Raw genomic sequence first — 57,671 nt, forward strand, 5'->3', positions numbered from 1 at the left:
GAGAAAGTAAAGGATAAAGAGATTTAGAGAAGTGATGTACTAAGAGGTAAGAATAGGAATTCTGATATGTTTTAAGGCCCTGCGTTAAAAGAAGCGTTTGATTAAAATTTTATAGGTATAGTAACCCAATAAACATCCGATAGCATCTGCTACGATATCCAATGTTTCCATGGATCTTCCCAATCCCATTTCTTCCTGTAGAATTTCTGTAAGGAATGCATAGATAAGGATGATCTGAAAGAAGTATGAGAATTTTATTCTGGGAAATGCGGCAATGAAAGAAAAACCCAAGGCTGCAAATATACTTAAGTGCAATACCTTATCTATACCGCTGAACATAAACCAGTATTCCTGGTTTTCTTCTCCGGGCTTGAGAAGCATATAAGTAAGAAATGCCCAATAAATGGGCAATATCTTACTAAATATTTTTGAAATCTTATCCAGTGATTGCTTTGTAATCATCCGCAGAAAGTAACTCAGACTGATCTGCCCCATCAGCAATTTCCAATTTGATGATCCAACCATCTCCATAAGGATCTGTATTTAACAATTCCGGCTGACCTTCTAAGTCTTCATTAAATGCAATAACCTTTCCTGCGATAGGTAAGAATAAATCTGAAACCGTCTTTACTGCTTCTACACTTCCGAAAACGTCTCCTCCATTAAGATCATCATCTACAGTATCTACATCTACGTATACGATGTCTCCAAGTTCTCCCTGAGCAAAGTCTGTAATACCGATTGTAGCTACATTACCTTCGATCTTGATCCATTCGTGATCTTTCGTGTACTTTAATTCTGATGGTGTGTTCATTTTTTAATTTTTATTTTGTACAAATGTATTCAAAAATATACTAGCTTCAAATATTGGATATAAAAAAAGTCCTTCAAAACTGAAGGACTTTTAAATTTGTATCATTTTTAGAATCCGCCTCCGGATTCTCCGAATGTAAATGTGGCAGAGATACCTGCTCTGATCGTAGACAGTGGGAATGCTGTGGAGATCTTATACTTCGAGGTCATCTGTTCGTAGAATACTCTCAGGTTAAGATTCTCGGAGACATTATAGTCTGCAGAAAGTTTGATATTCATCAGTCTTTGTCCTCCTGTCACTTGTGCATCATTTAGAAGAATATTCATAATGGAGGTTTTGCTGTCTCTTAATGAGATATCTCCTCTGATGTTAAGATCACTTCCTTTTCCTCTTGTTCCTCTTCCTCTGATGTTGGCTGTTCCCAATCTGAAGTTTCTGACAATATATCCAAGTCTTACAACATATTCTGTATTGGCATCTTCGGTAAGCGTTTGATTTACCAATCCCAATACCATCATTCTTGTTTTATTATACTGTATTCCGAACTGCATATTGTTTCTCATGGTAACATCTACTCCAATCAGTGGTGAGAAAGATTCTACATATCCTACCTGTGCGAATGTATATGGATTGATCTTATCTCCTGCATTTTTGATAACATTACCTGCATTATCCACAGTTTGATAATATCCACCCGGATTACCATGATAATCTACATTACTCTGGATTCCAGTGGCTGTGTAAGTTGCTGTATATCTATGTAGGATATCAAACTTCGTAAACTGCCCACTAATGATCGGAATATTTTTTAATCCTGAATACGTAATTCTCCAGTTTGGTAATGGGAACCCTGATTTTTTAGGATTACCCATTGGTGTCACAGATTTTCCTTCCATAGCTGCTCTAAAGGCAGGAATCAATACATAAGCATTTCCAATACTATAATGCTGAGCAAATCCGTTGTTATCCAATGCTCCTGTACCTCCAAGTTGTTGTGACAGTGCTCTTGCATTTTCTCTGATAGCCTGGTAAACTGCCTGCCCATCTTTGAATGAAGTATTAAGAAGCATTGTTGTGTTGGAATACGTTGTCAATTCGCTGGCAAATGTAAAGCCAGGATCCGGAACTCCGTTATTTGTATAGTTAAATCCTGTATGTGAGAAGTTACTATTAAAGGTATGCAATACGTTTAAATCAATCCTTAAATCATTCATTGGCATCACCTGTAAGTCTGCCCTCAATTCTTTGGTAGACATTCTTACATATGGATCTGTCATATAGTTGGAGCCACTCACCCATCCGTTTTCCATTACTGTTCTTCTGATGTCTGCCTGTGATCCAAAAAGGAATCCGATTGTTGGGCCTCCCAGAGTCTGTCCGGATCCATACCAGTTTGGAGCAGATAATAATCCTGGAAGTACGGTACCATTATTTTCGGTGTAGCTTACATTCAACTGTTTGAAAGAAGTAAGGAAGAATGCTGCACTTTGAAGTGGAGTAAGCTTATTTTTAAATTTATACTTCTTGTATCTGTATCTGTTTTTCTCCCATTGTTTCGTATACACATTGTTCAGGGAATCCATCTCCTGTCTGCGTTTCTGAAGCTTGGCATTTATATTCTTAAAATAGTTAAACTGTCCAAAGAACTTAGGAAGGTCTGCAGAACCTGTTACCTGAATAACATTTGTATTTTGCCCAACAGATCCTAAACTTTGCGCCTGATTGGTCTGAGGATCCACAAATCCTAATAAAGAAGTAGATCTTGCAGCCCAGTTATAAGTAAATCCGTATCCTACTTCTGCATCAATAAAATCCAGATAAGGTAAATACTGGAACGGCAGTTTATAATTCAACTGTGCTCTGTGGTTATATAATACAGGTCTTCCTGCTCTGAATACATTTCCAAAAATCGACTTGTTGTCCATCGAGTTTACGTCAAGATTGTCATTCAAAGTTCTGGTTGCAGAATTGATTTCCAGTTTTAATGATTTCGTGAAATTGAATCCTAACCCGTACTGCCATCCAAAGAAGAAGTTTCTGTTTCTAATGGCATCAAAATTATTATTCATATCTCCGTTCAGGATCGCTTCTACGTTTCTGAACTCAAGTTCATTGTAGTTTCTGTCGATTTCAGTTCTGAAAGATATTCTTGTAGGGATCGGATTAAAGTTGAATTCCTTCACCCATCTCAGATACTTGGTAGATTTCGCAGTATCACTGATCATTTTATTGAAAGGTTTAATTACCCACGGTTTAAACGTGTAGTTATAATCAATATATCCTCTCAGATACTGTCTGTAATTTTTCTTGGTATAAATATCTCTGAAATAGTCATCGTTATAAACAGCTGTTACCGAAACGTTTTCGATATCATAAAACTTAGGCTTTTTATTTGGATTTACTCTTTCTTTATGCATATTAACGACTCCTATACTTCTCTGCTGAGTGTATGTTCTCGCTACTTTTTTCAACTGATCCTTATTTGGTGCCTTATTGAATTCCACGTCGGTATCCAAAGGATTATATTTTGGATCTTCAATAGTCTGCGAATAAGAATAGTTTAAAGGAATCTTAACTCCTGTTTTTTCCGGAAGGAATTTGTCTAAATTAACGGCTGTATTAATACTGAATGCTGATTGGGTAGACTGTGTTCTTTCTGCTGGTTTAGAATCAATATTTCCGAAACCAACTGAAGTATAAGACGCATTTGCATTCACTGTTGCAAGATCTCCCATGTTAAAGTTCAGGCTGGCATTTCCTGCGTATCCTCCATCATTTTCAATTTCAGAAAGACGGATTTCGTTTACCCATAATATTCTGGTTATTCCGGCACCTCCTCTTACATCTGCATTTCTTACCCCAATCATAATGGTGGTAATATTTCCTAAGCTTGGTCTACCTTTAATATAAATATTTTTGAAAGGTTCCTGATATGCCGGATCCATTGTTCTATTGGTAATTGCTACTCCTGATTTATCTCTCCTGATCTTAGCATCTACAAAATTTTGAACATCAAAATCAACTTCATTTTCCAACGGCCAGATTTCCATAGGAGCTGTTGCTGTTGTTGGAGTCATTTTTAATGATGATTCATATTCGTAATAGTTATCAGTAGCATCACTTCCGAAACGGATAAAGAATTTGGTTTTCTCATCCATTCCTATTACTCTGTTCAATGGATCGTGAGCGTGTACAAATAGCTTCAGCTTTTTGTATCTTCTCATATCCAACGTTGTATTTTTGAATACTCCTCTTGCTTCTGATTTAAGATCAGTTACTTTCATGTAAAGTGAAGCTTCATTTTGTCTTTGAGCTCCTGCATTTCCACTTAATACCTGTCTGTCAATTCCTGGAGGCAATACATATGGAGGCTGGTTCAGTGCATTTTCTTCAATATTTACACTTCCTACTTCAAAGTTCGGATCTGCCACAGTACCTATTCCTTCTTCTGGAGCGGAAACCACTGTACTGGCAATTTTACTATCATACTTTCTCCAGTCTGATCTTACAAGATCCATTGTTCCGAATCTTAAAGTAGAGGTCTGATCAAATCCTGCCAGCATTAATCTCGCAAATCTTACATTGTTCAATACTGAAGGGTCATGCGATCCTTCCTGCGGGTCATACTTGGATACCGGAATTCTGAATAAATACCATTTAACATCTGAAGTCTGTCCATTCTGAAATGTTGCTTTTACCGTTTTAACATCTACAATATTATTATCCCCCCCAAGTGTCAAGCTAGGCTGGTCAAGTTTAATAACATATTGGTTATAGTTTTCTGTCTGATCAAGGTTATAATCTTTGTTGATATCTTCAGCATCCGGAGTTTGAGAAGCTACGTTCAGAGAGTTTGCTTCTGAGTTTCCTTCCGGGTTTCTGAAATATTTGTAACGCTCCACCACTGATGCGGCCTGGGTTCCAGTAAATTTATCAGAAAGATAGAACACGAAGTCATCCACTGCAGGGTCAGCAATATTGGTTACCGGGTTTACAAATGTATTCCCGAATCTCATGGCTTCCTGATCAGAAGTAAGACCATCATAACCTGCATCCTGTACTCTTCTGTCATCTCCTTCTGTAGAGAATGCGTATAAGATTGGCGGTTGTTTTGGCTGAACTCCCCAGTTTGAATTGGTGGTAGACGATGGTGTACCAGGAGTTGGAAGTCCGTTTTCGTACTGCATTTTTCCATCCTTCAGAACATCTTCTGAAACGTTTCCTAAATGAAGTAAAAGTCTAGGATCAGTTCCCAGAGTTTTACCATCGGCATAAGGGTCCATCATCCAAAATTCAACATATTCAATATTGGAAGTAACGAAGTTCGGAACACTTATTGATCTCATAATTCCTCCCCATCTGCTTTGCGCCTGCTCTGTTACTGGGTTTACGTTGTATGGTCCTTTTTCTTTAGGGAAATAAGAGATATCGAAAGTATTAGTGAAAGTTTGCTCTCCTGCTACGAAATCTCTGTTGTTATAAATCTCAGAATATTGTACTCTTCTTGAAGAATGGTTGGATACAGACTGAGGTGTAATTCCTGAAGGAGCTTTTCCTCCAACACCCCAGAATCTAGGATCGATATTATACCATGTTAATAATCCTCTTCCATATCCGCTTGTTAAGTCGTCATTGCCAGGCACTGTATTAAATGGCGGCAAGGTATTTTTTTCTGGTTTTGAAGCTAAGCTCCATGCAGCAGGCTCTTTTAGTGAGATCTTCGAGGTGGTTTGCTCAAAATCATCAATATAAGACTGATTGTTTGTTCCTTTATTTAATCCAGGTAGCAAATAAGCTGCTTCCATCTTAAAGTTTAAATTGGATGGAGCTTCAGTTTTTACCATCGGAAGCTTATTGGTAAGCCTTGTAAGATAAGGAGCCTGATTGTTGTACATCAAGTTGATCCCTGCCATGGTATTGTTTACCGCTTCCTGCCCGAAGTTTACTTTCTGGGTCAATGGAGATTCTGAGTAATTGATTACCGTTCCTCCTAAGATAAAGTTTTCACTGAATCTTCTTTCTAAATTTAATCCTAAGAATCTTTTTCTTTGGGTATTAAATGTTAATTGGTTTTCTAATGAAATATTGATTGCCTGCCCGGACTGTTTTACATTTTCATTGATAATGGTAACCGTTCCAAGCATGTAGTCTACCGTATAGTCTACTCCTTCCGTAAGCTGTACTCCATTTGCTGCTACTTTCACTGATCCCTGAGGAACGTTTACAGCTCCCAGAGAAATACCTTGTCCCTGAACTCCTTTGTAACGCCCTTCCAATGTATATCTTTGAGAAAGGTTACTGGAAAGCACAGACTGCTTTTGTTTGGTATAAAGATCCTGGAATACATATTGAGGATCACTGGTTCCTAATTTGGATTCCAGATATTTTCCGAAAGGCTGTACTTTGGTAAAGATTACCCTTCCTGTTTCCGGTCTGATGGTAGTTCCAGGAACAAAATCGAAAATACCATCTCCTTTGGATCCGTCTTTGTTATTCTGGATATCATTATTCATATTAAGACGATCCCAGTTAAATAACTTCAGTAAGTTCTGATCTTTTACAGGGGTATCCGGAAGATAATTTACTTTACCTCCGGTTTTCGGGTCTCTATAGTATACATTCAGGATAAATCCGTCCTGTGCTACCTGACCTGCATCTATTGAATAGATATTCTTCATCATCAGATCCCACATCGGAGACTGAGTGTTCACTTTATTATTTACCCTCAATACTTTAGTAATAAGTACAGGACTTTCTTCTGAAAACTCCCCTACTTTGTATACTTTATTGCTTCCATTAACGGTATAAGAATATGAAACCGCTAAAAGCTGCTGATCATTCAGTTTTTGATTTAATGAAATATATCCAAGCTGTGGCTGGAAGGTAAATTCATTAGCATTAAGCTTTCTCGCTTTTGTATTGTAGATAAATTGTTCTCCATTATCATAAGGAGTGGGATCTCCCGGAAGCACCTGTCCCTGGAAAATAGTCCCATAGTTTTTTCCAGCTTCTCTGGATCCTGCTACCGATGAAACCCCATCATATAAACCATTCAGAGAGTTATCAGGTAAAGTAAATCCACCTGCTGCTTCCCCAAGGTCTCTAATCCCAATAATACTTTTCTGATAAGCCAGATTACTATTCCCTTGATCCAATACCCAAACTTCCATTCTGGTAATATTGATGGTTGAGTTGATCTGTGGATAATTAATTAAGGCATCATCATATTTGTTCAGGAAATAATGTCCTAAAAAGAAGTGCTGATTTTCTTCATAATCAATAGCGTTGACTTTAAAGTTGTTCATAACCCCACCACCCTGTACGACAATATTACGAGCCTCACCCTGCTGTTGAGAAAGAACTACTGTTCCAAATGTTTTTCCTAACTGGAATTCGGTTTTCACCCCGAACAATGATTGTGAGCCACGGATCAGACTGGTTGAAAGCGGCATGTTTACGTTACCGAATTCAACTCTTTTGATGATTTTATCTTCTCCTCCTTCATTGGGTTTATCTACATTTCCAAGACCTTTGCTTTGAAGATCTTTCCAGCTTCCTTTTGCCTGCCAAACGAGGTTCATTCTGTTTTCGAAAGCAAAACCACTCTGGGTATCATAATTGGCTTTTAACTGAAGGTTTTCTCCTACTTTACCAAGTAATCCTAACTGAATTCTCTGATCAATATCAAAGGTAAAACTGGTCCTGTTTTGGGGCAGGATCATTGGATTGTCTATTTTCTGGTAAAGTCCGGCAAAATCCAGGGATGCATATCCTGAAGGAATGATCTCAATTTTATTACCTCCGAAAATGGTTTCGAAAAGCTTGTTATTGATCATTACAGAAGGGATAAGTCCCTTTCTCCTTGCATCTGATTTGTCTCTTCTGAAAAGAAGATTGTATTTATCAGATTTTTCCTTGTAATAGGCTTTAGTCTGGGTAGCGAGCATATATTGTTTATACTCTTCCGGCGACATTGCTGTAGGAGGACCTGTGATGGTATTTCCGATTTTGGGATACACGTAGTACATCCCGGTTTTTATGTCGTAATAGGCTTCGTACCTCGTAGGGTCTGCCACTTCATATTGTTTTCTTATGATCGCCGTATCTCTCTGTACCTGTGCAAAAGCACCGACAGAGATAAACAGGAACGACAGGAACAAAAATATGTTAAGATGCTTAATATTCGCCACCAAATGTTAAATGTTTTTTAAGATTTGTTTAACCAATTCTTCTACCGAGATGTTTGGATTTTGTTTTATTATTCTATCCGCAATCTTCTCACTCGCTCGCTTAGGAATTCCTAAAACTTCTAATGCAGATAACGATTCTTCCTTGATTTTATTATCTACCATCACAGAAATGTTCGCATTCGGATCGCTATATTTCTGTACTTTATCTTTAAGATCTACAATAATTCTTTCGGCTGTTTTTGCCCCGATTCCTTTTGCTTTTTGAATCAACGCACTGTTTCCGGAAAGGATTGCAGAGGCGATCTCATCAAGGCTTAATGTAGACAGCAGGATAAGGGCTGATACAGCTCCCACTCCATTAACACTAATTAACAGATTGAACATTTCTTTTTCTGAACGTGTGTTAAATCCAAAGAGGAGATGAGCATCTTCACGAATGATCTGCTGGATAAATAAAAAGGTCTGCTGATTCAAAACCAGCGTCTGTGAGGTCATCAAACTGATTCCCACGTAGTAACCAACCCCTTGCACATTGATGACCGCGTAGGTAGGCGTAAGTTCTTGAACGTTGCCTTGTAAAGAAAATATCATTATTAATTTTTAAAACTCCCAAATATAGCAATTTAAACTAATTAATGTTTTCATTTCACGTGCGAATGATTTTTAACTTAAATTTTAGGTAAGAATTCAATGAATTAACATAAAAGCAAAAGACTCCAAAATATGGAGTCTTTTATTATCTTAACACGGTTTAAAGTGTCTTTTTTAATAAGAAATTGATCTAGTTTGATTTCTTTTCTCTTCTTTGAGCATCAAGAACGGCGATGGTAGCAAGGTTTACAATTTCATCTACGCTTGAACGCATCTGAAGTACGTGTACCGGCTGCTTTAATCCCATCAATATTGGTCCGATAACCTGTGCTACTTTCATTCCTCTAAGAATTTTGTAAGAAAGGTTTGCACTTTCCAGATTCGGGAAGATGAAGGTGTTGGCAGGTGTAGTTCCTAATTTTGAGAAAGGATAATCACTCAGGTGATCTGCATTCATTGCAAAATCCGGCTGAATTTCACCATCCACAACCATTTTAGGGAACTTCTCATGAAGAATGCTTACTGCTTTTGCTACTTTTTTAGAAGTTTCAGAAATTGCAGCAAAGTTTTCAAATCCAAGCATTGCAATTCTTGGTTCGATAGCGAAAGATTTCACTGTAAATTCTGCCATTTTAGCAATATTTACAAGGTCTTCTGCTGTAGGGTTCTGATTGATAGATGTATCTGCAAAGAAAATAGGTTTCTTCTCAGACAGGATCATCATCATTGCCGCTACTTTGTCTACTCCTTTATCTTTTTCAATAACTTCTAAAACAGGACGTAAAACTGAAGTATAGTTTTTCGAGAATCCTACGATAAGACCGTCTGTATCTCCATGTTTCAGCATCAAAGGACCGAAATAGTCTCTCTGACGTACATATCTTTTCGCTTTGTACTCGTTCATTCCTTTTCTCTGACGAAGTTTCCAAAGGGTTTCTCTGTATTTCTTTCTATTTTCTTTCTGATCATCATCACTTGGATCAATGATGGGAACATCCAGGGTAATTCCATAGCGCTCCATCTGCTCCTTGATGTATTTTTTGTCTCCTAAAAGACTTGGGTAAGCAATTCCTTCTTCATACAGAATCTGGGCAGCTTTCAATACATTGTATTCTTCGGCGTTTCCAAGGGTAATTCTTTTCGGGTTGGATTTTGCACGGCTCTGCATCATTCTTACCAATCTCTCATCTCTACCCATTCTGTCTAACAGCTGGTGCTCATACTCTTCGAAGTCTGTAATACTTTTTCTTGCAACACCACTTTCAATAGCTGCTTTTGCAACAGCGCTTGATACTTTAGTGATCAATCTGTTATCGAATGGTTTCGGAATGAAGTATTCTCTTCCGAACTGAAGATTCTGAACGTTATATGCTAAAATTACAGCTTCCGGAACCGGTTCTTTTGCCAAATCAGCAATTGCATGTACGGCAGCCAGTTTCATGTCTTCATTAATTCCTGTAGCCTGTACATCTAATGCTCCACGGAAGATATATGGAAATCCTAATACATTGTTTACTTGGTTAGGATAATCACTTCTTCCTGTTGCCATGATGACATCTTTACGGGTTTCAAGGGCAAGGTCATAAGCAATTTCCGGATCAGGGTTAGCTAAAGCGAATACGATAGGATTTTCATTCATGCTCAAAAGCATTTCCGGAGTCATTACGTTTCCTTTTGACAACCCTACAAAAACATCAGATCCTTTTACCGCGTCTTCTAATGTTTCGATATCTGTCTGAGCAATGAAATCCAGTTTTTCAGGAGTAAGGTTTTCTCTTTTATGATTGATAACTCCTTTACTGTCGCACATCAGGACGTTTTCTTTTTTCAATCCTAATGAAATATAAAGCTTGGTACATGCAATAGCAGCCGCACCTGCTCCGTTTACCACCATTTTCACTTTATCAATATCTTTATTGGCAATCTGCAGAGAGTTGATCAATGCTGCTGCGGAGATAATTGCAGTTCCGTGCTGGTCATCGTGCATCAAAGGAATATTCAATTCCTCTTTCAGTTTTTGTTCTATATAAAAGGCTTCAGGCGCTTTAATATCTTCCAGGTTGATTCCTCCGAAGGTAGGAGCAATACCTTTTACAATTTCAATAAATTTATCAGGATCTTTTTCGTCGATCTCAATATCAAAAACGTTGATATCTGCAAAGATTTTGAACAAAAGTCCTTTCCCCTCCATTACCGGTTTTGAAGCTTCAGCACCGATATCTCCCAGTCCAAGTACGGCAGTACCGTTAGAAATTACTGCTACCAGGTTTCCTTTTCCTGTATAATCATACACAGTTTCAGGTTTATCATGAATTTCCATACAAGGAACTGCTACTCCCGGAGAATAAGCCAGCGAAAGGTCTCTTTGAGAAGAGTGTGGCTTTGATGGGATTACTTCAATTTTTCCTTTGGGTTCTGCTTTATGATAATCTAGCGCGGCCTGGCTAAAGTTCTTTTCGTCACGATTGTTGTTACTTGACATAAAATTTTGTTTTTTGTTAAAGTATATATTTAATGTGGTAATCTACTAAGCTTTCAATTGGTTTCTGAACTACATGTCCCACATTTAAATTAAATTCTGCAGCTACAGAGCGCAGTACATTTTCATAATAATAAGCGATAGATCCGATAAAATTGATTTCAGCATCTTTAGCTTCTTCATAAGGGAGTACCTGATATTCAAAGAAGTTTTTCATTTCTTCAAAAACCATATCCCTGAAGTAAGGATGGTCTTTTCTTTCGATCACAAATTTGGTAAAGTCGGCCAAATAAGCATTTGGTCTTGGGGTATGATACATATTTTGTAATGCATCTTCTACGGTAAGCTTATAGTTGGCTTTAAATTCAGTATGAAGATCTGAAGGCAGTTTTTTCATGAAATATCTGCGCAGCAATTGTTTTCCAATAGCGCTGCCGCTTCCTTCGTCCCCAATAAGGAATCCTAATGAAGGTAATTCTATTTTTAGATTTTCACCGTCGAAATAACAAGAATTTGATCCTGTGCCAAGAATGCACACGATAGCAGGTTTTCCGCTGTATGCTGCATAGGCTGCAGCCATCAGATCTTCCCTCACAACAAATTCTGCTTTTACAAAAACCTTCTTCAGCTCTTCCTCTATGGTTTCACAATTTTTTTTCACTCCGCATCCGGAACCATAAAAAAAGACTTTGGTAATTGAATTTTTAACGGACATCAGATTGCTATTTTTCTGTACCTCAGGAGCGATAAGTTCTCTGTTGATAAAATTCGGATTAAAACCGATTGTTTCTGTTTTCAGAAAAACCTTCTTAAAGTCATCAAGTATTACCCAATCCGATTTAGTAGAACCACTATCTACAATAGCAACCATATTTTAGATTTTAATTTAAGGGTGCTAAATTAGGAATTTATCTTCAATTAGCATTTAAAAACAATCTGGAAGCTGTTTAAAATCATTAATGTCTAATTTGTGTTTTTTTTTCGTTGAATTGTACCAGCCAATCTTCTATTTCATCTTCCAGATAGGAAGTCTGTAATACCATAGCATTGATAAAATCATCAGGCACCGGTTCTCCTTTGGAGTTTTCAAGATTCCACAATTCATTTGACATATTTTCATATTCAGAATACACTCTTTTGAAGCGGGAATTTTCTTTCTCAAGAGCCTCAATATTTTTCTGTTGAAGCTGGAATTTTCTGTATTTGTTTTGACTTTTCATACAAATATTATTAATAATTGGTCATAAAATGTTGGAGTATATGCTCTTAATCGCGCACTACAAGATAGAAAAAACCATCAACACAAGAAGTTGAAAATGAATTTATTATCAGGTCATTATTACATCATTCTGAATATTAAAATTAGACATAATTTTTATTAAAAAAAATATTTTAACAACTTTTTTCAGTGTTTAACATATAGTTATAAATTTGCACAAGCATATTGTGAAGTTCTCCAGTTATTGATATTTTAAAACAATTATTAATAGCTGAAAATATAATAATGGATTCGTCTTTTCAGACCGCATTCATTTCATTATTTACACAAAATGTACAACTTTTTTTAGATTAAAATTGAATGAAAGAAATACTCATACGTCAGAAACAAGTTTTGTTCTTCATTATTGCAGGAGGGCTAAGCGCTATTGTAGAAATAGGCAGTTTTAAAATTTTCAGCACCTACCTTCCTCATTTTTTTGTCAGAGAGACTAACTTCTATGGTATACATTATCCTTTAAGTAACATTTTTTCTACAAGCTGTGGGATTATTACCAACTACTTTCTGAGTATCTGGTTTGTTTTTGAAAGAGGAAAACATTCCAAGAGAAAAGAGTTTGCTTATTTTATGGTCGTATCTTTCTTTTCCACATTACTCAGCTTAGGTTTTTTCCAAATCTTCTACAGTTTCATATTTAAAGATAATATCAATTTATTTTTTTATACCTTGAGCCCGGAAATGATCAGCAAAATTGCAGCAATATTGCTGGTTTCCATTCTGAATTATTCGATAAAGAAGAAAGTAATTTTTAACGGTTAAGCTGTGACAAAAATTTTAAATTATCTCTGGAGATTCTGGCTGCTCTTGTTGGCATTTTTTCTGACAGTGGGTATTGGAATCCCGGTCTATATTTTATCCTTTAATAAAAAGCATTATAAGTACGGTTATAAACTTGTCAGACTCTGGTGTTTCGGGATGTTCTACGGAATGGGCTTCAGATATGACCTGATTAAACTTTCAGAACAGGAAAAAGATAAGGATACACCCTATGTCTTTATTTCCAATCATACGTCCATCATGGATATTATGCTTGTCTGCATTCTGTCTCCACATCATCCGATTTGTTTTGTAGGAAAAAAAGAACTGGTAAAAATTCCTATTTTCGGAACCATATATAAAAGAATCTGTGTAATGGTAGACAGAGCGAGCGCCAAAAGCCGCGCAGATGTATACCGCAGATGTGCAGAGAAGATGGAAGAAGGTAATACTATTGCCATTTTTCCTGAAGGTGGTGTCCCGGATGACACTTCTATTATCCTGGATGATTTCAAGGACGGTGCATTTATGCTGTCATCGAAACATGATTCTCCTATAGCTGTTTATACCTTTGTGGGACTTAAGGAAATGTTTCCTTTTGAGAACTCAAAAGGCTATCCTGGAAGAGTAAAGGTATATTTCAATGGAATCATTAAGCCTACAAATTCGCCAAAAGACTTAAAGGCAGAGGCTTATGAGAAAATAAAAAAAACCTTAATCAGGTATTCCGTTGAAAGGAAATAGTTATATTTGTTTGTGAAATCTATAATAAATATGTCAAATTATTCTAAACAAACCAATTGGGCTCAATTCATTCCGTTGGTTACTGTATTCTTCTTTTGGGGATTTGTAGCCGCCAGTAATGATATTCTGATCCCTGTTTTTCAAAAAGCCTTCAATCTATCCCAAACTGAAAGTATGCTGGTACAGATATGCTTTTATGTAGCGTATACTGTAGGTTCTTTAATTTATATGCTTGTATCAAAGAGCCTGAAACAGGATTTGATCAATAAAATCGGGTACAAAAACGGTCTTATTGTGGGACTTCTTATTTCCGCAATGGGAACTTTATTGTTTTATCCAGCTGCCAATATGCATTCTTTCCCTCTAATGATCTCCGGATTATTTATTGTAGGTTTAGGGTTCTCTCTTCAGCAGATTGTTGCCAACCCGCTCGCTATTGAAGTAGGTCCTACAGAAACAGGATCTCAGCGATTAACAATGGCTGGAGGTATCAACAATTTAGGAACTACCATAGGACCGCTTATTGTTGCATTTGCTATTTTTGGTTCTGCCAGCACTGGTAATACAGAAGCGAGTATAGAAAGTGTAAAAACACCTTATCTGATCTTAGGAGCAGCTTTCGCTCTTGTAGCGTTAATGCTTAAATTCTCTTCTCTTCCTGCTGTAACTCCCACTAATACGGAAAACACAGAAGATAAAACTCCGGGAGAGCACAGAACTTCAGCTTTCCAGTATCCTCAATTGGTCATGGGAATGATCGCGATCTTCGTGTATGTGGGGGTGGAAGTTTCTACGGCAAGTAATCTTCCTGCTTATATGGAAAAGAATTTAGGATTTGAAACCAAAGATGTAGCACCTTATATTTCTTTATACTGGGCATCATTGATGATTGGCCGTTGGACAGGTGCTGTAGAGGCATTTGACGTGAATGCAGGTTTCAAAAAGATCTTGAGATTCTTAGCTCCTTATCTTGCATTTGGTGTATTTTTATTTGTAAACGCACTTGCTAAGCATGATCTTTCTCCATTCTATGTATATGGGTTTATTATTATTGCTATGATCATCTGTGATATCTTAAGTAAAGGAAACCCAGCAAGAATGCTTCTGATCTTCTCTTTAGCAGGGATTACAGCTTTGCTTATAGGAATGTTCACTATGGGAATGGTGTCTGTGTATGCATTTACCAGCGTAGGTCTTTTCTGCTCTACTTTATGGCCATGTATCTTCGCATTGGCGATCAACGGACTTGGAAAGCATACCAACCAGGGTTCAGGATACCTTATTATGATGATTATGGGAGGAGGTATCGTAAGCTTTATACAGGGTTATATTGCTGATATCACGAATATTCATTTCAGTTATATCGTAGGGGTCGTTTGTTTTGCTTATCTTGCATTCTATGCGATTCGTGTGACTGGGATTCTAAAAGCTCAGGGCATTGATCTTGATAAAATATCTAAAGGCAGTGGTCATTAATATAACTAAAACAATATATAAAAAGAAACGATTTTGGGCAGGTATATTACTTGCCCAATTTCTTTTGTTCTATGTCTTCTCAAAATCAGGGATGATGATTTCTTTTTTTGAGAATTTTTTCGAACTTCAAAAAGGAATACACCAGATGCTGTTCAGCTGGGTTCCGTTTTCCGTGGGAGACCTTCTCTATATTATACTGGGAGCGTTCCTTTTGTATTATGCAATCACTTTATTCAGGAAGGAAAGAAGAAATAACTCTTTAATCAGAATCCTGATGATCATCAATATTTTTTATTTTATTTATCAGGTATTTTGGGGAATGCTGTATTTCCAGACTCCTATCATCAAAAAATTGGCGAGCCAGAAAGAACCGGATGTAGAAAAAGCAAAAAGGCTTGCTATTACTTATCTTGAAAAATGTAAAACAACACGGCAGTCTGTAAAAGAAGATGGCAATGGAGTATTTATCATGACCAATCTTACCTCTATACAAAAAGAAATTCTATCTCAGCAGGCCAAACTGCCGTCTTATATCTCGGGTAAAAAAGCACCACAGATTCTGGATATTAAACCCAGTTTATTCAAAAATATAATGAGTTTTACAGGGATTTTGGGATACTACAACCCTTTCACCGCAGAAGCTCAGTATAACTCTGAACTGCCCCATACATTCATTCCCTTTACCACTGCCCATGAAAGTTCTCATCAGCTTGGTTTTGCGCGCGAGCAGGAGGCCAATTTTGTAGGGTATTTAATAGGAATTCATTCCAATAATTTGGAATTGAGATACAGCACTGAGTTTTTTACTTTAAAGAGTCTTTTAAGATTCATCGTGGAGGAAGATCCCGAGTTTGTAGAGAATATTCTTCATCAGTATTCTCCTGCTATGAAAAGAGACCGGGCTTACGAAAAGAGCTTCGTTTTAAGTCATCAGGGCTGGCTGGATGATTTCTTTGGATTTACCAATAATCTGTTCCTGAAAAGCAATCAGCAAGAAGGCTCTGTTACCTATTCTTACTTTATAGATCTTCTTTTAAACTATGAAAATACATAAAAAAAGAATCGTATCAGGCGATACGATTCTAAAAACACAAATGATGAAAAAAAATTTATTACCTTGACTTGTTCCCTCATTCAAGGCGATGTAAAAGTACGACATATTTTATAAATACAAAAACATTTCCATCCTTTTTTAAAACTTTAAGAAAACTTTATGATTTTTTATGTTTTTTTGAGTTCACATCCCAACTTAACAAATCACAACCAACTTCCCTATTTAATGTAAAAATATCGTTTAAATAACCTATAACCTATTAATTATTCACAAAATCAAACGATTGTTTAAATAGATAATATTCTACTTTTCCTATTTTTTCACCATTTTAAAAATAGGAGTTATCCACGCTATTTTATGAGATATCTCTACAATTTGATCTTCAAAATTTCAAAGATTTTGTGAGCAAAAAACAATGGTATTTTTATTTTATTTATTCATTTAAAAACAAAAAAATTCATAGAAATGCCAATCTTCCATTTTATCCGGATAAGTTTTAGAATTTTACTTTCTTTTTATTCATTCAAAAGAAACTTTTGCAACTTGAGAAGCACTTCAGTCCGTATAAAAAATAACCGAATCCCATCAAATAGCATACTTTACAATCTACATTTAAATCCATATTTTATAAAATAAAATATTGAAAGTCAAACTAAATCTATCAACAACCACTTATATCTCACTAATAAAAGAAAAAATTTTTTGTTTATTTAAAACATCTGTGTATTTTAGATAAAAATATTAATATGATTTTTGACAAACTAATTAACCACTTAAAACTCGATAAACAGGAATTTATTTTCCAGTTCAACTCCCATCCCAATTACCCATCTGCACTGGCTTTCAGTGACACCCTTAACTTTATGGGGGTAAAAAATGACGCTTATGAACTAGACAAAGAATATTGGGACGAACTTCCGGAAGAATTTATTGCCATTGTTGAGAACTCATTCTCACTTGTAAAAAAGTCAGGAGGCAATTATTCAGTATATTCAGAAAAAGCAAAAACCTTCGGCAAAGAGGAACTTTATACCAAGTCAACAGATTTTGTACTTCTATTTGAAAAAACGGAAAATGTAGAAAATAAACTGGCATTCAATTTCAAACCCGTTCTTTACATCATTTTTGCAGCTGTACTTGCTTATTCATTCATAAGCCAAAGTATTTATGAAGCCATCTTCAATCTTCTTTCTTTGGCTGGAGTCTATATTTCACTGGAAATCTTCAACCAGAAATTCGGAAATACATCTACAGTAATCGGTAGTATATGTGGTGGCGGAGGTGCTGCTGCAAGCCAGACAGCCAACTCATGCGATAAAATTATTAAGCAGGATAAAACCAGTATTTTAGGGTTGAAATTTGCAGATTTTTCTCTGATCTATTTTGCCGGACTTGCAGTATTAGGTTTGTTCTTACCAGCAACAGCCTATATTGTAAAAGGATTTACTTTCGTTTCTGTACTGGCAATAGGTTATTCTCTATACATTCAGGCTTTTGTAGAAAAGACATTTTGTAGAGTCTGCCTTTTGATTATCTCAATCCTTGTAGGACAATTGGTGATCAGCAGCTTATTCTTCCAAAACCTGTCTTTCAGCGTAGGAACTCTTCTATTGACTGTTATTCTATGGGCACTTGTTTTTTCTGCGATTATTTATTTCAATACATTGCTTGAGCAAAAAGAATCTCTTCAGAAATCGAATGCAAAAAATCTTAGATTCAAAAGAAATTATGAGCTTTTCAAAAACCAGATGGAGCAGAATCAAAAAATCGAATTCCAGGATACAGAAACTTTTGCAGTGGGGAAAAGAGATGCTAAACTTCGTATTTCTATCGTTTCCAATCCATATTGTGGATTCTGTAAAGATGCCCATAAACTGGCAGAAGGTCTTCTTGAAAAATATCCGGAGAATATTTCTTTACAGATGAGATTCAATTATAGCCCTGAAAGAGCACCGGAAAAGTACACACAGCTTATTTCAGATCTTACTCACATTTATCACAACAAACCTGAAAAAGAATTTTTACATGCAGTAGAAGAATGGTTTGAAACGAAGGACGAAAGCAAGATCAATGCTCTTTCCGGAGGAAACGTGACATCAGAAAATCTGAATCCGCTGGTGGAAATGTCTAAGGAGAATAGTAATGCAGGTTTAAGCTTTACTCCCATCTTTATTATCAACGGATATCAGTTCCCTGACAAGTACGATCGTGAAGATATTTTATTCTTTATTGATGAATTAATAGAGGATGATGAGATTTAGTAAATAAATCTTACCAATTCAAAAATTTCACTATCTTAGGAAAAACAAAATAACCATCTGAAAAGATGCAAGAGAGCAGAAAAACAGTGATAAATGAGACTATTTTCAGTTTCCATTTCATTGAATTATAATTGAATTAAAGCAAAAAATGTCGTCATCCCTTGACGGCATTTTATAATGAGTAGTAGTTTTGAAAAAAAAATTTCCATTTTATAAGCAGCCAGACACTAAAGATTGCGGTCCTACATGTCTTAGGATCGTAAGTAAGTATTACGGTAAAAGTATATCTCTGCAGCAGATTCGTAACCTTTCCGAAACAACACGTGAAGGAAGCAGCCTTCTTGGACTAAGCGATGCGGCAGAAAACCTTGGATTCCGGTCAATGGGAGTCCAAATCGACTTCAATACCCTTAAAGAAGAGGTTTCTTTTCCATGTGTTGCACACTGGAATAAAAATCATTTTGTTGTTGTTTATAAAATTGATAAAAACAACAAAGTATATATTTCAGATCCCAGTTACGGATTAATCACCTATACACGCGAAGAATTCATCAAATCATGGATCGGAGAAAATGCCAACGAAAATACAGAAGAAGGAATTGTCCTGATTCTTGAAACAACCCCCGCATTTTTCCAGACCGAATTTGATGCTGAAGAAAGTAAAGCCAGCTTTACTTTTCTTTCCAAATATCTCCTTAAGTACAAGACACTTGTTATTCAGTTAGCCATAGGGCTTTTAGGAGGAAGTTTACTATCCCTGATATTCCCGTTTCTTACTCAAAGTATTGTAGACGTCGGAATACAAAACCAGGACATTAATTTTATCTATGTCGTTTTACTGGCACAGATCATGCTTTTCCTGGGAAGAATGGGAATAGAAACCATCCGAAGCTGGATTCTTCTTCACCTTTCGGCAAGAATTAATATTTCAATTATCTCTGATTTCTTTATCAAACTGATGAAACTTCCCATAAGTTTCTTTGATACGAGAATGACAGGAGATATCATGCAAAGGATTAATGACCACCACAGAATCGAGCAGCTTCTTACAAGCTCCTCATTAAATACACTATTCTCACTGGTGAATCTTATCATTTTCAGTATTGTTTTGCTGTTTTATGACTACAGACTTTTCATTGTTTACCTTGTTGGGGCAATATTGTATATCGGTTGGATCAGCTTCTTCCTGAAAAAAAGGAAAGAACTTGACTACAAAAGGTTCTCACAAGTCTCCCAGGAGCAGAGTAAAGTAATCGAGCTCATCAACGGTATGCAGGAAATCAAAATGCATAATGCTGAAAAGCAGAAAAGATGGGATTGGGAATTTCTTCAGGTAAAACTGTTTAAAATCAGAATAAAATCACTTTCACTAGAACAATGGCAGTCTGTAGGAGGTAACTTTATCAACCAGATGAAAGATATCCTAGTGAGTTTCCTTTCGGCAAAACTTGTTTTAAGTGGAAATCTTACTTTGGGGATGATGCTTTCAGTTCAGTATATTATCGGACAGCTGAACAGCCCTCTCCTACAACTCATTGACTTTATCAAGCAGACTCAGGATGCTAAAATTTCCCTTGAAAGATTAGGGGAGATTCATGATAAAGATGATGAAGAAGACAAAAATGAGCAGTATGTGACAGATGTTCCCAAGAGAGATATAGAGATCAAAGATATGTCATTCAGATATATAGGCTCTGATGTTCCGGTTTTTGAAAATTTAAGCCTTACCATTCCCTATCAGCAGACTACAGCAATTGTAGGAGCCAGCGGAAGTGGTAAAACAACCTTACTGAAACTGTTGATGAAGTTTTATGATCCAGACCAGGGAGAGATCAGAATCGGGAATACCAATATGAAAAATATTTCACCAAGATACTGGAGAGATCATTGTGGGGTGGTAATGCAGGAAGGATATGTTTTCAACGACACTATTGCGAATAACATTGCTGTAGGCGAAGATCATATTGACAAACAAAAGCTGAGACGTGCTGTAGAAATAGCCAATATCAAAGAATTTATTGAAAGTCTTCCTTTAAGCTACAATACAAAGATTGGTAATGAAGGGGTTGGAGTCAGCGGTGGCCAGAAGCAGCGACTTTTCATTGCAAGAGCCGTTTACAAATCTCCTGAGTATATTCTTTTTGATGAAGCCACATCAGCATTGGATGCCAATAATGAAAAAGTGATTATGGAAAACCTTGAGCAATTCTTTAAAGGTAAAACGGCTGTCGTAATTGCCCACAGACTTTCCACAGTAAGACATGCAGATAAAATCATTGTACTGGATCATGGAAGAGTGGTAGAAGAAGGAAGCCATGCTGAGCTGGTAGATTTAAGGGGAGAATATTACAGACTTGTAAGAAATCAGCTTGAATTAGGCAGCTAATCAACATATAGCGGTATCCGAAAAGCTTATAGAGTAGGAAAAATTAAAAACTAATATTTATCATGAAAAATCTAAAAAAACTTTCGAGAAAAGATTTGACACTTGTCAGTGGAGGGGTAGTTATACCTGGTAACAATTGTTGTGGATCCTGGTGTCTTGGCAGTTGGGTACCATGTCGTATAAAACATTTTGAGTGCCCACCAGACGCAGACACTTCAGCGCCTGAATGGTATGATGGCAACTGTCCGTTTATTTAAATTATATTCCCCCTGAAATATTGGGGGGAAACTTTACTACAGAACAATGAAAGAAGACGTTTTAGACAATATTGAACTCCGCTCAGAGAGTGTACAGGATATTCTTACCCAGCCGCCACATTGGATGATCCGCTGGGGAAATACCGTGATATTCGTTATCCTCCTGCTGATTCTCTTCATGAGCTACATTATCAAATATCCGGAATTTGTTCCGGCACCTATTATTGTGACTTCTCAGAATCCTCCGGAGAAAATAGAAGCCAGGACCAGTTCCAAAATTGAAAAAATATTCATAAAAGACCACCAGGAAGTTAAAAAGAATGATGTACTTATGGTGATGCAGTCTGCTGCCAACTATAAAGATATTCTAGAACTAAAAAAACTGGTAGATTCCATTACTCCTGATAAGTTATATACCTTTCCTCTTGCCCAGGCTTCAAGATTTAAGCTGGGTGAATTGCAGGGCGAATACAACAGTTTTGCAAAAGCATTCCAGGATGAAGCTCTTTTTACAAGATTACAACCTTACGCTCCGGAAAATTTGGCTGCCAATCAGAGCATTTCTGAATACAAAGTAAGAATAGCTACTTTAAAACAACAAAAAAATCTGGAATCAATCAAATATGATTTGACCAGAAAAAACTTCAACAGATCTCAGGATCTTTTCAATCAAGGGGTTATTTCGGCCATGGAACTTGAGAATGAAAAGATCAAATATCTTCAGGCTCAGCAAAACCTTGAAAACCTTAAAATATCCATTTCACAAATGGATGAAGGGATCTCCAATCTTAATAAAACCAAAAGCGGAACCGCCATTAATACAGAAAAAGACAGAATTACATACTCTTCACAAACCTTACAGCTTCTTGAGCAATTAAGAAAATCGTTAAAACAATGGGAACTGAATTATCTTGTTATTTCATCTACGGATGGTGTCGCAAGTTTCCAGCAGTTTTTTGGCGAAAATCAGTTCGTAAAGGTAGGTGAACCAATCCTTTCTATTCTTCCGAAAAATAAAGAGCAATTGGTGGGCAGAATGTCTGTACCAACCACAAACTCGGGAAAGATCATTCCGGGTGAAAAAGTATTGATCAAATTAGACAATTACCGATTCCAGGAATATGGTATTATTGAAGGAAAAGTACAGAACATATCTCTGATTCCTGATGATAAAGGAAATTATTATGTAGATGTAATTTTACCAAAAGGATTAAAAACAAGCTACAACAAAAAACTAACATTCGATAAAGAGCTTAGAGGTAGCGCAGAAATCGTAACACAAGATTTGCGACTCATTGAAAGATTCTTCTATCAAATCAGAAAACTTCTTGGATATCAGGTTTAATAAAATACCTATACAAAAACAAAAGCCGTTTTACAGATTGTAAGACGGCTTTTTTATAAATGTATTCTAATGACAGTGTGCTAAGATTTTACTGTAAAGAAAAAGACGATTATATTTTCCCGTTTACTCGCCTATTATAGGCGTTTTATCAACGAGACAGGTATTTTACCTTAAAATAATAAATCCTCCAAAAAAGGGTTATAAAAAAGGCTATAGAGAAGGATCGGCAATATTCATCTATTATCTCAAAGTAAAAAGGATGAAATACACTTGAAATATGATCAATATTCCCCTAAGGCTCTATTGGAATACTATTATTTATAAAAATGAAAAGATGAAGTTATAGTATTTCTAAAAAGAAAAACCGCAATCATTGATGTAATGATTGCGGTTTATTGTAGCGAAGACGGGAATTGAACCCGTGACCTCAGGGTTATGAATCCTGCGCTCTAACCAACTGAGCTACCTCGCCGTTTTGGTGGTGCAAATATAGAAAATATTTCTTTACCTCCAAAATTATTTTAACTTAAAATATTCCAAAACATCGCCAACATGGTCTGGTTTACTGATAATCTTATTGTTAGCATCTAAAATAAAATACGTCGGAGTTGCATGAATATTGTACGTATCGGTATAACTACTGTTCCATCCTCTCAATTCTGAATCATTCACCCAAGGAAATGCAGCAATCTTTTTAGCATATGAATCTTTATCAACGTCTAAAGACAATCCCACAATCTGGATATTTTTTGATTTCAGATCATTATATTTTTCCAGAAGTTTAGGCAATTCGCTTTCACAGTGTGAACATGTAGATGACCAGAATATAATGACCTTTTTATCAGCCTTTACATCGTATAATGATTTCGCAGTAGTATTCACTGGTGACTGGAACTTATAATTAGGAAAAGCAGCTCCCATTTCAATGTTTGCATTCGACTTTAATGTAGATGCAAGCCTGTCTGTTATGGTGCACTTAAGATTCTTAGCAAGGGATAAGTATTTGCTCTTATATTCATCCATCTGATACACATCAAAAATGTCAATCAGTTCTGACAATACAGTCTGCCCTCTTGGAGTTTCTACTTTTAAACGATCCAATAATGCATCAACAGATTTTGTAACATTTGTATTACCTCCAGAGTTCAGATAAGCCACCAATACAGGCCTCAATAACGATGAACTTTCTAGCATATCCCCTGACTTATCCAAAAAGTTGATGATCTCCTCCTGGCTTACTTTTTTGGTTGAATCCTGTGTATTAGAAAGAAACTTACTGTAATTGGTGTTATAGTAAGCAATAAACGGATGCTGAGCAGCATCAATAGAGCCTGAATTACCGGAAAGTCTGTCAATCTCTGTTTTCAGAGCTTTTCCAAAATCGGTATTATCTTTATAATATTCTTTGATCTGTGCTAAAGCCGGCAAAATAAGCTCTTTTTTTTGTGAGCCTTCCTGCTGCTTACTCATCAGGTTGTTAGCATCATCCAGATAAATAACATCTTTTACTTTATTATTCTGGATATCCAGTTTAAAATTCACATTTTTATTTTCAGAAATAAAGCTTACTGTATTATTAGAGCCCGGAAAATAGACTTTCATCATTCCCATATAATTACTCGGATATTTAAAAGTCCATGTATTATTCTTACTTTGTTCTTTAGTAACAATAATATCTTTCGATCCGTTTAATGTATATAGAATAGCATCCTTGTCTTTAAAATCTGCCGGAGTCTGAATTGTAACTGTAAATTGAGCCTGCAGAGCAAATGCAGCCAAAACTGCAGATAGCGTATAAATCTTTTTCATAGAGTAAAAATAAAAAAACTCTCTGACTAATCAGAGAGTTTAATATTATTTTAATAAAATTTTATATTTTTTGAGTTTTGTATTTTTTAGCAAAAAATACAGTCATCATAATTGCAATTACCACTAATCCGATGATATACATATCAATTGGAGAAGCTGGTGTCCCTGGTCCTACTACACCTGTATCATCCTCACCTGGAGGTGGCATAACAGGAGTATCAGCATATGCAAAAGCAACAATGAACAAGAAAATTGCCGAAAATAGTTTATTTATGGTTTTCATATATTTTATTTTAAGATTTTAGTGTTAACAGTTTCCCCTTTATCAGATACAATTTTTACAACATAAGAATTTTTAATTGCATTATTAAGTTCAATAACAAAATCTGTAGATGCATCAACTGCCTTTTTGGAGATAACAAGTTTACCGCTCATATCATAAACTTCAATATCTGCTTTTTTCCAATTAGGATCAAATCTCACAATGTAGTTTGTAATCTCAGGATTATAAACAACCACTGTTCTAGATGGTTTAGCAGCAGTCGTTTTATCAACCGCTAAGAAACTATCTGGTTCACCATAATATAAATTATAATCTTCATTAGTTACAGGAATTACATCACCTTGTTTAGCTTCCATTACCGAGCCATTAGCAGCTTTATAGTAGAATCCTATACCTGTGGATAATTGATGGGTTCCGTTTGCAACTAATGCTGCATTTTCTCTAATTTCAAATTTATAAGATTTAACTTTAGTAAGGTCGTAATTAATTAACTTAACATTTTTTCCTTTAAAGTTATTTTCATTTGCTTCATTAAGATATAACCAATAGCTGTTACTGTAGTTATTATCAATTCCTCCAGTAGTAGCTTCTTCGTAAGTACCAATAAGATCAACAGATCTTGCTGTTACCTGTGTTTTACTATCAGCCGAATGTCCCGTAGTACCGTTAGGATACACAACATAATAGGTTCTTCCCACTTCATTTCCTGCAGAATCTAAACCGATAACACCCAATTGTTTCACAGTACCACTACTTGTTTTAGAAGCACTTTTATTAGCAACTCCATTCCCTACGTAAGGACCGGCTCCAAGAACTCTGCTGTAATAATTGAACCTTCTGATATTAGAAAAGTTCAACTGGTCTGCATTGGTATTATTATTCAACTTAATAACAAAGGTTCCCATTGGTCTGATCATCATATAATCAACATCACCTGTAGGAACACCCGCATTAAAAGTAATAAACTTACCTTGCGATGTACTTAAGGTACCTCCGGAAGTTGTTGTAACCTGACCCGGTTCAAGTCTTACCCCATAAATTGTGCTAAGATTTACTCCGTCATTCGTACCACTGGATATAGGCTCATCATATGCAATACCACTTAAATCAAGGTTGGTTAGGAAAGGGTTTGAAAATTGGTAAATATTTTTTCCATAATTACCTTGCCAAGCTGTACCTCCGGCTGCGATAGCAAATCTATCCTGAACATATGATTTATATTGTTCATTATAGGAATTTGTAGCAGTACCATTTGTCCCGAAGTTCACCCCATTCCCTGCATTCTGTAATGTTACAGTCTGGCCAATATCAGTTACTGGTCTTCCTTTAAGGGTTTTTAAGGCTGTAGATACATCTAACCCGGAACCTCCCAGCATATAATATAAGTAAGAAGGCCCAGTCTGTCCGCCAACACCGACTTTTAAATTCGTTGCGACGTTGTAGCTGATTACAGGAAGATTACCATAAAGAAGAACTTCGTTTTGAGATCCTCTTACGTTGGTAAAGGTTTTACCAAGTTCAGTACTTAAACTTGAAACAGTTTTATCATAAAAAGGCAAACCAATCTGTTGATATGAACCATGTTTAATAGATCTATATTCTTGATCTACAATTCCGGTAATATTAGTTTGGGGAATGCCCGCAATGTAAAGCTGACCATAAGTGTAAGTTGGGGTAGCTGTAGAAGAATTCGTGTTTGGAGTTGCATAAGCATTTGGCTCATTCAACTTATTCACGAAGTTAGTTGTAGTGGAACCTTCTGCCTTGTCTACACCACCAGTAGTGATCGTTTTGAAAGAATCGGTAGAAGCTCCATTAACCATAAAGTTTCCATGATTTTCAATCAATCCGCTTCCTCTCATTTGTAGGCCTCCACCGGTATACACCAATGTGCCTTTACTTACGTACGTAGTAGCAGCGTCATCTACGTGTAATAGAACATTCTGCGCCTGAACAGAAACCACTGCTGCTAATAAACCTATAGCAAATAAACTTTTTCTCATTGTATAAATTATTTGTGTGTTAATACAATCTTTAACTGCAAAGGTATTATTTTTTTCCAGAAAAAAAAATATTTTTACCTATTAATCAAAACATTATCTTCAGTCAATATGATCTCCTTGTCCTCTCCTATTGAAAACATATAGTCTTCTAGAACTTTTTCGGTGGTACCTCGAAGGCCTCTTGCTCCTAAACCTTTATCAATAGTTTCCTCTACAATTTTCTCAATTGCCCCATCCGTTATTACCAAATCTGTACCATCCATCTTGAAAAGTTCCACAAATTGATTCACGATTGAATTTTTAGGTTCTTTCATAATTCTTACAAGCGTTTCTTTCGTGAGTTTATCGAGATAAGTAATGATTGGAAATCTTCCTAAAAGTTCTGGAATTAATCCGAAAGTACGAAGGTCAATTGCATTAATATTTGTTAATATATATTCGTCTTCGTCTGTTTTGTTAATTTTTTCAGAGCTGAAACCTATCGCCTGCTTGTTCATTCTTCTTTCGATAATCTCTTTGATCCCGTCAAAAGCTCCACCGGCAATAAACAGTATATTCTGAGTATTTACCTGAATATATTTCTGATCCGGGTGTTTTCTTCCTCCCTGTGGCGGAACATTTACGATGCTTCCTTCCAACAGTTTCAGTAGTCCCTGCTGTACTCCTTCTCCGGAAACGTCTCTTGTAATACTTGGATTATCAGATTTTCTTGCAATTTTATCAATCTCATCAATGAAAACAATTCCCTTCTCAGCTTTTTCCACATCATAATCTGCTACCATCAATAGTCTGGACAGGATGCTTTCCACATCTTCTCCTACATATCCTGCTTCTGTTAAAATAGTAGCATCCACAATACAGAAAGGAACATTAAGCTCTCTTGCGATAGTTTTTGCCAGGAGCGTTTTACCCGTTCCCGTTTCTCCTATCATGATGATGTTCGACTTTTCAAGCTCCACCTCTCTGTTTTCGTCCTTAGCATGGAGTAATCTTTTATAATGATTATATACAGCAATTGAAAGCTGTTTTTTTGCCTGATCCTGCCCGATCACGTATTGATCAAGAAATACTTTGATTTCTTTTGGCTTTTTAAGCTCCTCCATACTTTCTGCAGGTGAGTATCCTGTCTTGGATGCTCCATCTTTCACAATAGCATGTGCCTGCTCTATACAATTTTCACAAATAAAACCATTCTGCCCAGAAATCAGCATCTGTACTTCATTTCTTTTTCTGCCGCAGAAAGAACATTGGTTGGAATTCATATGATATAATATATATGTATATGTTAAAGAAAATCGTAAAAAATTACTTTTTTACGATTTTCTGTTTTTAAGAATTAATAATTGAGTTTTGAATCTCTGTATATTCTTCGTTCGTTAATTTTAATCTTTCGTTTCTAAAATTCATGTCTTCCACCTTGTTTAAAGGAATCAGATGGATATGTGCATGAGGAACTTCAAGTCCTACCACCGCTACTCCTACTCTTACACATGGAATTGCAGTTTTGATCTTCTTGGCTACCTCCTGGGAAAATCCCCATAGGTTTTTGTATTCTTCACTTTCAAGATCAAAAATCAAATCCACTTCTTTTTTAGGTACAACCAGAGTGTGTCCCTTCACCAAAGGCATTGCATCTAAGAATGCAATAAAGTTTTCATCTTCCGCAATTTTATAAGAAGGAATCTCACCATTGATGATTTTTGTGAATATAGTGCTCATTTTATCAGAAGTTTGGGTTAGATATTTAGACGTTTAGAAATGAAACAGGTATCAGACTATAAAGTAATGTCTAATACTTCAAAAGACAGTTTGTTTCCGTTCGGTAAAGTAATTTCAGCAGTTTCGCCAATAACTTTTCCTAACAAACCTTTTGCGATGGGAGTGTTCACAGAGATCTTTCCTGTCTTCAGGTCGCTTTCGTTATCCGGTACCAATGTAAATACCTGTTCTTGCTTGGTAGCATTATTTTTAAGTTTCACCGTTGTCAGGATGGAAACTTTTGAAGTATCTAATTGGCTTTCGTCTATAATTTTAGAAGTAGAGATTACATCTTTCAGCTTGGAAATTCTCATTTCAAGCATTCCCTGAGCCTCTTTAGCCGCATCATATTCTGCATTTTCAGACAAATCTCCTTTGTCTCTTGCTTCTGCAATCTGCTGAGTAATTTTTGGTCTCTCCACAGTTTCCAACTGTTCCAGCTCAGCTTTCATTTTCTCTAGGCCCTCTTTAGTTACATAGCTTGCCATAATTTTCGAAATTTAGTTTTAGTATAAAAAAATAATCCGACATTTGTCGGACAATGTTTTCGTGTTGTAATCGTTTAATTTTTACAAATATATAAAAATTTAAATTGAAATGAAAAAAACTTTTTCAATCTTATCCATTTTCAGTTTGTTGATTTTCAGTAATTTAACTATAAACTCTTGTGGGAGCAGAGAAGATACTGTGAACTGTTTCCCGAATACTCCCATCAACGTAACCCTTAATTTAAACCTGCCTGCCTACTATGCTTTGAACAACATCAATGGCTGGATTTATGTGAATGAACAGCAGTCCGGAACAAGAGGACTGATTGTTGTACGAACAGCAAACGGGTTTAAGGTATACGACAGAAATGCGCCTCACATATGTCCTGATAACAATACCACTCTCGAAGTGAAAGATAACATTGCCATTCTATGCCCGCAAGACAATACGAGGTGGATTTTAAGCACAGGACAGCCGGAATCAGGGGCCAAAACGTCCCTTCCTCCTAAAACTTATCCTTATAGCTATGATGTTCCCAGCAAAACTTTAAATATTTATTATTAGAATTCAAGATGAAGATCGTAATACAAAGAGTCTCTGAAGCCAGTGTAAAAGTAGACGGAAAAATTGTTGGTGAAATCAGAAAGGGATTACTGCTGCTTGTAGGTGTGGATGAAAATGATGAAAAAACAGATGCAGACTGGCTTGTACAGAAGGTTTTAAATTTAAGAATCTTTGGCGATGAAGATGATAAGCTGAATCTTTCTGTGAAGGATATTTCAGGGGAAATCCTTTGCATCAGTCAGTTTACATTGATTGCAGATTATAAAAAAGGCAACCGCCCTTCTTTCATCAAAGCGGCAAAACCGGATAAAGCAGTTCCTCTTTTTGATTATTTTAAAGAAGAAATTGCCAAATCCGGACTCAAAACAGAAAGTGGAATTTTCGGGGCTGATATGAAGGTTTCCCTGATTAATGACGGACCTGTCACTATCGTCATGGATTCTATTACCAAAAGCTAAACCAGAGAAAAATGCAACTATAATGCAATACGTTTCAATTGATTGAAACGTATTTTTTTGCTTGATGCATATAAAATATATTACTCTTAAACTTCGCAAGTTTAAAAAATCTGTGAGGTTTATCATTCACAAACAATAAAATCCCTTGTACAAAAGAAAAAGTAAAATTTTTAAATAATAAATTCACAAAAATGTGATTTGTTTTCATTTTTATTATTATTTTTGATGTAGATCAAAACTGATTCACAACCATTTAACAAAATCGTATGAAAACAAAAATCAACCTTCTCGCATTGTTTGCGTTCTGCTCTTCTATGTCTTTTGGTCAGGACAATCAGGCCAAAATGGCTAATGATCAAAATTCAATTATTTATGTATGCTTTTCAAAAGGCATTAATTCAGAAAAAACAGCTTTCAGCAGAAATGCTGATCTGGAAAGGTTTTCAAGAGAAAATCAAATTTCGTTTAAATATGATCTGGATTTCACAGACAGTAAACTTGACGAAATGGCCAGAAGCAGTAAAGCTATCGGTAATTCCGGAGAGTCTGTAGAAAAACTGAAAAGAATTTATAAGGCTGATCTGCCTATTCAAAATCAGGAATCTGCACAAAAAATCATCAAGACTCTTGAGAGATTTCCTGAAATAGAATATGTATCTGTAATGAGTGCCGCACCTATCGAACCTCCTTTAGTCAATGCTTTTGTAGCGACTCCAGACCTTGAAAGTCTTCAAACTTATCTGAATGACAATCCTGGAATCAATGCAAAATATGCGTGGTCACGAGGGATTACGGGACAGAATATCCGTGTGCGTGATGTGGAATATGGTTTTTACAAAACTCACGAAATGCTTTCTAATCAAAATTCAATACAATTAGAACCCGGCTATTCTCCGAATGCAGGATTGGCTAACAATAATTACCGTGATCACGGGACGGCAGTGGTAAGTATTTTAGGTTCTATCAAAGATAATATCGGGCTTACAGGAGCGGCCTACAATACTTCTGAGATCAAAGGGTATATGGAGTGGACAACTGTAGGATACAACAGGGCTTCTGCGGTGAGCAGATCTATCAATGCATCCCAGGCCGGCGATATTATTTTATATGAAATGCAGACTGGCGGAAAAGACGGTCAGTATTGCCCTGCAGAATATGATAAAGTAATCTGGGATCTTACAAAAGCGGCTACTGATTCTGGAATCATTATCATTGCTGCGGCAGGTAATGGAAATCAAAATCTGGATGATCCTTTTTATGCATCCTATCTTGCGAGAGGAAACAGTGGCGCTATTATTGTGGGGGCAGGATCTCCTAACACAACCCATTCGAAATTAAGTTTCAGTACTTTTGGAAACAGAGTAGATGTTCAGGGTTGGGGAAGCAGCGTGATGGCAGCAGGTTACGGATCTTATGCAAAATATGACAATGACAACAACAGAACCTATAATTATTTCAGTGGTACAAGCTCTGCTACACCGGTAGTATCTTCTGCTGCTATTTTAATCCAATCTTTCTATCGTCAGACTACTGGTCAATATTTAACGCCTTCAGCAATGAAGAATCTTTTAATTTCTACAGGAATTCCTCAGGGAGGCACAGTGACAGGCCAGAAGATTGGTCCTCTTCCGAATGTAAAGAATGCTATTGTTCAACTGGAGAGTAAATTTGCGACACCTGTTAAAACTTTGGCTGCTTTAGAGGTTAAAATTTATCCTAATCCATCCAGCAGTTCTATCGCTATTCAAAGTAATGAAAATAAAAAAATGGATGTAGAGATTATCAATCTTCAGGGACGCAGCGTAATCAAAAACTCAGTTTTACCTAATGAAAAAATTGATATTTCACAGCTTCCTACCGGTCAATATATCATTAATATCAATGAAGGCCAGAGAAGAGTTGTTGAGAAATTGACAAAACTATAGTTTTAAAAGATTTTTAGACCATTTTACTTCACATCAAACCCTCTTTCAGTACCTGAAAGAGGGTTTTTAATATCAATTTTTATCCTTTTTAGTTGGCGGGAACGCTGTTGAAATTTAGCGCTACTTTGATGTTCATATCCGAAGAAGTCTGATTCTTCAATTCGTAAACCGTTCTTACAGTCAATCCTGAACTTTTTACAATCTCATCCAGATATCCTGTATCATTAAGATCCAGATTCAGACTGGAAGAATTGGTAGATATGTTAGAACGCGATGCGATCAGTCTTTCTCCTGTTCCATTAGATGAAACATATATTTTAACGGTTTTAAATGCGCTCAGATTTCCTCCTGACGGTGATGCCACGGAGATTTTTGCGTCTGAAATTCTTACGTCTTTAATCTTTGCGTTGTTATTTCCTCCGAACCATGTCTGTACATTGGTAGCCGTTGCTGTGGAAGATACTTCTTTATCTGCAGGAACTCCTGTAGACACCAAAACATTCGTTGTGTATGGAAATGTATTCTGAACCAGCGACTGTACGGTTCCGCAGCTTACGAGTACAGCTGAAGTGGCCATTGCTGTTAGAACTATATTTTTCATAATTTTAAATTTTAAGCTTAAGTGTATAGTTTGCAGAAATTATACCAAATTAATCTGATCTTATTCTATACTTACCGTAAAACTTCCTTTGGTATTTCCGGAAGCCATGTTACTTTTTCCGATGATAAGCCATACTTCTCCTTTTCCTGGAGTATCATAGGTGATTTCTCTTCCGAAAGGTCCGTCATAGTCTCCATTAGGAACTCTGATCTGATTGAAACGGATATTAAAGTCTTTCTCTTTCGTAGAAATTTTTGCTTTGATATTCGGGCGGTCGTAATGGGTCAGTTTTAAAACCAAGTCCTGATCGTCTTTTGTAAACTGCTCACCAATGGTAAGCGGAAGCTGAGTTGCATCCAAGGTTCTTACAATCTGTCCGTCTTTTTCATTTCTCATCACGCCTTTACGCAGTACTTCTTTAGTGACAGGAGCATTGTTAATAATTGAATCTTTTACTCTCAATGCAGCAGAATCTGCCTTTACTACAGAATCCGGCATTTCGGTTACAATGGTAGAATCTTTGTCCTGAACCGCTGTTACAGCTGGGTCTTTTTTACATGAAATAATAATCAATGGAATTAATAATAAGCTTTTTTTCATAATATTAATTTTAAAAGTGGATCAACATTTATGATGCTGAGCTCATTTAAATGCTAAAATTGTTCCAATCCGTTGAATGATTTGTTTTCCGGCTGCAATTCTTTTTCGTCATTTGTTCCTGCCCATTTGAATGTAAAGTACATAAAGTTGAGCATCAATCCCATTAAAACTGTAACGCCCCAGGTTTTGGTATATTCCATGGGATAAATTAACCGTACCACAATATCAGAGAACAGACCAAAAGGATTATTGAGCACATCCCAGCTGTTCCATCTCAAAAACCGGCCGAGATAAACTCCAAAGCTGCTCATGAAAAGGAATAATACAATTACGCTGTTAATAACATTTCTGTTACCATAATCGGAAAGCCGATTTTCGATATCTTTAAGGCTTATAAACCCACAGATCAGTCCCGTCCATGCATAAGAAAGGATCACAATGAGATCATACCAGATCGGTATATCATTTCTTGCTTTGAGATGAAAAAGATTTGTAAGAATGTAGGGTGAATTGGGAAAGAACAATATCCATACGATCATAATAAAGATGAGTGATATTTTACTTTTGATATTAAAGGCAAGAATAAAAGAACTCAGCAATAAAGGAATCCATGCCAAAAACAGGTTCCAATTGAGAAACAAAAACACTTTTGTATCACTGATATAGTATCTGAAAGCTGAGAGACCGAAACAGAATACAGTCATCAGGATCAACAATATATTAATTTTAAATCTTGGGGATTCAACAAAGCTTTTCATGATCTTTTATTGTATGGTCTGATAATACATAACCTTTGAAAGAAAGGTTTTGTTTGTTTCATTTTTCACTTTATCCTGTAAGGTCTTTTTAAGCTTCTGATCATTTTTTTCATCTGCATATTTCAGGAGTGCTTTTTCACTGAAATTGATGGATGTTAAATGATAATTGGCTGCAAAATCTTTTCTTTTCATATTCTGAGAGGTAATAAAACCGCCCCAATTGATATAACTGCACACGAGAATAGTTGCGTAAAAATACCATATCATTGTATTGACAAGGAAAATGTTTCTTTTCTGTTTTTGAATTTTTATAAACGTCAAAGCCAGCCCAACGAGTGATAAAAGAAGGAAAGCAAAAACACCCAGCCTTTTATAAGTAAATCCATAATTAATAATATACTCATAGTTTTTAAGGGCAGCGGAAACAACAAGAATAGCATTGAGGAAAATCCAGATTTTAGCTAATATTTTCAACAAACCTGCTTTTGGATCAAAATTAAATCCGGATTTAAAGTAAAACATGATTACCAGAATAGCCATCACAATAGACATGATCACGGCATTTACTCTTTCATGAGTTTCTTCGGAGAGCTGAACAGGTGTTTTTACGGCTTCATAAAACTGTTCATAATTATAGGTAATAATGAAGAAGATGAGTAAAATATTTAATAAAACAAAAGAGATTACTCCGCTCATTCTTTCTGCACCAAGATCAAGAAAGGAATAAGTCGCTTTTGGAATCCGGGAATCTTTGCTAAACTCATTATCCAGAAAATGATTGTTTTTGTAGATAAGTTTTTCCACGGCATAGTTCCAGTAATTAAAGGCGATAAAGAATCCTAAAACTGAGAGACAGAACAGCTGCCAAATATTAAGATCCAACTCATAATCTGTGAAAAGAGCTGCAAAATGATTACTTCCAGCAGAATAAATTCCAAAGAAAACGGAAACCAGCACCAACGGAATCAAAATAAAGGCAAATGTCTTCTGCCACAATCCGGATACATTCTTCTTAGGCAGCCATTCATCAAAACTAAAAAATCGGCAGAAGGAAGTACAGCAATTCACAATAAAAACCGGAACAAGAAGAAGAACTTTCATCCTTCTGTTCTTGGATTTATATCCCAATAAAAGCAATGAGCTTAACACCCCAATAAAGGATGGAAAATCTCCAAACCATGCAAATGCAATACTGGATAGAATACTCGTTGCAAAAAGGATATACAATGTTCTTGTTTTATTTTTTCCCGGTGTTCTAAACAAGGTCAGGACAGCATAAATAATTCCAAGAATTCCAAGATTCAGCCCTACATACTGATCATAAAAGACAATAACAAAGAGCAGGGCTGTAATGAATATATAATGATGTGTTTTCATAAGATTAATTATTTAAAGATTGAAAATTTAAAGGATTGAAAGATTTAATGTGGCCAAGTGTTGAGATCAGCAAAAATTAAAAATAGGTTGAGATATAAAAAAGTAACGGGGATGTTAAGCAATAATAGAAGGACAGAGTTTCCGTTTCTTTTCTTTTCGGAAACATCACTCAGGTATTCCATTAATTCATATAAAGTGATTAACAAATTCACTACAGCAGCAATCAACACATAATAAAATCCCAATATCACGAGAAATTCAGCTCTTGTCATCCAAAATAGAAGCAACAAACATGTCCCCAACAAAAAGGAGATTAAAAATGTCTTCTTCCCCATCGGACTGAATTTTACTTTTCCCATTGTATTCAATTTTAATGAAGAACTACGTTTTCTTTCTGTTGAATAAAATCCTTCACATGTTCATAATTCTGCCATAGCAGCTCTTCAAAATCCCAATGATGAAAAGCTCTCATGTTCTGACCCTTCTTATAAGCCTTGATATAAATTTTCACATATTCAGGGAGGATAATTGTTCCCAATACAATTGCTGCCAAAAGATGGGCATTGAGTTTTCCATTTCCTAAGAGTAGATACTGCATGGCAATTTCATCTTCGAAGTTGGTTCCACAGCCTGTAATCAGGTGGTGTACATCATGGTTTTCCATTTTGGGGATCATGGTAAAACCGTGTTTCCTGTAAAACTCTCCGAGCTTTCTGCCTAAAGAATCTTCCTGAAACTCCAACAACTGTTTTTCATTGAACTGCCATTGTCTTTTTTTCTTTTTGAAATATTTTCTGTATAGTTTTTGTGTTTTATCGTACACAAACAGCAGAAACTGAACGCGTATTTTTTTCATAATGTATTTATATATTTATGGATATTAATCGAAAAGACTAAGACCTATAACCGTGTAAGTAAATGCGATGGGAATGTTGGCAGTCAAAATGAGTATAGCTATCATACATTCTTTGAATTTTGATGTATTGATAGCACTATATGTCAAAAGTCCAAGTATGCATAATAAGTTGACTGGCACTCCAAAAACGATTAACAAATAGCCTGCTCCGGCAAACCAGTCATTTTTTGTAATGAATGCTCCTAAAAGGCAAAGAGTTCCCACTGAAAAAAATATTCCAAATACAGCCTTGCCTAGATTTATTATTTCTGAATCTTTCATGATTATTATTTAGAATTAATAGCAAACTTAATTTTAGTTTCCAGCAAACGGACTTCCGAAAATTCCTACGGCGAGTTCTAGCCAGATCAATGCGAGAGCCAGTAAAATGAAAACGGAGATTAAAATTCTCTGGTATCGTTTCTTTATTCTGGTTCTGACCAGATTGATAAGAAAAGCAGTTGTAAAAAGTAAAGCACCTGCAATCAGAAAATCTGATGCAGACCAGTTCACTTCTTTTGAAATGAGATTTCCAACCAATGGAATACTGAGTAAAGCCGGCGGAAGGGAATAAATTGTGCGTGTTTTTTGTTTTTGTGTCATCATTTTATCAAGTTTAAAATTATAAAGTACTTTGTAATTCAAAGTGAATTTTCAAAAAAATATAGGTCTATCGTCCCAATAATTTTTCCAATGCATCCAAATGTTCGGTAAAAGCCTGTCTTCCACTCTGTGTAACACGATAAGAGGTTTTAGGTTTTTTTCCTACAAATTCTTTTTTCACTTCTATATATCCCGCCTTCTCCAGTGCATTGCTATGGCTGGCCAGATTTCCGTCTGTTATTTCGAGCAGGTTTTTCATTTCAGAAAAATCAACCCAGTCGTTAACCATAAGAACGGACATAATGCCCAATCTTACACGGCTTTCGAATTCTTTATTGAGCTGATTTATTTTGATCATTTTACTTTATCTTATTTATTCAGCAACCATTGCTAAAGGCAATAACTATGCTTAATTCTCCTGATTCTGCTGGTTAATAGAAATTATATCGTACCTCTGTTATTTATACTTCTTATGCATGATCAATCCATACACAATATGCAAAACTCCGAAACCAATAGCCCAAAACAGCAATCCCCATCCTAGAAAAAATAAAGAAATAAGTCCTAAAATGATTTCAAGATATCCTAGATACTTTACATCTGTTAGTGTATAGCGTTCTGCAGCTACCAGAGCTAATCCGTAAAAAATAAGAGTAGCCGGCGCAATGAAAACAAAAAGATGATGATAAAGAAGTGCAAGGCAAAAGACTCCTCCTGCTATTAAAGGCACTGCAAAGGTAATCAAAAGTCGCTTTGTTGTGGCATCCCAAATCTTTAACCCTTTCTTTTTACTTTTATGGGCAGTAAAAATATAGCCGCTAAGAATAGCAACCACTAAAATAACGACTCCAATCACAACAAGTTCTTTAACCAGGGTTGGCCCCAGGATATTTCGGTCTCCATCCAAATAACTGATTCCTTCCCTCTGAAAAACAAAATACACATATACAGCACCAATAATTGCAGCCAACCCTGCAACAACTCCAGACAAACCACTTAAAGAAATGAATCTGGAAGACCGTTCCATCATAGAACGGATATGGGATAGATCTTCGTGATAGTTTTTTGAATCCATAAAAAGAACTTTGAATTACAAAGTTATAATTTATTTTCAATCCACCAATTATTTATTTTAAATTTTGAAAATATTTTTTTGCTGAAAACCTCATCGTTTATTTGCTCATCGAAATAAAAAAGAGAACCCTGCCAATAGCCGGGTTCTCCATCATATATTAAAATCTGTACGTGTTATAAAGGATTCTGAACAATCAATGGGTTAGCATTAATCTCGGATCTTGGGATAAGGAATTCCCAACGTAGATCTGTGTTAGCCACTGTCATTACATTATTGGTTACTACAGAAGAGTGATTAGCTCCTGTTCTGTCCAAACCTTGGTTAAGCCTCTTCAAATCTAAGAATCTGAAACCTTCGCCCCAGAACTCAAGTCTTCTGCTGTTAAGAATTTCCGTGATATAAGCCGCTCCTGTTGTAGTAGCTCCCGTATAAGAAGGGTTTCTGTTTTTTGCAAATACATTGAATACTGCTTTTGAACCGGCTTCATCTCCTGATCTGGCCAGAGCTTCCGCTTCAATAAGATACATTTCCGCAGATCTCATATAAGGAACATCTACTCTACTGTCTGCCTGGCTTGCTGCAAGGAATTTCTGTCCTGTATATGGGAACTTAGAATATGTTGAAGGCAGTGCAAGAGCTGTGTGTGCTCCTGTTGGATCAAAATTCTTCGTCCTGATATCTGTAGACGGGAATGACAGAAATAATTTACTATTAATAGCTTTCGGAGCCTGACGAATATTGGTAGAGTTAAAGTTTCTGGACATATAAGCCCCAAAGTTTGAGAATGAATCTCCCTGATCTGCTATAATAGTAGCACCCCACATCCACTCACCGACTCCTGCCAAGTTATTAAAGCCTGCAGTATAAGTTGCATTGTCCATCAAAGGAAATCCTGCACGAGCCGATTGGGCAGCCGTTACTGCAGCAGCATAATTCCCTTGTGTCAATGCAATTCTAGCTTTTAATCCTAAAACAACTTTGTCATTAAAATGGGATTTTGTCGCTCTGGTAATTCCTGTAAGTCTGGTTGACGCTTCATTAAGATCTTTTCCGATCTGAGTATACACTTCTTCCACTGTATTTCTTGCCAAAGGAATTTCATTAGCCACCAATCTGATCGGAACACCAAGTTGAGTATTGTTTGCTCCCGGAACATATCGCTTACCATAGATCTGAACCAACATGTAGTAGCAGAAAGCTCTGAATGCATATGCTTCACCAATTGCTGTTTTAATGGTTGTTGCATCAGCCGCCGTAGGTGCAGGAACTGAAGGACCGTTAGCGATAACCAGATTTGCATTTCTGATCAATGCATAATAAAACTGATAAGGATAAAGATCATTGGAAGCATTATCATTTACCTGATCCTGCCATCTTACGGCTGAGACATACCAGCCATTTCCTGTAGATGGAAAAACAAGGTCATCTGCCAAAGCATCCATTATAATCATAATTCCTCCTTGACCATTCTGTCCTTGATCACTTTGTCTGTAATACATATCTCTATGCATCCCATTGACAATAGCCATAAGGTTAGCAGAACTTGAATAAGCCGCTTCCTCAGAAGCTGCAGTAGTAGGATCTGCTTCAAGATAATCACTCTGACATGAAACTGCTCCTGTGAAGACTGAAAGAACAACAGCCCATTTTATATATTGTTTTGCGATATTTTTCATTACTTAATTATTTAAAATGATACATTAAATCCTATCGTTACCACTCTCGCCGGAGTATATCTATTTGTTGTTGTTCCGTTAAAGGCCTGGGACGGTTCTAACCCTTTTCTTGCTGTTTTGCTCCATAAATTCTCACCTGAAACAAGGATTTTTAATCCTGAAACTCCAAGCTGAGATAAAGTTTCAGGGCTGAAGCTATAACTTAAAGTAGCCTGTCTGAATGTAATAAAATCTGAGCTAACCAGCCATCTTGAATTGTTACCAATATTTGAGCTTGTATACGTTGATGAGTTCAATGCCGGAACATCAGTAATCTGACCAGGAGTTGTCCATCTGTCCAGAATATCTGTACTTAAAGCTCCTCCTTGTGAGTAGCTGGACATCAATGCTGCATAATTGGAATCATATGTTTTTCCACCTAGCTGATAGGTAAACATGGCAGATAATGCCCATTGCTTATATGTAATTGTTGTTCCGAAACTTCCGAATAAATCAGGGATTGCTGTACCAGAATAGTCATATTTTGCTTTATTGAAGTTGGTAGTCACTTTTTGACCGTTCACAGTTCTGATATCAGCAGCTGTTGTATTAGCAAATGCATCAGCAACAAGGAATAAAGGTGAACCATCAGCCGGATCTACCCCATACCACTGTCTTAACCAGTAATCATATATTGAATGTCCTACGGAAACTTTTTTCGTTCCATTGATAATTTCCGTGATCCCATCAGTAAGTTCTGTAACCTGGTTTTTAAGTGTGGATGCATTCGCATTGATATTCCAAGTGAAGTTTGGGGTTTTAATAACATCTGCATTAATGCTGAATTCGAATCCACGGTTATACATTGTTCCCACATTTCTACTGATTGTATTATCCGGAACACCTGCAGAAACAGGAAGAGGAACCGGGAAGATCAGATCTTCAGTCACTCTGTTATAGTATTCTACGGAACCTGTAATTCTATTATTTAAAAATCCAAAATCAATCCCTAGATCGGTTTGCTTATTAGCCTCCCAGGTGATTGAAGGGTCAGCCAAAAATCCAAATAAGATCCCAGGCTCCTGAGCATTATTATAACCTAACGTATAAGTACTTTTATACATATAATAACTGTCTGTTCTGTCATTCCCTACTTCACCATATGAACCCCTGATTTTTAATTCACTGATAAGATTAGAATTGCTTAAGAACTCTTCTCCTTTCAGCCTCCATCCTGCACCAATTGACCAGAATGAATCCCATCTTACATCTTTAGCAAATCTTGACGAGCCATCCCAACGGATAGATCCTGAAAGCAAATATTTTGATTTATAATCATAATTCAATCTTGAAAATACGCCTTCTTTTCTGTAATTGTCTGTACGGGAAGTAAGTGTTGCAGGCGTTACAAAGTTGATCAATTCATCATTATCATCTACAATCTGTCCCTTTTTATATCCGTACAGATATTCATACATGAATTTGTAGTTTTCATGTCCTAAAAGGAATTCAAAATTATGCTCTCCAAATTTTCTTTTATAGTTTAAGAGCTGGTTCCAGGTAAAGGTTTGCTCAGTAAAGCTATATTTTTCTGCCGAGCCTCCCGGAGCCGCATCTCCAATAATTTTATTTCCGTAGGTACTTCTTCTGTTATTTCTGATATCATACCCAACGTTGGTAGATAGAGTAAGATAAGGATCTACTTTAATTTCAGCATATGCTCTGGAAATGATATAATAGTTTTTAGAAAGATCTTTATTTAAAAGCGTTTCCTGAATTACGTTTCTTCCCGCTGCTGCATCTGCTCCTCTGGCGCTTCCTGCATCATACACAACATTTCCTGCATTGTCATAAAGGGTAGCAAATGTATTAGGATCATGAGCATAAGGGCTGTAAATAGGCCCCATCGTTCTTGTCCATCTGTATGGATTGATATAAGCAGAATTATTATCCACCCCTTCTACAGAATTGTTTCCGTTAGAAGATACTCCACTGATGCTTGTTCCTAATTTCAACCAGCTTTTTACTTGAGAATCTACTTTTAATCTTGCTGTAAATCTTTCAAAGTCTGATTTGATAAGATATCCTGTTTCATTGGTATATCCTACTGAAGAAAAATAGGTTGTCGTATTGCTTCCCCCACTGTAATTCAACTCGTAATTCTGTCTGAATCCGGTATTCATCAAGGGTTTTTGCCAGTCTAAATCTGTATATTTAAGTTTTGCATCCGGGTTTAAAACTCCATTCACAACTAACTGATTATCTGGAACATTAAAAACATTGGTTTTCAAAACTCCTGAAATCAGCTGCGCTGTTGCATAAGCATTCGCATCAGCGATCGTTGTACCCGGTACTGAGGTCATTCTGCCATTTCTTATTGACTCCCATATAAGCGGGTAATATTGATGAACATTCACTCTATCATATTCCGGAATTGATCTTCCAATTGCTCCGGTACTCATACTAAAATTAATAAGATCTTTCCCTCCTTTTCTTCCTGATTTTGTAGTAATCAAAACAACTCCGTTAGCTGCAGCAGAACCATACAAAGAAGTGGAAGCTGCATCTTTCAGGATATTGAATGATGCAATATCATTAGGATTGATGGCAGCAAGAGAGCCGGTATAAATAGTACCATCCACCACGTATAAAGGATTTGTTGTAATACCGTAAGAACCTATTCCACGGATTTGGATACTTGGTGAACTTCCCGGCTGTCCTGTACCGGTACTTACTTTAACTCCGGCGCTGGCTCCATCTAAAGCCTGTCCGATACTCGTTATTGGTCTGTCTGCAAATTGTTTGGCTTTAACTTCGGTATTAGAACCTACCATAGTTTCCCTTTTCTGGCTACCGTAAGCTACTACAACGATTTCATCAATCTTAGTATCCTGTGGTATGGTGTCTCGTTTTGTCTTTTGGGCTTCCACCAGATGTGCACCCACAAAGAACAGCACGGCTGTGCTTAATAATTTCATTTTCATATTTAACATATTTTAACAGTAGTTCAGCAAATATATGTAATAAAAATTGTTAAAAATACAAAGAAAATCAAACTTTAATTAATTAAATTCAATTGGTTCAAATTTTTAATCAATATTCATATATTTATTAAAAAAATATGTTAAAATTGAGTTAATAAAGATTTTAAAAAAGACCAAAATAACCAAAATACAGTTAAATTAATATTAATTTTAAACCAAAGACGCTTTTTAATTAACAAAAACACACAATACAAAGCAAAAACATCAAAATAAATTAATCCAGATATACAGATAATTAAATTTCAAAGTGATTCTTATGAAATAAGTGATTAAAACACTATAAGACATAAAAAAAACCGAAGAAACTTCTTTGTTTCTCCGGTTAATATGTGGATTCAAAACCGTTATTCTTTTTTCTGTTAAGAAGAAAATTATTTTACTCTCAGCCTTTCTTTAATAGATTCAATATTTTTCTTTGCAGAGTCTTCAAGGATAAGACTTGCACTCATATGGATTCTTGCAGGCATTAATTCATTGAAATGATCTGTCCCTTCCCATGAAACCTTTTTAATTAGCGCTAATGCATCAGTGCTTCTTGAGGCTAAAGTCTGTAAAAATTTCTCCAGTTTTTCATCCATTTCCTGAATAGAATCTGAAACAGAATGGTAGATATTATGCTGCTCCGCCCATTCTGCAGATCTGAAGTCTGCATCAATAGCCATCGCAGAGAATTGTGACTTCCCGATTTTTCTTTCTACATAAGGCCCGATAACAAAAGGCCCTATCCCAAGATTAATCTCTGTAAGCGCTAAAGCAGAGTCTTTTGTTGCAAAACAGTAGTCGGCTCCGCAGGCAATTCCTACTCCTCCTCCAGTTGTTTTTCCCTGAACTCTTACCACTACGATTTTCCCACAGTTTCTCATAGCATTTAAAACTTTTGCAAAACCACCGAAAAATTGAGTGGAAGCTTCCAACTCTTCAATGGCTAAAAGTTCATCAAAGCTTGCTCCTGCACAGAATGCTTTCTCTCCGTCACTCTTCACCAAAATAGCTTTCACCTCATCTTTTGCCCCTTCCTGAAGGATTGTTTCTGCCAGTTTTTCTAAAATCGCTCCTGGAAGAGAGTTGCTTTTGGGTGTTCCGAAAGTGATCTCGGCAATATTATTTTTAATTTCTGATGCTACAAATTCGCTCATTTTTATTTTTATTGGATTCTTACAAAAATACGAAATACCACTCTTTCTGAGAAATGTAAAAACGATAAATTCCATTATAAATGCAGCTTATAAAAGATTCCCTTTACGTAGAAATACGGAGTCTTCAATTTGGTATTTTCTACTCTAGTACCCGATTCCTATTAATCGTTCCTTTGAGCTAAGAATTAATAACCAAAAGGCGGATTCTGAAAAGCCTGTAAAAAGAGTAGGAAATTTAAAACTAAATCATATTATCATGGAAGAGTACATTGGAATTGTAAAATTATTTGCAGGAAATTTCGCACCTAAAGGCTGGATGTTTTGTGACGGAAGCTTATTAGCTATTTCAAGAAATTCAGCTTTATTCTCTATTTTAGGAACAACATATGGTGGAGACGGTATTACAACTTTCGCTTTGCCTAACTTAAAAGGACGTATGGCTTTAGGAGCCGGCAATGTAAATGCCAACGAATTTTATCCTTTGGGAGTGGTAGCGGGTACTACACAAAATACACTTTTAGCATCCAATATGCCAAGTATGGGAAGTGGATTTCAGCTGAAAGTTGCCAACACAAATGCCAATTCATCAACTCCCAGCGCCACAACATCTATAGCCATTACAGGAAATCAGGTAGGTAGAGATTTCAATGCTGTTACAAGCTATGTAAACAATGTTAATCCTGACACTGCAATCAATGCTCAAAGTATTGTATATGTAGGACAAAATATACCTGTAAATAATATGCCGCCTTACCTTGGCTTAAACTATATTATCTGCGTGGAAGGCATCTATCCTTCAAGAAGTTAATATTTATAATCACCTAACATTTAAAACAAAAATCATGAAAAGCACTACTTTTTTAACCATTTGTAGTCTGCTCATTTCAATTTTTTCATTCGGGCAGACCAGTACAGAGCAATTTGAAACGGAATCGAACGGAAGTACAAGCTTCACCGATAATGGGGTCATTTTCAACATTATTTCGCATGTGAGTGTCTTTGACATCCAGGGAAATTTCCCGGGAACAGGATGGAGCGGAACAGCAAATGACAATAGATATATTGATAATTCTAACGATTCTCAATCGCCACCATCCTTCAGTATTAAAACAACTTCAAATTTGTTTAAAGTAAACAGATTCTGGATGTATCTTTCAGCATTAAATCTGGATCTTAATGTAAGTGGAACGCTGACTGTAACCGGAAAACTAAGTGGAGTAACGAAATTCACCCAAACAAAATCGACTGGTTTCGCAACAAGCTTAGGAGCCACGAACGGATACACACTTCTTGATCTTACTAACTTAAATGGTCAAAATTACTCCAATATCGTTATTGACGAATTGCAACTTACTGTAGGAGGATCATTCAGATATGTTGCTCTCGATGCTTTCACCTGGGTAAAAGATACCAATCTGGTATTGGGTACTTCGGAAACTAAAAGCATCAAGAAAGACCTGACCGTTTATCCTAACCCGACCAACGGACCTATTTCTATCACTACTGAAAAAGCAAGTGAAGCTAAAATCTACAGTCTGGATGGTAAAACGCTGAAAACAGTACAAACTCAGAAAGGAAATAATGATATCAATATTTCAGAACTTCCAAAAGGGGTTTATATTATCAAAACAGCAACGGAATCAACCAAAGTAATTAAGAACTAATTTCATACAACTTCACATAAGTTCCACATCCCTATAAAGATTCTAATTCATGAATGACAAATCCCTTTCCAAGAAGGGATTTCGTCATTTTTTCAATGCAAGAATATACTTGTCTATATAAAGTTGTTTTTCCTTTGATTTATACTGCTGAATATATCTTGGATGTTCCAGAACTGTCATTGTATCGAATAGTTTTGCTTCTGTATTTAATTTTGAAATAAAATCGGCATTCTTTTTACCAAGAACGAAAACTTCTGATGTATCGAGATTAAGACTTATGTGTTTCTTCAGAGATTCAATCATAAAATCCTTTACCGATTCGAATAGCCTTTTGTCATCATAATAATTAGCATTAAGCCATCCGTTTTTTGTCTTTCTTACGATAGCCAGCGGAAATGGAGAATTGATGTAAATATCTTTATAGAAAAGATCAGCTCCACCATATTCTTCAATCATGTCATACATAAAAACTGAAGAAACTTCATGGGTATGGGCAGATTTCATTTTTATTCCACAAATACTTTCAAGTCTTTTTGTGTCTGTAAACGGAACTCCGGTTACTCCTGCTCCATGACGGCTTGGATTGATGCCAATGATGAATTTTCTTTTAGCAGAATCATTATAGTATTGATGATAAAACTTCTGCATGACGGTCATCGTTTCCGAATTATCTAAATATGGATTCAATACCTGAAACCCCTCAGGAAGTTCTCCCAAATAGGTCAGATTTTTATTGAATTGAACAACTTTATCAGCAAAAGTTTTACTCATATTTAGTTTTTAGAAAAAATAAAATTTTCAGGTTGATCATCGTCGTCTTCCTCATCTTCATCCTCATCACTTAAAGCCAATTCGATATCAATAAACTGAATGTATAAACCACATATTTCTCCATTGGCATCATAAGCAAAATAAACAGGATAGCTGCCGTCACCAAAACCGCTAGCAAACATCGGAATCTGATAATTGGTATTTGGAACCGTCCAGCTGATCCAGTCTCCCGCTTCTCTCTGGTTGTTCGGGTTGTCTTTATAGCTTTGTGAGAAAAGTTCAGCAAAATAATCATCATAAACATTGTCAACATTTATTTCATCTACAAATTGATCTACAAAAGGAAGTACTTCTTTATCCGTAATACAACCTAAACCTGCATCCACCCCGAAACCAAAAAAATCGTCTTCAGTTACTCCTTCCAATTCTTCAATCCCGACTAATGCTTCTCTGTAAATAACAGGTTTTTCTTTGGTAAATTCAACTTTTACAACAGCATATCTGTCCCCCCAGTCTTCAGATTTTGCCACAGCAATCGTCACAGGAAAATTTCCTTTCGGAGCCTGAATAAAATAAGGTGATTGATTGGCATTTAAAGATACCAACGGATCTCTTACGACTACTTTTCCGGAAGGAAGAGAAACATTCCCGATTTCCATTGTCTCCATCTTCTGTCCCAGAATTTCATCAGAAGTAAAATACGCTTCCAGATCTGTAGGACAAACCAAAATATTTTTCACTTCTTCCCATTTTTGCATCCAGTTTTCGTTCATTATTTTTTTGAATTGATTTTAAGTTTGAAAATAATGAATAAATCTAAGGAGATCAAGCAGGAAAGGGGTTTTAACAAAAGATTATAAAAATAAAGCTGCAATTCGCAAGGAATTGCAGCTTTCGTATTGTTTTAAGTTAAAAAATCTAAGAATCAGCACATATATAACATGCTCTGGCAATATCTGGCCATCTTCCAGGAAGACAACAGGTTCCGGGAGGACAAGGATTAAGGGCACAAGACCAGTTTGGTCCTGAACCTTTAAGAGATCTCAATTCATGTCTTGAAAGTTTTTTTAAGTTTTTCATAATGGTTAGTTTTGATATTCTCTCCTACTCTATATGCTTTTCGGATTTCGCCTATTAAAGTTAATCATTTTCAAATAAAAACAAAATAACCAATTGAAATAAAACATATTACAATCAACCAACATCCTTGTCAAGGGTAATCGTCCATTAAAAAATCCCTTTCAATTACTGAAAGGGATTTTAAACTTATATTTTACTGAATTAAATCAATCCAAACTGTTGGAAGTGGTGGGTAAAATGCTTTTTGTGCATCAGTTCCCACATTTCTTTATTCAGTTTTCCAAAAACATAATTCATGTGTTCTGCCTGTGGATTTTCTTTGTAATAGATCACAAATTTCTTTACGTTATCTATGAATGACAGTTTTGCTGCTTCAAGATTTTTGTGGGTAAGTTCAGGAAGTGAACCATCCTGCGGAAGAAACGGAGCGGTAAATTCTTTCGGCATTGCTCTGTGGTTGTAAAGAGAATCCTGCCATTTTTCAAGATTTTCTTCCGGGGTAAAGCATTTTTCTGCTTCCGGCTCTCCAAAACTTACCAATACTGCTTTCTCTAGATGCTCGATCATCTGTTGCGGAGACATTTTTCCCCAAAGAGGAGGAGTACTTTCCGTTAATCCGTTCAATATTTTCTGAACGTTTTTCACACTCAGATCAATGAAAGGAGATTGTTTTGCCACCAATGTTAAAATTGTTGCTACACAAACTACCTCATCTCTTTGGTTTACTACTTCAACCAGCCATTTTACAACACCGGAAGGAATATTTCTTCCTTTTACTCCCCTGTTGATTTTTTCTTTTGCGGTTAAATACACCGTAATAGTATCTCCGGCATATACAGGTTTGAAGAAGCTACATTCTTCCAATCCGTAATTAGCAATAACAGGCCCTTTTTTCCCTGAAACGAATAATCCCGCTGCTGCTGAAAGAATGAAATATCCGTGAGCAACAGTCTTATCGAAGATAGTACCCGATAAACTTGTAGCATCTGTATGAGCATAGAAATGATCCCAAGAAACATTGGAGAAGTTGACGATATCGGCATCGGTAACTGTTCTACCTGCTGTTTCTAAAGAGTCTCCAACTTCTACTTCCTCAAAATATTTCTGGAAAGGATGTTTGTCTGAGAATTTTTTCTCTGCTCCTTGCTGATAGATCTTGGTAATCGCTTTCAATACATCTGGCGACCCCTGGATTGCTGTTTTCTGTAGGAAGAAATGAAGACCGCTTAATCCGCCCATTTCTTCTCCACCACCTGCTCTACCAGGACCTCCGTGCATCAATGTAGGAAGTGGAGAACCATGACCTGTGCTTTCCTTGGCGTTATCTCTGTTCAGTACAAAGATTCTTCCGTGTTGGGAAGCCATTTTCCATGAAGTTTCTGCGATAAAATTCTCGTCATGAGAAATAATAGATCCTACCAAACTTCCTTTTCCTCTTTTTGCCAGTGCTGCTGCTTCTTCAGCATCTTTATATGGCATTAATGTAGATACCGGCCCGAAAGCTTCTACATCGTGAGAGATATTTTTTTCGAAAGGCTTGTCGTTCAGGAATAATTTCGGGCTCATAAATGCTCCGTTTTCATAGTTGGCATCTACCAGCTCGTGTTTTCCGTCATAGACAAGTTCTGTTTCTGATTTTAATAGATTTACTTTTCTCAGAACTTCTTCGTACTGCTGTCTTCCTACCAAAGATCCCATTTTGGTTTCTCTGCTTAAAGGATTTCCGATTTTCGTTTGATCTAAAGCTTTAGACAAAGCATTCTGAACATCACCGATCAAGTGTTCAGGAACGATAATTCTTCGGATTGCAGTACATTTCTGTCCTGCTTTCGTGGTCATTTCGTTACGAACTTCTTTGATGAATAAGTCGAATTCAGGAGTTCCCGGTTTTGCTTCCAATCCAAGGATAGAACAGTTCAATGAATCTGCTTCCATATTGAAACGAACTGCGTTTCCTGCAATGGATGGAAGTGATTTTAATTTTCTTCCTGTAGTTGCCGAACCTGTGAACAATACAGAGTCTCCGTCCTGTACATAATCTAAAATATTTCCTGGTTCTCCGCACACTAACTGCACAGCTCCTTCTGGCAATACTCCGCTTTCAATCATATCCTGAAATACAGTATTGGTAAGATAAGATCCGAAAGGAGATGGTTTTACAATAGAAGGAACTCCAGCTAATAAGGAAGTGGATAGTTTTTCCAACATTCCCCATACTGGAAAGTTATAGGCATTGATCTGCACAGAAACTCCTTCACTAGGCGTTAAAATATGGGTTCCTAAAAAAGTTCCATTAGCAGAAATCTTCTGAGTGTCTCCATCTACCCAAAATGAAGTATTGGGAAGCATTCTTTTTGCTAATCCGGAATAGGTAAAGAAAGTTCCGAAACCTCCTTCAATATCCACCCAAGAATCTACGTGGGTAGCTCCTGTTTTGTATGATAGATCATAGTATTTTTTCTTTCTTTCCAACAGGTAAAGTGCTACTTTTTTCAGCATTTCCCCACGGTCGTAGAAAGTCATTGAAGAAAGGTTTTTATATCCTACGGTTCTTCCGTAGTCAAGAGCCTGTTCAAAATTAAGCCCTTCTGTATCGGAAACAGCTACCTGCTCTCCTGTAACGGCATTGTACAAAGGAACTCCGCTTCCGGTACCTTCTACCCATTCTCCGTAGATATAGTTTTTTAACTTTTCCATAAAATATTTAATTTATCAATGTAGCAGTATAACAATTTACCAATTATTGGTTATTACGAATTTATTGTTACATTTTTACATTAGTATATTGTTACATTTATCTTTTATTTCGGTTCCTGATAGGGAAACATTTTCACTAATCCTTCATATAAACTTCTGTGAAGAATGGTTGCATGATTGTCTGTTTCCATCATTTTATATTCTAATGTCCAATTTTTCTTTCCTGCCTTTTTTAAAACATCATAGAAAGCTTCAGCATCTTTTATCATTATCGGATGTTCACCTTTTCCAACAGAAACATACACAAACTTTTTAGTATCCGGGGATTTTGAAAGTAGTTGTGGAGCCTGTTTTAAAAGACTTTCATCATCCCACCACAAACTTGGACTGATGATAAAATAGTTATTGAACATTTCCGGTTTTTTCAAAAGAATTTCTGTTGCTAAAAGCCCTCCCAAAGACTGACCGAAAAGATATTTGTCTGTCGTTTTAAACTGACTTTCTACGTAAGGTTTTAATTCTTTTTCAACGAATGCAATAAACTTATCAGAATGTCCTGTTGTAGGATAATCTTTCTGTAAGTCTTTTAAATCCGTATGAAAAGTAAAATCTCTTTTTCTGTCTACATTAGCAACTCCCACCACAATGGTTTCAGGCATGGAATACATCTGATTAAAGAATTGTACTAATCCTGTAACGTGAATAAAATCTTCGTTTATACTTCCATCTAATAAATAGATCACCGGGTATGATTTTGTTTTATCATATCCCTGTGGAAGATAAATATTCAGCGTTCTGTCTTCATTTAACGTTTTGGACTTAATGGTCCTCACTTCTCCTATTGTAAGCGGTTTTGTAGCAACCGCCTGTGCTGACAGTGTACTACCTACCGCCAACATTATGCTGCATGCAAGCGCAATTTTTTTAATCATATTTAATTGTAATGGTTATTATTTTATATCATCCCAGATGCTGTAATCCACAATTTTGGTTGGGATCTGCTGAACATATTCTGTAAAAGGTTCACAAGGAAGTATGGCTTCTTTTCCTTCTCTTGCCAGCTCCTGATATAGTTTTGTTCCTTCTGTTTTCCAGTGAATCATTTCGTCAGATACATCACGGATCACTTTTGCAGGGCTTCCAACGATCAGTTTTCTTGGTTCACATCTGAAATTGGCTGGCACAAAAGCCAACGCTCCCACAATACTTTCATCACCAATATAGGCTTTGTCCATTACCACAGAGTTCATTCCGATCAGACAGTTTTTTCCAATATGTCCGGAATGAATAATCGCTCCGTGTCCAATGTGTGCAGATTCTTCCAGAATGGTTTCTATATTCGGGAAGACGTGAAGCGTACAATTTTCCTGTACATTAGCCCCGTCTTTAATGATAATTTTTCCCCAGTCGCCACGGATTACTGCATTGGGACCAATATATACTTCTTCACCTATTTCTACGTTCCCTATAATCACTGCCTGCGGATGAATGTAAGCAGTTCGTTTTATAATGGGACGAATCCCGTGGTATGAGTAGATGTTCATATTTTTAATTTGAAAATTTGAGAATGAATTAATTTGAAAATTAATTATGTCTTTAAACATTTTCAAATTCTCAAATTAACTCACTTTCAAATTAATTATACTTTTTCGATAACCATTGCATATCCCTGACCTACACCGATACAAAGGGTACACAATGCATATTTTTTATCCTGCTTCTCAAGTTCTATTGCTGCAGAACCGACAATTCTAGCTCCGGAAACGCCCAGTGGATGGCCGATTGCAATAGCACCTCCGTTCGGGTTTATTCTTGCGTCATCATCTTTTAAACCTAAGCTTCTGGTAACAGCCAGTGCCTGCGCTGCAAATGCTTCATTGAGTTCGATGATATCCATATCTTCCAGAGAAAGGTTTAATCTTTTCAATAGTTTTTGGGCAGCTTCTACAGGTCCGATTCCCATAATTCTTGGCTCAACACCTGCCACGGAAGATCCCAGAATTTTTGCTTTTGGTTTCAACCCATATTTCTTAACAGCTTCTTCACTTGCTAAAATCAAAGCTGCAGCACCATCATTCATTCCTGAGGCATTTCCTGCCGTTACTGTTCCTTCTTTTCTGAAAGCCGGACGAAGTTTTGCCAACCCTTCCATTGAAGAAGTAGGTTTAATGAATTCATCTTTTTCGAAAACGATTGGATCTCCTTTTCTCTGAGGAATCTCAACTTTTACAATTTCTTCTGCCAGTCTTCCGCTTTCCTGAGCTTTTGTAGCTTTCTGCTGAGACCAAAGGGCAAATTTATCCTGATCTTCTCTGTTGATCTGGTGCATGTCTGCTAAATTCTCTGCAGTTTCTCCCATTCCGTCAACCCCATATAATTCTTTCATTTTAGGATTGATGAAACGCCATCCGAAAGTAGTATCAAACATCTGGCTGTCTCTTCCGAAAGCAGCACTTGGTTTTGACATCACATAAGGAGAACGTGTCATATGCTCTACTCCTCCTGCAATATAAATTTCTCCTTCTCCGGCAGCAATGGAACGGAATGCATTCGCCACAGCAGACATTCCTGACGCACATAATCTGTTAACAGTTTCCCCTCCAATTTTGTAAGGAAGACCTGCTAATAAAAGTCCCATTCTAGCAACGTTTCTGTTATCTTCTCCTGCCTGATTGGCACATCCGAAAATAACGTCTTCAATTTCTTCCACAGGAACTTCAGGATTTCTTGTTACTACTTCTTTAATAACAATAGCAGCCAGATCATCGGCTCTTACTTCTGATAACCCTCCCTGCAGTTTTGAGATGGGAGTTCTGACATAGTCTATGATGTATACGTTGTTCATTTTTATTTGCTTTAGGCTTTAAGCTATATGCAGTAGGCTCTATCAGCTTCAAAAAAGCTTACTGCCTATTGCTTCAAGCTTACTGTTTATTATAATTCTGTTACTTTTTTTCCGATTTTGTAAACTGTTCCTACAAATTTTGCTATCAGCTCCTGACTTTGATTGGTAATCTGAATGTCATAAACAGCTGTTTTCCTTGTATTGTTAACCAAAACACTTTCTGCTCTGAAAACATCACCTTCTTTTCCTGCTTTGGTAAAATTGATGATACAATTCAATGCTACTGCAGCATCTCCGGTATTATTGGAAGAAAATGCCAGCGCAGAGTCTGCAAATGCAAAGGTAACTCCGCCATGAACTGTTTTAAGCCCATTCAGCATCTCCTTCTTAATTGGCATTTCTATTAAACAGTAATTTTCTTTTACTTCAATCATTTTGATATTCATCCACTGGGAAAAATAATCCTGATTGAACATATAATCTGCTACTTGTCTTGGATTCATTTCTATTAATTATATGTTTGTTATTTCTTCATAAAGCTCATCTGATAATCTGTCGTAAACACTCATTGTTTTCCCCAGAATCATTTGTTCGTATGAAAGACTTTCTAAGTCTGATGAATTTTCAGAGGGATAGGATTCGTTTAAATCAATTCCGTTTTCGTTGGCTAATCTTTTGATCAGCTCTTTATATTTTTCATTAAACTTTCCTAATAGCTCAAGTCTTTCCTGCTCATCAACAGAGGAAGCTTCCTGAGTCAAATATTGTTTTTCAATCGAAAGTCTGGTCTCCAGCTCAGCCCTGAATTCATCTATATCCATAATACTGACTCAATTTTATTTATTAATAATCCTATTCAAATCTTTAATTCCATTTTCATAAGATTTTTTGAAATAAAATTTAATTAAGAAATAGATTATTGTATAAAACATAGCAATTGGTAATAATAATGCTAATGCTATTGCTCCAATTTGAAAACAATTATTAATAATCGCAAAAACTGGAAGGATACCCCACACAAATAATATTATTCTAAAAGTTCTATGAAATTTTGAATTCAACTTTATTATTGTCTCATGTTCCTTTTGAACCAATTGACCTTCAAAAACACATAAAGCTCCAATTGGTACTTCTGCACTTATTACTCTAAAAAAATTTTTCTCTGTATATCCTCTTAAAAATTTATTAGTGCGTTTCATAGTTAGAGAATAAGTTTTATCACTATTGCTATTTATATTTGATAAAATCTTTTCAACAGGGTTTAAAGATCTTATTTCATCATATCTTTCAGGAAAATATCTCATATTACATTTTCCTTAGCAAAGGACTTTGTCTGTATCTTTCTTCCTGATATTCTCCGTAAAGGTCCTGAAGGGTTTCGGAGATTTTTGCATACCCGATTTCTTTACCCCAGTTTAATAATCCTTTTGGATAATTAACTCCTTTCTGCATTGCCAGCTCAATATCTTCATCATTGGCAACTCCTAATCTTTTGGCTTCAACAGCTTCATTGATCAGCATGGAAATGATTCTTAAAAAGATTTGCTGATATAAGGCATCGTCTTTTTGAGCTATAGGTTTTTCTGTTCCTTCGCTGTAATCGTAGAAACCTTTTCCTGTTTTTCTGCCATGAAGTTTGGCTTCAGACATTCTTTGCTGCAATAAAGAGGGTTTGTATTTCGGATCGTAGAAATAGTCTTTGTAAACAGTGGTTGTTACCGCAAAGTTGACATCCACTCCAATAAGATCCATCAATTCGAAAGGTCCCATTTTGAAGTTACCCAACGTTTTCATAGCTTCATCCACCTGTTCTGGTGTTGCGATGTTTTCCTCAACAATCCTCAGTCCTTCCCCATAATAAGGTCTGGCGATTCTGTTGACAATGAAACCAGGAATATCTTTCGCAATAACAGGTATTTTCCCCCATTCTTTCATGAGGTTGTATATTTTTTCTGCTAAAGTTTTTTCTGTTAATAAGGATGGAATAACTTCTACTAAAGGCATTAATGGAGCCGGATTGAAAAAGTGAATTCCGATGAAACGCTCCGGCTTCTTTAGTTCCGCACCAAGAGAGGTGATAGAAATGGATGAGGTATTGGAACTGAGGACACAGCTTTCTGAAACATAGTTTTCAAGTTCTGTAAACACTTTGGTTTTGATCTCTTTATTTTCTATGATGGCTTCAATGATGAGTTCACAATCTTTGAAGTCCTTCAATTCCGTAGCAATGGAAATATTAGCTAAAATTTCAGTCATTTTCTCTGCCGAAATTTTTTGTTTGTCAACTAATTTGGTTAGTGTTTTTTCCAAACCTACTGTTGCCGTTTCTACTTGTTTTGCATTGGCGTCATACACCCAAACTTTGCATCCGTTCGTTGCGGCTACTTGTGCAATGCCGATTCCCATCGTTCCGGCACCGATAATTCCTACTTTCATATTTTAAATTTGAAAATTTGAAAATGAGTTAATTTGAAAATTATTTTAATTTTGAACTTGAAATAATTTTAGACAGAATTAATAGAATTTCCTTTAAATCAGATAGTAATTTTTCGTTTGGAGATTTCAAATATGGAGACTTTAAGCACAGCAAAAGCCAATATTCTATCTCATCAGCTTCTTTGGCGGCAATTTTTAATTTATGAATAAAATCTGCCTTACTTTCTGCATTTTGAGCCTCTCTAACATTGGCTCCAATCGAAGTTCCCGATTTAAAAATTTGATTTGCCAAAGGAAACTTTTTGTCCTCGTATAAATCTTCTGAAAATTCAATAATATTGAGTGCAAAATCAAAAGTCTTATTTACAATAATATTTTCTTTGTCATTTCTCATTTTCAAATTCTCAAATTAACCCATTTTCAAATTAATTATCTTCCTTTATAATTAGGTTTTCTTTTCTGTAAAAAGGCGTTTACTCCTTCTATGAAGTCTTCTGTACCTGCTGCTTCCTGCTGAAGATCTGCTTCCAGATCCAGCTGTTCTTTCAATGTATTGGTATAAGAACCGGCAAAAGCTTTTTTCGTAAGCTTAAGAGCAGCTGTTGGCATATTTGCCATTCTTTCAAGAATTTCCATAGATTTTGGAACGAACTCTTCTTCAGTGAAAACTTCAGCTACAAGACCATGATTTTTAGATTCTTCTGCGGATAATTTTTTACCTGTAAATGCTAAATAATTGGCCAATTGTCTACCTAAAAGCTTCGGTAAGAAGTAAGTTCCTCCTGTATCAGGGATCAAACCGATATTTGAAAATGCCTGAGCAAAATAGGCTTTTTCATTCGCTAAAACAAAGTCAGAGATTAAAGCCAACATCGCTCCAGCTCCTACTGCAGGGCCGTTTACTAATGCAATAACCGGTTTTTTGCAACGGGTAACTTCCAACACTAAAGGGTTATAATAGTCTACCACAATTTTTCTGATGATATCATGATCATGGTGTTCTCTGCCTACCACGAAAGCTTCATCCAGATTCTGACCTGAACAAAACGCTCTTCCTCTTCCGGAAATAGCAACACATCTTACCGTTTCGTCTTCGCTGCATTCTTTAACAAAATCTTTAAGATCTGATAAAGCCGGCTTGGTAAGGGCATTCATGGTTTCAGGTTGATTAAGATAAGCGATTTTAAGTTTCCCGTCAAAATGCGTTTCAATATCAAGTTGTGTATACATAGTTTTTATTAATTTATTATTTAACAATGCACTAATTTAACAATATAAATCAATGTAACCGTCTAATAATTTAACATTCTAACAATTCCTTCGTTATGCTTTGCATAGCCGTAAAATTTGTTGTGGTTTGGTGAATAACTCATCAATGACATTTAAAATAATCAAAGGGTTCCAGGCAGTCTAAACACTGATAAGATGCCTTACACAAAGTAGATCCAAATCTGCTGATCTGCTTGGTATGTTCAGAACCACAACGCGGACATTTTTTCGGTTTCCCAATGTGATGTTCGTCTGCTCCTTTTTCGGGAGGTGTAATTCCGTACACGCGGAGTTTTTCTCTCGCTTCATCCGTTAACCAGTCTGTTGTCCAAATCGGAAACATCTTGGTTACTACTTTTGCATCCCATCCGTTTTCTTTCATCATTTTGATAATGTCCTCCTCAATAGTAAACATGGCAGGACAGGCAGAATAAGTAGGTGTAATGACCACTTCGCAGGTATTTTCTCCTGTGACTTGTGCATCTCTTACAATTCCTAACTCCACGATATCAATGACCGGAATTTCCGGATCGGGAATTGTTCTTAATAAATCTAAAAGCTGATTCATATTTTATTTTTTATCAGAATCAAGAATTACTTTCATTGCATTCTGATAATCCAAATTATCTGTTATTCCGTTGTGATACTGATCTTTTAATACAATCAGGCTATCCTCTTTTTTAAAGTTATTTTTAAGTTTTAAAGAGGCATTATAGTTAATAACCTCATCTTTATCACCATGAAAAATAACAACTGGCGATTTAACGGTTTTTAAATATTTACCAGTCTCAAAATTATATTTCAGTAAAAACTTGGGAAGAAATGAGAATTTCTGGCTCATTTCATCTTCTATACTGTAATAAGGTGCCTGTAAAATCAATAATCTTGCGTGATGCATGGATGCTAATTTTGCAGCTAATCCTGATCCTACAGAATATCCTAAAATAATAATTTTGTTTTCCGGATATCTTTTCAATAGCTCTTTGTAAGCACTCTCAACATCCGAGAAAATTTGATCTTTACTACTAATTTTATCTTCGCTTTTTCCGTAACCTCTATAGTCAAGTATCAAAGTATATAATTCATACTGCGATATAATTGGGCTACTTCTCCCCAGCCTTTTATTGATCCTCCATTTCCATGAAGATAAAAGATAACTCCTTTTGGGGTTTGAACTTTAAATAAAACCGAGCTTAAATGCTTTCCATCCTGTGTTTTGATAGATATTTCTTCAAAATCACCAT

At 36.2% G+C, this 57,671-nt stretch carries 53 protein-coding genes and 1 tRNA gene (1 of these 54 running past the window's edge); 12 read left to right on the forward strand and 42 right to left on the reverse strand.

Annotated elements, in window-relative coordinates:
- Window positions 1-84: 84 nt before the first annotated feature.
- From CQ046_RS16460 to CQ046_RS16490, 7 genes are all read right to left on the reverse strand, one after another.
- Window positions 85-462, reverse strand: a complete 378-nt coding sequence (locus CQ046_RS16460) for a VanZ family protein (protein ID WP_105703326.1) — start codon at window positions 460-462, stop codon at window positions 85-87.
- On the reverse strand, window positions 437-814 hold the full coding sequence (gene gcvH, locus CQ046_RS16465; RefSeq protein WP_105703327.1) for a glycine cleavage system protein GcvH: 378 nt from the start codon (window positions 812-814) through the stop codon (window positions 437-439). Before gcvH ends, CQ046_RS16460 begins: the two co-directional genes overlap by 26 nt.
- A gap of 107 nt (window positions 815-921) precedes the next feature.
- Window positions 922-8,004: a cell surface protein SprA gene (gene sprA, locus CQ046_RS16470; protein WP_105703401.1), complete on the reverse strand. Its 7,083-nt coding sequence runs from the start codon at window positions 8,002-8,004 to the stop codon at window positions 922-924.
- Between the two features lie 6 nt (window positions 8,005-8,010).
- A complete protein-coding gene (gene ruvA, locus CQ046_RS16475) occupies window positions 8,011-8,595 on the reverse strand; it encodes a Holliday junction branch migration protein RuvA (protein ID WP_105703328.1) in 585 nt (194 codons plus the stop codon).
- A gap of 190 nt (window positions 8,596-8,785) precedes the next feature.
- Window positions 8,786-11,077 carry an NADP-dependent malic enzyme gene (locus tag CQ046_RS16480; protein WP_105703329.1) on the reverse strand — a complete coding sequence of 764 codons (2,292 nt, stop codon included), beginning with the start codon at window positions 11,075-11,077 and terminating at the stop codon, window positions 8,786-8,788.
- 16 nt (window positions 11,078-11,093) lie between these two features.
- The gene (locus CQ046_RS16485) at window positions 11,094-11,945 is read right to left on the reverse strand and encodes a BadF/BadG/BcrA/BcrD ATPase family protein (RefSeq protein ID WP_105703330.1); all 852 of its coding nucleotides are present in this window, start codon (window positions 11,943-11,945) and stop codon (window positions 11,094-11,096) included.
- A gap of 85 nt (window positions 11,946-12,030) precedes the next feature.
- Complete coding sequence (locus tag CQ046_RS16490) at window positions 12,031-12,294, reverse strand: hypothetical protein (protein ID WP_105703331.1); 264 nt, start codon at window positions 12,292-12,294, stop codon at window positions 12,031-12,033.
- A gap of 359 nt (window positions 12,295-12,653) precedes the next feature.
- Between CQ046_RS16490 and CQ046_RS16495 the strand changes: the two genes are divergently transcribed.
- The 7 genes from CQ046_RS16495 to CQ046_RS16525 all read left to right on the forward strand — a co-directional run bounded on the left by CQ046_RS16495 (window position 12,654) and on the right by CQ046_RS16525 (window position 22,632).
- Window positions 12,654-13,112: a GtrA family protein gene (locus tag CQ046_RS16495; RefSeq protein WP_105703332.1), complete on the forward strand. Its 459-nt coding sequence runs from the start codon at window positions 12,654-12,656 to the stop codon at window positions 13,110-13,112.
- Window positions 13,113-13,115: 3 nt separating this feature from the next.
- Window positions 13,116-13,853 (forward strand): lysophospholipid acyltransferase family protein, encoded by a 738-nt coding sequence (locus CQ046_RS16500; protein WP_105703333.1) that lies wholly within the window; start codon window positions 13,116-13,118, stop codon window positions 13,851-13,853.
- A 30-nt stretch (window positions 13,854-13,883) separates the two neighbouring features.
- The gene (locus CQ046_RS16505) at window positions 13,884-15,329 is read left to right on the forward strand and encodes an MFS transporter (RefSeq protein ID WP_105703334.1); all 1,446 of its coding nucleotides are present in this window, start codon (window positions 13,884-13,886) and stop codon (window positions 15,327-15,329) included.
- Window positions 15,330-15,420: 91 nt separating this feature from the next.
- Window positions 15,421-16,383, forward strand: a complete 963-nt coding sequence (locus CQ046_RS16510) for a DUF3810 domain-containing protein (protein ID WP_228406979.1) — start codon at window positions 15,421-15,423, stop codon at window positions 16,381-16,383.
- A 746-nt stretch (window positions 16,384-17,129) separates the two neighbouring features.
- Complete coding sequence (locus tag CQ046_RS16515) at window positions 17,130-18,644, forward strand: vitamin K epoxide reductase family protein (protein ID WP_105703336.1); 1,515 nt, start codon at window positions 17,130-17,132, stop codon at window positions 18,642-18,644.
- 190 nt (window positions 18,645-18,834) lie between these two features.
- Entirely contained in the window at window positions 18,835-21,030 is a 2,196-nt protein-coding gene (locus CQ046_RS16520; RefSeq protein ID WP_105703337.1) for a peptidase domain-containing ABC transporter, read from the forward strand.
- A gap of 303 nt (window positions 21,031-21,333) precedes the next feature.
- Window positions 21,334-22,632, forward strand: a complete 1,299-nt coding sequence (locus CQ046_RS16525; RefSeq protein WP_105703338.1) for an HlyD family secretion protein — start codon at window positions 21,334-21,336, stop codon at window positions 22,630-22,632.
- A gap of 398 nt (window positions 22,633-23,030) precedes the next feature.
- On the opposite strand, the gene CQ046_RS16530 is transcribed toward CQ046_RS16525, so the two are convergent.
- From CQ046_RS16530 to greA, 7 genes are all read right to left on the reverse strand, one after another.
- Window positions 23,031-23,104 (reverse strand) — tRNA-Met (locus CQ046_RS16530).
- Between the two features lie 44 nt (window positions 23,105-23,148).
- Window positions 23,149-24,441 (reverse strand): TlpA family protein disulfide reductase, encoded by a 1,293-nt coding sequence (locus CQ046_RS16535; RefSeq protein ID WP_105703339.1) that lies wholly within the window; start codon window positions 24,439-24,441, stop codon window positions 23,149-23,151.
- A 61-nt stretch (window positions 24,442-24,502) separates the two neighbouring features.
- On the reverse strand, window positions 24,503-24,724 hold the full coding sequence (locus tag CQ046_RS16540) for a signal peptidase (protein WP_105703340.1): 222 nt from the start codon (window positions 24,722-24,724) through the stop codon (window positions 24,503-24,505).
- Window positions 24,725-24,729: 5 nt separating this feature from the next.
- Window positions 24,730-26,727, reverse strand: coding sequence for a T9SS type A sorting domain-containing protein (locus tag CQ046_RS16545; protein WP_105703341.1), 1,998 nt, complete (start codon window positions 26,725-26,727; stop codon window positions 24,730-24,732).
- A gap of 74 nt (window positions 26,728-26,801) precedes the next feature.
- Window positions 26,802-27,989 carry an ATP-dependent Clp protease ATP-binding subunit ClpX gene (gene clpX / locus CQ046_RS16550; RefSeq protein ID WP_105703342.1) on the reverse strand — a complete coding sequence of 396 codons (1,188 nt, stop codon included), beginning with the start codon at window positions 27,987-27,989 and terminating at the stop codon, window positions 26,802-26,804.
- 67 nt (window positions 27,990-28,056) lie between these two features.
- On the reverse strand, window positions 28,057-28,446 hold the full coding sequence (locus CQ046_RS16555; protein ID WP_105703343.1) for an HIT family protein: 390 nt from the start codon (window positions 28,444-28,446) through the stop codon (window positions 28,057-28,059).
- A gap of 56 nt (window positions 28,447-28,502) precedes the next feature.
- Window positions 28,503-28,973 carry a transcription elongation factor GreA gene (gene greA / locus CQ046_RS16560; protein WP_105703344.1) on the reverse strand — a complete coding sequence of 157 codons (471 nt, stop codon included), beginning with the start codon at window positions 28,971-28,973 and terminating at the stop codon, window positions 28,503-28,505.
- Window positions 28,974-29,082: 109 nt separating this feature from the next.
- Here greA and CQ046_RS16565 point away from each other — a divergent pair, with 109 nt between their 5' ends.
- The 3 genes from CQ046_RS16565 to CQ046_RS16575 all read left to right on the forward strand — a co-directional run bounded on the left by CQ046_RS16565 (window position 29,083) and on the right by CQ046_RS16575 (window position 31,921).
- Window positions 29,083-29,538: a hypothetical protein gene (locus CQ046_RS16565; protein ID WP_105703345.1), complete on the forward strand. Its 456-nt coding sequence runs from the start codon at window positions 29,083-29,085 to the stop codon at window positions 29,536-29,538.
- Window positions 29,539-29,546: 8 nt separating this feature from the next.
- A complete protein-coding gene (gene dtd / locus CQ046_RS16570) occupies window positions 29,547-29,996 on the forward strand; it encodes a D-aminoacyl-tRNA deacylase (protein ID WP_105703346.1) in 450 nt (149 codons plus the stop codon).
- 266 nt (window positions 29,997-30,262) lie between these two features.
- Window positions 30,263-31,921: a S8/S53 family peptidase gene (locus CQ046_RS16575; protein WP_105703347.1), complete on the forward strand. Its 1,659-nt coding sequence runs from the start codon at window positions 30,263-30,265 to the stop codon at window positions 31,919-31,921.
- 88 nt (window positions 31,922-32,009) lie between these two features.
- Here the strand turns inward: CQ046_RS16575 and CQ046_RS16580 are convergent, their stop codons facing one another.
- The 12 genes from CQ046_RS16580 to CQ046_RS16640 form a co-directional block, all read right to left on the reverse strand.
- A complete protein-coding gene (locus tag CQ046_RS16580; RefSeq protein ID WP_105703348.1) occupies window positions 32,010-32,522 on the reverse strand; it encodes a hypothetical protein in 513 nt (170 codons plus the stop codon).
- A gap of 60 nt (window positions 32,523-32,582) precedes the next feature.
- Window positions 32,583-33,122, reverse strand: a complete 540-nt coding sequence (locus CQ046_RS16585; RefSeq protein ID WP_105703349.1) for a hypothetical protein — start codon at window positions 33,120-33,122, stop codon at window positions 32,583-32,585.
- Window positions 33,123-33,175: 53 nt separating this feature from the next.
- On the reverse strand, window positions 33,176-33,880 hold the full coding sequence (locus CQ046_RS16590; RefSeq protein WP_105703350.1) for a DUF1361 domain-containing protein: 705 nt from the start codon (window positions 33,878-33,880) through the stop codon (window positions 33,176-33,178).
- A 6-nt stretch (window positions 33,881-33,886) separates the two neighbouring features.
- On the reverse strand, window positions 33,887-35,257 hold the full coding sequence (locus CQ046_RS16595) for a DUF4173 domain-containing protein (protein ID WP_105703351.1): 1,371 nt from the start codon (window positions 35,255-35,257) through the stop codon (window positions 33,887-33,889).
- 370 nt (window positions 35,258-35,627) lie between these two features.
- On the reverse strand, window positions 35,628-36,113 hold the full coding sequence (locus CQ046_RS16605; protein WP_105703353.1) for a Coq4 family protein: 486 nt from the start codon (window positions 36,111-36,113) through the stop codon (window positions 35,628-35,630).
- A gap of 24 nt (window positions 36,114-36,137) precedes the next feature.
- Complete coding sequence (locus CQ046_RS16610) at window positions 36,138-36,434, reverse strand: hypothetical protein (RefSeq protein ID WP_105703354.1); 297 nt, start codon at window positions 36,432-36,434, stop codon at window positions 36,138-36,140.
- Between the two features lie 33 nt (window positions 36,435-36,467).
- Window positions 36,468-36,758: a hypothetical protein gene (locus CQ046_RS16615; RefSeq protein ID WP_105703355.1), complete on the reverse strand. Its 291-nt coding sequence runs from the start codon at window positions 36,756-36,758 to the stop codon at window positions 36,468-36,470.
- A 64-nt stretch (window positions 36,759-36,822) separates the two neighbouring features.
- Window positions 36,823-37,113: a winged helix-turn-helix domain-containing protein gene (locus CQ046_RS16620; RefSeq protein WP_105703356.1), complete on the reverse strand. Its 291-nt coding sequence runs from the start codon at window positions 37,111-37,113 to the stop codon at window positions 36,823-36,825.
- Window positions 37,114-37,212: 99 nt separating this feature from the next.
- On the reverse strand, window positions 37,213-37,830 hold the full coding sequence (locus tag CQ046_RS16625) for a hypothetical protein (protein WP_105703357.1): 618 nt from the start codon (window positions 37,828-37,830) through the stop codon (window positions 37,213-37,215).
- 173 nt (window positions 37,831-38,003) lie between these two features.
- Window positions 38,004-39,506 carry a RagB/SusD family nutrient uptake outer membrane protein gene (locus tag CQ046_RS16630; protein ID WP_105703358.1) on the reverse strand — a complete coding sequence of 501 codons (1,503 nt, stop codon included), beginning with the start codon at window positions 39,504-39,506 and terminating at the stop codon, window positions 38,004-38,006.
- A gap of 11 nt (window positions 39,507-39,517) precedes the next feature.
- Entirely contained in the window at window positions 39,518-42,469 is a 2,952-nt protein-coding gene (locus CQ046_RS16635) for a SusC/RagA family TonB-linked outer membrane protein (RefSeq protein ID WP_228406980.1), read from the reverse strand.
- 431 nt (window positions 42,470-42,900) lie between these two features.
- Window positions 42,901-43,665: an enoyl-CoA hydratase/isomerase family protein gene (locus CQ046_RS16640; RefSeq protein ID WP_105703360.1), complete on the reverse strand. Its 765-nt coding sequence runs from the start codon at window positions 43,663-43,665 to the stop codon at window positions 42,901-42,903.
- Between the two features lie 256 nt (window positions 43,666-43,921).
- On the opposite strand from CQ046_RS16640, the gene CQ046_RS16645 reads away from it, so the two are divergent.
- Together CQ046_RS16645 and CQ046_RS16650 are read left to right on the forward strand one after the other, a co-directional pair.
- A complete protein-coding gene (locus tag CQ046_RS16645; protein WP_105703361.1) occupies window positions 43,922-44,473 on the forward strand; it encodes a phage tail protein in 552 nt (183 codons plus the stop codon).
- A gap of 34 nt (window positions 44,474-44,507) precedes the next feature.
- Window positions 44,508-45,329, forward strand: coding sequence for a T9SS type A sorting domain-containing protein (locus CQ046_RS16650; protein WP_105703362.1), 822 nt, complete (start codon window positions 44,508-44,510; stop codon window positions 45,327-45,329).
- Window positions 45,330-45,413: 84 nt separating this feature from the next.
- Here the strand turns inward: CQ046_RS16650 and CQ046_RS16655 are convergent, their stop codons facing one another.
- The 16 genes from CQ046_RS16655 to CQ046_RS23925 all read right to left on the reverse strand — a co-directional run.
- Entirely contained in the window at window positions 45,414-46,100 is a 687-nt protein-coding gene (locus tag CQ046_RS16655; RefSeq protein WP_105703363.1) for an SMUG2 DNA glycosylase family protein, read from the reverse strand.
- A gap of 2 nt (window positions 46,101-46,102) precedes the next feature.
- On the reverse strand, window positions 46,103-46,873 hold the full coding sequence (locus CQ046_RS16660) for a DUF4241 domain-containing protein (RefSeq protein WP_105703364.1): 771 nt from the start codon (window positions 46,871-46,873) through the stop codon (window positions 46,103-46,105).
- A gap of 145 nt (window positions 46,874-47,018) precedes the next feature.
- Window positions 47,019-47,180: a bacteriocin-like protein gene (locus CQ046_RS23650; protein ID WP_165790536.1), complete on the reverse strand. Its 162-nt coding sequence runs from the start codon at window positions 47,178-47,180 to the stop codon at window positions 47,019-47,021.
- Between the two features lie 201 nt (window positions 47,181-47,381).
- Entirely contained in the window at window positions 47,382-49,877 is a 2,496-nt protein-coding gene (gene paaZ, locus CQ046_RS16665) for a phenylacetic acid degradation bifunctional protein PaaZ (protein WP_105703365.1), read from the reverse strand.
- Window positions 49,878-49,981: 104 nt separating this feature from the next.
- Window positions 49,982-50,809 carry an alpha/beta hydrolase gene (locus tag CQ046_RS16670; RefSeq protein ID WP_105703366.1) on the reverse strand — a complete coding sequence of 276 codons (828 nt, stop codon included), beginning with the start codon at window positions 50,807-50,809 and terminating at the stop codon, window positions 49,982-49,984.
- A gap of 18 nt (window positions 50,810-50,827) precedes the next feature.
- On the reverse strand, window positions 50,828-51,421 hold the full coding sequence (locus CQ046_RS16675) for a transferase hexapeptide repeat family protein (protein ID WP_105703402.1): 594 nt from the start codon (window positions 51,419-51,421) through the stop codon (window positions 50,828-50,830).
- A gap of 95 nt (window positions 51,422-51,516) precedes the next feature.
- Window positions 51,517-52,722, reverse strand: a complete 1,206-nt coding sequence (pcaF, locus tag CQ046_RS16680) for a 3-oxoadipyl-CoA thiolase (protein WP_105703367.1) — start codon at window positions 52,720-52,722, stop codon at window positions 51,517-51,519.
- A gap of 89 nt (window positions 52,723-52,811) precedes the next feature.
- Window positions 52,812-53,225, reverse strand: a complete 414-nt coding sequence (locus tag CQ046_RS16685) for a PaaI family thioesterase (RefSeq protein WP_105703368.1) — start codon at window positions 53,223-53,225, stop codon at window positions 52,812-52,814.
- 9 nt (window positions 53,226-53,234) lie between these two features.
- Window positions 53,235-53,543, reverse strand: a complete 309-nt coding sequence (locus CQ046_RS16690; protein WP_105703369.1) for a hypothetical protein — start codon at window positions 53,541-53,543, stop codon at window positions 53,235-53,237.
- A 15-nt stretch (window positions 53,544-53,558) separates the two neighbouring features.
- Entirely contained in the window at window positions 53,559-54,026 is a 468-nt protein-coding gene (locus tag CQ046_RS16695; RefSeq protein ID WP_105703370.1) for a hypothetical protein, read from the reverse strand.
- Window position 54,027: 1 nt separating this feature from the next.
- Window positions 54,028-55,158, reverse strand: coding sequence for a 3-hydroxyacyl-CoA dehydrogenase NAD-binding domain-containing protein (locus CQ046_RS16700; protein ID WP_105703371.1), 1,131 nt, complete (start codon window positions 55,156-55,158; stop codon window positions 54,028-54,030).
- Between the two features lie 40 nt (window positions 55,159-55,198).
- The gene (locus CQ046_RS16705; protein WP_076596874.1) at window positions 55,199-55,552 is read right to left on the reverse strand and encodes a four helix bundle protein; all 354 of its coding nucleotides are present in this window, start codon (window positions 55,550-55,552) and stop codon (window positions 55,199-55,201) included.
- A 35-nt stretch (window positions 55,553-55,587) separates the two neighbouring features.
- Window positions 55,588-56,388, reverse strand: coding sequence for an enoyl-CoA hydratase/isomerase family protein (locus tag CQ046_RS16710; protein WP_105703372.1), 801 nt, complete (start codon window positions 56,386-56,388; stop codon window positions 55,588-55,590).
- Window positions 56,389-56,530: 142 nt separating this feature from the next.
- Window positions 56,531-56,995: a 1,2-phenylacetyl-CoA epoxidase subunit PaaD gene (gene paaD, locus CQ046_RS16715; protein WP_105703373.1), complete on the reverse strand. Its 465-nt coding sequence runs from the start codon at window positions 56,993-56,995 to the stop codon at window positions 56,531-56,533.
- 3 nt (window positions 56,996-56,998) lie between these two features.
- Window positions 56,999-57,499, reverse strand: a complete 501-nt coding sequence (locus tag CQ046_RS23920) for an alpha/beta hydrolase (RefSeq protein ID WP_228406981.1) — start codon at window positions 57,497-57,499, stop codon at window positions 56,999-57,001.
- Window positions 57,496-57,671: the 3' portion of a hypothetical protein gene (locus CQ046_RS23925; RefSeq protein WP_228406982.1), read on the reverse strand. 136 nt of this gene lie beyond the right edge of the window; only the last 176 of its 312 coding nucleotides appear in the window; its start codon lies beyond the right edge, outside the window — the gene reads right to left on this strand; its stop codon occupies window positions 57,496-57,498. Before CQ046_RS23925 ends, CQ046_RS23920 begins: the two co-directional genes overlap by 4 nt.

The organism is Chryseobacterium sp. MYb7, assembly GCF_002979455.1.
GTDB lineage: Bacteria > Bacteroidota > Bacteroidia > Flavobacteriales > Weeksellaceae > Chryseobacterium.

What these genes read in the sequence shown, in the direction of transcription:
- CQ046_RS16615 (WP_105703355.1), bottom strand. Translation starts at nt 36,758, where the DNA reads ATGATGACACAAAAACAAAAAACACGCACAATTTATTCCCTTCCGCCG.
- CQ046_RS16705 (WP_076596874.1), bottom strand. Translation starts at nt 55,552, where the DNA reads ATGAGAAATGACAAAGAAAATATTATTGTAAATAAGACTTTTGATTTT.
- CQ046_RS16590 (WP_105703350.1), bottom strand. Translation starts at nt 33,880, where the DNA reads ATGAAAAGCTTTGTTGAATCCCCAAGATTTAAAATTAATATATTGTTG.
- CQ046_RS16690 (WP_105703369.1), bottom strand. Translation starts at nt 53,543, where the DNA reads ATGGATATAGATGAATTCAGGGCTGAGCTGGAGACCAGACTTTCGATT.
- CQ046_RS16480 (WP_105703329.1), bottom strand. Translation starts at nt 11,077, where the DNA reads ATGTCAAGTAACAACAATCGTGACGAAAAGAACTTTAGCCAGGCCGCG.
- CQ046_RS16485 (WP_105703330.1), bottom strand. Translation starts at nt 11,945, where the DNA reads ATGGTTGCTATTGTAGATAGTGGTTCTACTAAATCGGATTGGGTAATA.
- CQ046_RS16635 (WP_228406980.1), bottom strand. Translation starts at nt 42,469, where the DNA reads ATGAAAATGAAATTATTAAGCACAGCCGTGCTGTTCTTTGTGGGTGCA.
- CQ046_RS16660 (WP_105703364.1), bottom strand. Translation starts at nt 46,873, where the DNA reads ATGAACGAAAACTGGATGCAAAAATGGGAAGAAGTGAAAAATATTTTG.
- CQ046_RS16695 (WP_105703370.1), bottom strand. Translation starts at nt 54,026, where the DNA reads ATGAGATATTTTCCTGAAAGATATGATGAAATAAGATCTTTAAACCCT.
- CQ046_RS16575 (WP_105703347.1), top strand. Translation starts at nt 30,263, where the DNA reads ATGAAAACAAAAATCAACCTTCTCGCATTGTTTGCGTTCTGCTCTTCT.
- clpX (WP_105703342.1), bottom strand. Translation starts at nt 27,989, where the DNA reads ATGAATTCCAACCAATGTTCTTTCTGCGGCAGAAAAAGAAATGAAGTA.
- CQ046_RS23650 (WP_165790536.1), bottom strand. Translation starts at nt 47,180, where the DNA reads ATGAAAAACTTAAAAAAACTTTCAAGACATGAATTGAGATCTCTTAAA.
- CQ046_RS16545 (WP_105703341.1), bottom strand. Translation starts at nt 26,727, where the DNA reads ATGAGAAAAAGTTTATTTGCTATAGGTTTATTAGCAGCAGTGGTTTCT.
- CQ046_RS16685 (WP_105703368.1), bottom strand. Translation starts at nt 53,225, where the DNA reads ATGAATCCAAGACAAGTAGCAGATTATATGTTCAATCAGGATTATTTT.
- CQ046_RS16605 (WP_105703353.1), bottom strand. Translation starts at nt 36,113, where the DNA reads ATGAAAAAAATACGCGTTCAGTTTCTGCTGTTTGTGTACGATAAAACA.
- CQ046_RS16630 (WP_105703358.1), bottom strand. Translation starts at nt 39,506, where the DNA reads ATGAAAAATATCGCAAAACAATATATAAAATGGGCTGTTGTTCTTTCA.
- CQ046_RS16460 (WP_105703326.1), bottom strand. Translation starts at nt 462, where the DNA reads ATGATTACAAAGCAATCACTGGATAAGATTTCAAAAATATTTAGTAAG.
- CQ046_RS16655 (WP_105703363.1), bottom strand. Translation starts at nt 46,100, where the DNA reads ATGAGTAAAACTTTTGCTGATAAAGTTGTTCAATTCAATAAAAATCTG.
- CQ046_RS16595 (WP_105703351.1), bottom strand. Translation starts at nt 35,257, where the DNA reads ATGAAAACACATCATTATATATTCATTACAGCCCTGCTCTTTGTTATT.
- CQ046_RS16505 (WP_105703334.1), top strand. Translation starts at nt 13,884, where the DNA reads ATGTCAAATTATTCTAAACAAACCAATTGGGCTCAATTCATTCCGTTG.
- CQ046_RS16510 (WP_228406979.1), top strand. Translation starts at nt 15,421, where the DNA reads ATGATGATTTCTTTTTTTGAGAATTTTTTCGAACTTCAAAAAGGAATA.
- greA (WP_105703344.1), bottom strand. Translation starts at nt 28,973, where the DNA reads ATGGCAAGCTATGTAACTAAAGAGGGCCTAGAGAAAATGAAAGCTGAG.
- pcaF (WP_105703367.1), bottom strand. Translation starts at nt 52,722, where the DNA reads ATGAACAACGTATACATCATAGACTATGTCAGAACTCCCATCTCAAAA.
- CQ046_RS16710 (WP_105703372.1), bottom strand. Translation starts at nt 56,388, where the DNA reads ATGTATACACAACTTGATATTGAAACGCATTTTGACGGGAAACTTAAA.
- CQ046_RS16580 (WP_105703348.1), bottom strand. Translation starts at nt 32,522, where the DNA reads ATGAAAAATATAGTTCTAACAGCAATGGCCACTTCAGCTGTACTCGTA.
- CQ046_RS16525 (WP_105703338.1), top strand. Translation starts at nt 21,334, where the DNA reads ATGAAAGAAGACGTTTTAGACAATATTGAACTCCGCTCAGAGAGTGTA.
- paaD (WP_105703373.1), bottom strand. Translation starts at nt 56,995, where the DNA reads ATGAATCAGCTTTTAGATTTATTAAGAACAATTCCCGATCCGGAAATT.
- CQ046_RS16540 (WP_105703340.1), bottom strand. Translation starts at nt 24,724, where the DNA reads ATGAAAACCATAAATAAACTATTTTCGGCAATTTTCTTGTTCATTGTT.
- CQ046_RS16555 (WP_105703343.1), bottom strand. Translation starts at nt 28,446, where the DNA reads ATGAGCACTATATTCACAAAAATCATCAATGGTGAGATTCCTTCTTAT.
- dtd (WP_105703346.1), top strand. Translation starts at nt 29,547, where the DNA reads ATGAAGATCGTAATACAAAGAGTCTCTGAAGCCAGTGTAAAAGTAGAC.
- CQ046_RS16610 (WP_105703354.1), bottom strand. Translation starts at nt 36,434, where the DNA reads ATGAAAGATTCAGAAATAATAAATCTAGGCAAGGCTGTATTTGGAATA.
- CQ046_RS16495 (WP_105703332.1), top strand. Translation starts at nt 12,654, where the DNA reads ATGAAAGAAATACTCATACGTCAGAAACAAGTTTTGTTCTTCATTATT.
- CQ046_RS16645 (WP_105703361.1), top strand. Translation starts at nt 43,922, where the DNA reads ATGGAAGAGTACATTGGAATTGTAAAATTATTTGCAGGAAATTTCGCA.
- CQ046_RS16675 (WP_105703402.1), bottom strand. Translation starts at nt 51,421, where the DNA reads ATGAACATCTACTCATACCACGGGATTCGTCCCATTATAAAACGAACT.
- CQ046_RS16620 (WP_105703356.1), bottom strand. Translation starts at nt 37,113, where the DNA reads ATGATCAAAATAAATCAGCTCAATAAAGAATTCGAAAGCCGTGTAAGA.
- CQ046_RS16700 (WP_105703371.1), bottom strand. Translation starts at nt 55,158, where the DNA reads ATGAAAGTAGGAATTATCGGTGCCGGAACGATGGGAATCGGCATTGCA.
- CQ046_RS16565 (WP_105703345.1), top strand. Translation starts at nt 29,083, where the DNA reads ATGAAAAAAACTTTTTCAATCTTATCCATTTTCAGTTTGTTGATTTTC.
- gcvH (WP_105703327.1), bottom strand. Translation starts at nt 814, where the DNA reads ATGAACACACCATCAGAATTAAAGTACACGAAAGATCACGAATGGATC.
- CQ046_RS16535 (WP_105703339.1), bottom strand. Translation starts at nt 24,441, where the DNA reads ATGAAAAAGATTTATACGCTATCTGCAGTTTTGGCTGCATTTGCTCTG.
- CQ046_RS16640 (WP_105703360.1), bottom strand. Translation starts at nt 43,665, where the DNA reads ATGAGCGAATTTGTAGCATCAGAAATTAAAAATAATATTGCCGAGATC.
- CQ046_RS16625 (WP_105703357.1), bottom strand. Translation starts at nt 37,830, where the DNA reads ATGGATTCAAAAAACTATCACGAAGATCTATCCCATATCCGTTCTATG.
- CQ046_RS16515 (WP_105703336.1), top strand. Translation starts at nt 17,130, where the DNA reads ATGATTTTTGACAAACTAATTAACCACTTAAAACTCGATAAACAGGAA.
- paaZ (WP_105703365.1), bottom strand. Translation starts at nt 49,877, where the DNA reads ATGGAAAAGTTAAAAAACTATATCTACGGAGAATGGGTAGAAGGTACC.
- CQ046_RS16650 (WP_105703362.1), top strand. Translation starts at nt 44,508, where the DNA reads ATGAAAAGCACTACTTTTTTAACCATTTGTAGTCTGCTCATTTCAATT.
- CQ046_RS16490 (WP_105703331.1), bottom strand. Translation starts at nt 12,294, where the DNA reads ATGAAAAGTCAAAACAAATACAGAAAATTCCAGCTTCAACAGAAAAAT.
- CQ046_RS16670 (WP_105703366.1), bottom strand. Translation starts at nt 50,809, where the DNA reads ATGATTAAAAAAATTGCGCTTGCATGCAGCATAATGTTGGCGGTAGGT.
- ruvA (WP_105703328.1), bottom strand. Translation starts at nt 8,595, where the DNA reads ATGATATTTTCTTTACAAGGCAACGTTCAAGAACTTACGCCTACCTAC.
- CQ046_RS16585 (WP_105703349.1), bottom strand. Translation starts at nt 33,122, where the DNA reads ATGAAAAAAAGCTTATTATTAATTCCATTGATTATTATTTCATGTAAA.